The sequence below is a fragment of the Pseudoalteromonas shioyasakiensis genome, from assembly GCF_022398475.1.
GTDB lineage: Bacteria > Pseudomonadota > Gammaproteobacteria > Enterobacterales > Alteromonadaceae > Pseudoalteromonas.
Map to the genome: position 1 here is coordinate 1 of NZ_JAKEVM010000021.1, position 44972 is coordinate 44972.

A 44972-nucleotide genomic window follows, 5' to 3' on the forward strand; every position below is an offset into this window, starting at 1 on the left:
GCCAATAAGATGCAGGCTTATAAATTAATTTACTGTATAAAATCTATCGTCTCGATGAGGCGTTAATCGTCTGGAGCAACAGCACCTTGATACGCGCGAAACAAGTATCACGCCTACGGGAGCATTTTTTATATTTTGAGTTGAGGGTTTAATTTGTGGTGAAGAAAGTGTGTGGTTCGCGAATTTTAGGCACAAAAAAACCGACTTTCGTCGGTTTATGCCACTTTCAAGAAGAAAGTGGCGGACGCGGGAGGTATTTTGAAACAGTGAACCTCCGGCTGCGTGGTTCAAAGTCGCCCAAAGAATAATGAGGTGCAATAAAACGGTATGTTTATTCACGACTGAAGTCGCTCCTACAACCACACCTACGCGAATTTCAGGCACAAAAAAACCGACTTTCGTCGGTTTATGTCACTTTCAAGAAGAAAGTGGCGGACGCGGGAGGATTCGAACCTCCGACCGCCTGGTTCGTAGCCAGGTACTCTATCCAGCTGAGCTACGCGTCCGCATTATGTTCTGCATGTTTAAGTCTTGCATTGACTGAATCTTAAAGACACAAAAAAACCGACAGCTTGTCGGCTTATGTCACTTTCTAAGAGAAAGTGGCGGACGCGGGAGGATTCGAACCTCCGACCGCCTGGTTCGTAGCCAGGTACTCTATCCAGCTGAGCTACGCGTCCGCAGTTGCATTTTATAATCTTGCAATGATTTTATCTTTATACTCGATATGAGTTTCAAATATGGCGGACGCGGGAGGATTCGAACCTCCGACCGCCTGGTTCGTAGCCAGGTACTCTATCCAGCTGAGCTACGCGTCCACACGCACATTTGAACATTGCTAATTTATTCTCTTAGCAAGAGTTAAAGTAAAAAGTGGCGGACGCGGGAGGATTCGAACCTCCGACCGCCTGGTTCGTAGCCAGGTACTCTATCCAGCTGAGCTACGCGTCCACACATATTACTTTCAAGACATGCCATTTTAGGAAAAATGGTGGAGAAGGAGGGATTCGAACCCTCGATAGAGCTACAAACCCTATACTCCCTTAGCAGGGGAGCGCCTTCGGCCACTCGGCCACCTCTCCGTCTTGTGGGGCGTATAATAAAGATTTCAGGAAATATGTCAAACACTTTTCAAGGAAAATCGCATAGATGGTTATAGATTGTCCATAACGAGCCAAAACAGCTTGTTTTTGTTTATCCTTTCGCCGTTTTTTCTTTATCACTCAACGGCTCAAGACCCGTCAATGGGATCAGTTCATCAGTTAACTCTGCGAGGTATTGATCTTGATAACCCAATTGTTGAAATTCGGCTATGCAAGCACGATAAAAATCTTCACGTTGATGCTCGCTTTTGTTCGTATCTGTAGGCAACGGCGAAGGCTTTTTAGTCATTATTATTAAGTCCATTTATACATTGAACGAGAATTGCGCAATGATGTCATATCTTGGCTAAAAATAATACTATTGGCCTTTGTATTTGTAGAAAAATTTTACAACTTAGTAACTTTGTTGGAAGACTAATTCAGCATTTCTTTTTAGATCAGCTAATTACAATTGAGTATTAAAATTGAGAGCAATAAAAATCAGAAATTTCTGATAACAAAAACGCCGCTAAAAAGCGGCGCTTTCAAGACTTTTAGCTGATTAATCAGCTTGAGGACGCATGTGTGGGAATAGGATCACGTCTTTAATTGTTGGTGAGTCAGTAAATAACATCACTAGACGATCGATACCAATACCCTCACCCGCTGTTGGTGGTAAGCCGTATTCTAATGCACGGATATAGTCATCATCGTAGTGCATCGCTTCATCATCACCTGCGTCTTTCTCTTCAACTTGACGAGTAAAGCGCTCTGCTTGGTCTTGTGCATCGTTAAGCTCAGAGAAACCATTTGCTAGTTCACGGCCGCCAACGAAGAATTCGAAGCGGTCAGTTACAAATGGGTTTTCATCGTTACGACGTGCAAGTGGAGATACTTCCCACGGGTAAGCGGTAATGAAAGTCGGTTGAATTAGCTTGTGCTCAGCTGTCTCTTCGAAGATTTCACATAGGAATTTACCCGGGCCCCATACACAGTTTTCTGGGATCTTAACGTGTACTTGCTTCGCGTACGCTTTAAGTTCTTCAAAATGGTTTTCAGGGTCATTAAATACCGCAGCATCAAAGTCTGGATTGTACTTAAGGATAGCCTCGCTCATTGTTAAACGAGTAAACGGTTGTCCAAAGTCGTACTCTACTGAATCAACCACTTCACCATTTTCATCTTTCGTTGTGTTTACAACAACTGGTGAACCAAGTACGTCTGTCGCAACAGTACGTAACATGTCTTCAGTAATGTTCATCAGGTCAATGTAGTCAGCGTATGCTTGGTAGAATTCGATCATCGTGAATTCTGGGTTATGACGCGTTGATAAACCTTCGTTACGGAAGTTACGATTGATTTCGAATACACGCTCAAAGCCACCCACAACTAAACGTTTTAGGTAAAGCTCAGGTGCAATACGTAAGTACATGTCGATATCAAGTGCATTATGGTGTGTTACGAATGGACGTGCAGACGCACCACCCGGGATCACTTGTAGCATCGGCGTTTCAACTTCCATGAAGTCACGATCAGCTAAGAAACGACGGATACCTTCTACAACCTTTGAGCGAATACGGAAGGTTTCACGTGTCGCTTCATTAGTAATTAAATCAACATAACGTTGACGGTATTTAGTTTCTTGATCAGATAAGCCATGGAATTTTTCTGGTAACGGACGTAATGACTTTGTCAGTAACTCGTACTCTGTCATTTCTACGTATAGGTCGCCTTTACCTGACTTATTAAGTGCGCCTTTAACACCGATGATGTCACCGATATCTAGTTGACCGTATTTTGCTTTTAATTCTTTTTGTACGTCTTTTGATGCGTACGCTTGAATTTGACCTTTCATGTCTTGTAACGCAAGGAAAGGACCACGTTTTGCAAGAATACGACCTGCTACTGATACAACGTGTTGCTCTGCAACTAATTCATCTTTCGATTTATCACCAAACTCAGCTTGCAAATCAGCCGTGTAATGTTCACGACGGAATTGGTTTGGATGACCGTTGGCTGGGCAATTTTCGCGGATTGCGTCTAATTTGCCACGACGCTCAGCGATTAACTTATTTTCGTCTTGGATTTGATCAGTCATTTTTTAGCTCTTTTTTAGCTTGGTGGTTATAGGCCAGATTTAAGGCTGGCTTCAATAAATTTATCTAAGTCGCCGTCAAGAACCGCTTGTGTATTACGGTTTTCAACGCCAGTACGTAAGTCTTTAATGCGCGAGTCATCAAGTACGTATGAACGAATTTGACTACCCCAGCCAATATCAGATTTAGCATCTTCTTGGCTTTGTTTCTCAGCATTTTGCTTTTGAATTTCAAGTTCAAACAATTTCGCTTTTAACTGCTTCATTGCTTGGTCTTTATTCTTGTGCTGTGAACGCTCATTTTGGCACTGTACAACAGTGTTAGTTGGTATATGAGTAATACGAACCGCAGATTCTGTTGTATTTACGTGCTGACCACCGGCGCCTGATGCGCGGTAAACGTCAATACGTAAGTCTGCCGGATTAATATCTATTTCGATATTATCGTCGATTTCTGGGTAAACGAATGCCGATGCAAACGAGGTATGACGACGACCACTTGAGTCGAACGGGCTCTTACGCACTAAACGGTGAACACCTGTTTCTGTACGTAACCAACCGTATGCATATTCGCCAACAAAGCGCACTGTTGCGCCTTTGATACCAGCCACATCACCATCAGTTGCTTCAACCAGTTCAACTTTAAAGCCTTTTGCTTCACCCCAACGTAAATACATACGCAGTAGCATGTTGCACCAGTCTTGGGCTTCGGTACCGCCAGAACCTGATTGTAAATCAAGGTAAGCATCGTTTTGGTCATGATCGCCTGAGAACATACGACGGAACTCTAGCTTTTCAAGCTGTGCGTTTAAATCGCCTAATTCAGCTTCGGCTTCTGCGAAGGTTTCTTCATCTTCTGCTTCAACAGCAAGCTCGACTAAACCTTCAACATCTTCGGTACCTGACACTAGATTATCGATGGTCTCAACGATAGCTTCGAGTGCCGACTTTTCACGGCCAAGTGCTTGAGCTCGCTCTGGCTCATTCCACACTGCTGAATCTTCAAGTTCTGCGTTAACTTCTTCTAACCGCTCTTTCTTAAGAGGGTAGTCAAAGGTACCCCCGAAGCAGTTCAGTACGTTCGCGAATTTCCTTGATTTGATTAATCACAGGATTCACTTCAAACATGTACATTACTCCAAAATGGCTGATTTACCGCGCACCGATATCGACAATAAATACGGTAAATTATCTACAAATATTAAAAACGCCCGATTTTAACAAAAAACCGAGCGTTTTATTAGCCTTTTATGTCGATTATAACGATATTTTTATGTCGCTTTTTGTAGCTCTCGAATAATCAACTGTAACGAGAATTTACCACGGAATTCATTTATATCGAGTTGATAAGCAGCTTTCACATAACGCACTTCGGTATCTGGCCATGCACGCACATCAACACCAAATGCAATACCGTCAACTAATCGTCCTGATTGATGTTTTAAAACCAGTTTTAAGTGTTTTTCACCGACAATGCGCTGCTGTATTACCTCAAACACATGCTCAAACACTGGCTCTGGAAATTGCTGTCCCCAGGGGCCGGCATTTTTTAGTAAGTTGGCAAACTCCATCGAAAAGCACTCATTAGGTAATTCACCGTCGGTAAGTAAAATACTTTGCTTATGCTCTTCAGTGAGTGTGTCTGTCACCATTTGCTCAAACACGGATTTAAACTCAGTAAAACTTTGCTCATTGATACTCAGCCCGGCCGCCATAGCATGGCCACCAAATTTACTGATCAAATGCGGATAAAGTGTATTTACTCGCTCGAGTAAATCACGCATATGCAGCCCTTCAATAGAGCGACAAGAGCCTTTTATTTCGCCGTTATCGCCCGCTGCGAAAATAATCGTCGGGCGGTGATACTTTTCTTTTAAGCGACCAGCCAAAATACCAATCACACCTTGGTGCCAATCAGCTTGATATAAACAAATCGCATCAGGCACTGACTCAGTTTTAAATGCTAAACGGTCAAGCACCGCCTGTGCTTCAGTTTGCATGCCCTGCTCTATTTCACGGCGCTCGTGATTGAGGCTGTCGAGCTCACCGGCAATTCGACGTGCTTGATTTATATCGCTTGATAACAAACAGGCTATACCTAAACTCATATCATCAAGACGCCCTGCTGCATTTAAGCGTGGTGCCAATGAAAAGCCAAAGTCACTGGCACTTAAACGGGCTGCATTACGATTTGCCACTTCGATTAGGGCACTGATACCTGGGCGTGTTTTACCACTGCGAATACGTGCTAAACCTTGATGGACTAAGGTTCGGTTATTGGCATCAAGAGCGACCACATCGGCAACGGTACCAAGGGCTACAATATCAAGTAACTCAGCCAAATTTGGCATTGGATTATGCTGAAAATACCCTTGTTCACGTAAGTGGCTACGTAAAGCAATGAGCAGATAGAATGCAACCCCAACGCCTGCTATCGATTTCGATGGAAACTGACAATCATGGCGATTCGGATTCACGATGGCATCGGCATCTGGCAGGGCTTCACCTTGTAAATGGTGATCAGTTACCAGCACCTTAATTCCTGCTTGCTTTACAATGGCAATGCCATCAATACATGAAATACCGTTATCAACAGTGATCACAAGCTCGGGTTGCATAGTCACTATTTGCTCAGCAAGCGCAGGACTTAAGCCATAACCTAGGCTGAATCTGTCAGGTACCAAGTAATCAAGATTCTTTAAGCCAAACATCGCAAGACCTTGCATTAAGGTTGCTGTGCTGGTTGCACCATCGGCATCAAAGTCACCGACGATTAACACGCGACTTTGAGCCGCGAGCGCTTGTTGCAATAGCACCGCAGCTTTGTCGATATCTTTAAACAACTTAAAGTCATGTAATGTCGCAGCGCTATTATCGAGTTCGGTGGCACTTTGCACCTGTCGAGTCGCATATATTTGCTTAATTACAGGGTGTAAATGGTGTGGTAGATGCGAATCATCAACATGAGGACGAGCTTGAATTATTTTTTCCATGTCGGAAATGGTACTTCTTTGCTTAATACAAATAAAAAAGGCCTACGACAAATAGGCCTTTTCGTTTAAAAAATCAGTTATGAAGATGTTTTTGGTAAGGCATCAAGCGCTTGGCTAATTTGCGCAGCTGATTGATAACCTGGGATCATGGTGCCATCTTCTAAAATAATTGCTGGAGTACCCGACATACCAAAGCTTTGACCTAGTTGGTAATGCTCAGCAATTGGTGCGTTACAACCAGGCACGTCTGCAACTTCTGCACCCGCTTTTGCTTCTGTTAACGCTTCAGCAGGGTCTTTAGCACACCATACATTCATTAGATCTTGGTAACCTTTACCACGTAAACCACCACGTGGGAAAGCAAGGTATTTAACCGTGATACCCGCATCTAAGAAATCATCAAGTTCACGGTGTAACTTACGGCAGTAACCACAGGTAATATCGGTAAAGACTGTGATTGAATGCTTTTCGTTTTTCGCTTTGTAAACGATCATTGAGTCTTCGTATTCAGCAATGCCTTCTTTACGTACATCGCTCAGTGCATGCTCTGTTAGGTTAACTCGGTTATTAAGGTCAATCAGTGTTCCTTGCATTAGAAATTGACCGTCTGGGCTTGCGTAAAGTACACCCTTATCAGTAATTAGTTCTTTAAGGCCTGCCACTGGGCTTGGGTTAATTTGCTTAACGGTTACGCCTAATTCAGCAAACTTAGCAATAATAGGGGCATCAGCAGCGTCTGTTGTTGATACGCCATTGGCAAACACATTTAAGCTTGTGCCTAGTAGTGCTGTGGCTAAAACTAACTTTTTCATAAATATCCTATATCCTGATCATTTTTCATATAGACCGGTACATCTTTAAAAATCTTGCACTAAGCACGTGGATGATGTTGCTCGTGTACCGACTTCAATCTTTCATTCGCTACATGGGTATATATTTGTGTTGTTGATAAGTCACTGTGACCTAACATCATTTGCACGACTCTAAGGTCCGCCCCATGATTAAGCAAATGCGTTGCAAACGCGTGTCTAAGCGTATGCGGTGATAACGGCGATTCAACTGATGCCAAAATAGCATAGTGTTTGATGCGATGCCAAAAAGTTTGTCGTGTCATGCCAATCCCGCGCTTAGATGGGAACACAAAGTCAGTGGCATGTTTAATCATTTGCGAACGGCCCACTTTTAAAAACTGCTCAAGCCAATACATTGCTTCTTCGCCTAGGGGAACTAAACGCTCTTTATTACCCTTACCTTTTACAAAGACCACCGCTTGGCGCAAATTAATTTGCTCCATTCTGAGCCCCACCAGCTCTGTAACACGAAGCCCTGTGGCATATAACAGCTCAAGCATGGCTTTATCGCGAAGCCCCATAGGATCTTCTATGTCTGGGGCTGCAAGCAGAGCTTCGACTTCGGCTTCTGACAGCGTTTTTGGTAATGACTGCCCAGCTTTTGGTTGAGCAATATTGACCATCGGCGAATCGGCAATGGCTTTTTCGCGTACAAAATACTGATAAAAACGCTTAAGCGCACTGATGCTTCGCGCTGTGCTGCGCGACTTTAGCCCTAAATCAACACGGTATGCTAAATACGCTTCAATGTCATCAGAGCGAACAGCTAGTAGGTCTTTATCTTTTAAAAATTGGCAAAACTTTTCAAGGTCACTGCGATAAGCAGCGAGTGTATTTTCGCTGACCCCCTGCTCAAGATACAGCGTATCTAAAAATAACTCTAAATGTTCGGCGTTATTTGCTGTTATTACACCTTTATGGGCTTGTGAATTATTATCAGCCACGCGTACTCTCATCCTTATCAAGGTATCAATTGATTATACCTTACGGTAAACTTACGCCTATCATATCAGGCAAATACACAGTGATAAATACGATGCAGATTGGTTTATTTTATGGTTCTACAACCTGCTACACAGAAATAGCGGCAGAGAAAATTCGCGATATTATTGGTCACGACATAGTGAGCCTTCACAATATCAAAGATGAGCCATTAAAAAATGCAGAGCAATTTGATTTCGTGATCTTCGGCATTTCAACTTGGGATTTTGGTGAGTTGCAAGAAGATTGGGAATCAATCTGGGACGACATTAGAGATGTTAACCTAAACGGCAAAACCGTGGCTCTGTTTGGTATGGGCGATCAACAAGGTTATGGTCAGTGGTTCCAAGATGCGCTTGGCATGTTACACGATGAAATTTGTGATCAAAGCATTACCTTGTTAGGCAAATGGCCTAACGATGCAAGTTATGAATTTGAGGCTTCAAAAGCACTCACTGAAGATGGCAAACAATTTGTTGGCTTAGCCCTTGATGAAGACAGTCAATACGAGCTTAGTGATGAACGTATCGCAAGCTGGGTTGAACAAATCATGACTGAGTACAGCGAAAGCTTGTAAGTCATGAATAAAAAAGCCAAGCATCGCTTGGCTTTTTTATTGGCTATTCAACACGTTGCCAATATTGATTACGATAGAAAAATGCAATATATCCGCGTACTTCAAGCACCTTACCTTGTTCTTGTGGGGTCAGTTTAAGGGTATAGGTTTTACCATTGTTTGGGTCTAGAATTTCACCCTCTTGCCAGCTACCATCGCCAGCATCTGTAGCGCCTTCTATAATTTTTAACCCTAAAATAGGCTGATTTTTCTTATCACCTTTACACTCTTCGCAGATTGCGTCTTGCTTGGCTGGGTTAAGGATTTTTTCAACACTACCAACCAATACACCACCTTGCTCACTAATACGTACTAAAGATTTCGCTTCATTCGTTTCTTCGTCAATAGTTTTCCAAAGACCCACAGGCGTCAATGCAGCAAAACTCAACTGAGAAAATAATAAGGCAGATAAAACAATTGATAAACGGAACATAAAAAACTCGTATAAAACTTAAGACTTTGGCACTATATCAGGGCTTAACCAAACACACCATTTTGCTAAGCTCCGAAATCGACACAACATTGCGAGGGAACACAATGAGTCAATTCACATTAATTACCGGTGACATTGTCAGTTACGACAGTAATCAGGTAGCTACAATTAACGCCACGGGCGAAATAAAAATAAATCGCTTTGCTGAGCCATTATTTATTCCTGATAGCGCTAAAGCCGCCATTGAGCTGGGTCGGCTCGATGATAACTTGTTTAATTTAAAAAAGTTATTACGTTCAGGCTATGCCGATCCCTGCCCTACGACCCGCGTGCTAATTGAAACCACACATCCTTTACCTGAAATCAACGGCCTGCTGATAAAACGCCGCTTTAGCATTATTGACTTTTGCAGTGCCGAAATAGAAAAGTCGCACAGTAAAGCCGTGTTAGACGCCCTATTAGAGCTTGAATATGTGCAACAAATTCAGCTTGATGAAGTAATGCAATTACAGCCACCGGTACAATTTAAAAACCAATAAAGGTACAATAACTTATAAGTATGCTAATCAGCTCCTTCATTTGTAAAAGGAATAACAATGAAAAGTGCGCTACCTATAATGATTGCCGCAAGTATTTTGCTAACTGGTTGTGATGAATTAGAAGTTGAAGAAACTCATAACTTTGGCGATGAAATGTATGAGAACAATTACACACTCGTAAATACCACTGATTTAGAAGTGGACTATTACATGGCAAACACTGACCTGTTTGGTGATGCTCAAGAAGTTAAAGACTCTCAATACTATGTTGACACGCTTGCATCGCAATCACTTCCCGTTGATGTAACACATGCTCACAATGAACGTAGCCGTATTTCATTTTATGTAGTCGATCACAGCGACATAAGTAACTCAGCCACACAGATGTATCAGGTAGAGCAAAATCAACCTTATCATTTTGTGGCTTGGCAAAATGAAGAAAAGCTTCGTTTAACTCTAGTAAAAAAAGCTAATGATGATAAAGATGACTTTTTTGCTATACGTATTCTCGCAACTGAAAACCTTCGCTTAAAAATCGAAAATCAAATCGTCAATTTATATCAAAATCAATTAAGTTACTGGTACCACATTGATGACTGCGCTGATGATTTAAAAGTATCAAAGCTCAATGATGAAGATAAGCGAGTTTATGAACCTGTCTCAATCTGCAACGCATCATATGGGCAGTCATACACTTTACTTTTAAGTGAAGATGGCCTTGAAGCAAGCATTGCTGAATAACGATTACATCTTTAGGTAAAAAGCTTTACAGAGCTCTTTATAATCTTGGCTATAGCTGCCATCAGCTGCATGTATGGTTAACGATGATGTATCACATTCGCCGTTGTTTTGGCTGAGTAACAACAAGCTGCGACTTTGTTGTTTTTTCTCGGTTGTACGTACCAAGCAATGGCGATTTAAGTACCAGCCTGCCTGCTCAGCTACCGCAATGAATTGTTTTGCCTCTACGCAAGGCAAAATCACATTCAAAAGCGTTTTGCCGTGGCTAAGCCTAGTACACGCTTCTATCAATTCGCTGAAGCTAAGGCCGTCAGTATGGCGGGCAGTATTTCGAGCATCATTTTCACCTTTTAGGCTCGCATTAAAATACGGTGGGTTGGTGATGATCGCATCAAAAGGCTCTACTGCGCTAAACGACTGTACAGCTCCTTCGAAAAGGTTTATATCAGGCCATGGGCTAGCCGCAAAGTTTTCTCGAGCATCATTACAGGCACCCGCGTCAATTTCTATGGCACTTACTTTTGCTTCAGGCGCTCTTTGTTTTGCCATTAGCGCCAACAGCCCTGTGCCTGTGCCAATATCTAAAATGCCCTTAGCACCACTCACATCAGCCCACGCCCCTAACAAAATACCGTCGGTCGACACTTTCATCGCAGTGCGTGTTTGCGTTACCGTAAATTGTTTAAACACAAAGCCTGACATTTTTTCACCTTTTCATTCACCACAGCCGCGTTAACGCGTATAATTAGGCTCAATTGTCCTCTATTTATGTCACTCTATGCAATTTTCTGAATTTGATATCGATAACAAGCTGTTAAATGCCATTAATAAAATGGGTTTTGATACGCCAACCAGTATTCAACAACAAGCGATCCCTGAAGCTCTTCAAGGTCGTGATATTTTGGCATCAGCCCCTACTGGTACGGGTAAAACAGCCGCGTTTTTGATCCCTGCAATTCAATACTTGCTTGATTTCCCACGTCGCGATCCTGGCTTTGCGCGCGTATTGATCATGACACCAACCCGTGAGCTTGCTTATCAAATTCATGAGCAATGTGAATTACTCGCCGCACAAACTCATCTTAAAATTGGGGTTGTAACAGGTGGTATAAACTACGGGACACACAGAGAAATTTTCGAAAGTAATAACGATATTCTCATTGCCACACCTGGGCGTTTAATGGAGTATCTCGAAACAGAGAACTTCCATGCTGAAAACGTTGAAATGCTTATTCTTGATGAAGCTGACCGCATGCTAGACATGGGCTTTCGTAAAGAAATGCTACGTATTTGTGATGAAGCACGTAACCGTCGCCAATGTTTCTTATTCTCAGCGACCCTTGAAGGTGACAGCGTTGAGTTATTTGCAGAGCGTATCTTAAACGACCCTGCACTGCTTGAAGCCGAATCTTCACGTAAAGAGAAAGGCAAAATCCACCAATGGGTTCACCTTGCGGACGACTACGATCACAAGCTAAAAATGTTGGTTGAAACGTTAAATGGTGACGACATTCATAAAGCAATTGTGTTTGTAAAAACCCGTGAGCGCCTAGAAACATTAGTTGGTGAGTTAAACAACGAAGGTCTTCGTGTAGCTTGGTTACGCGGCGAAATGCCACAAGACAAACGAATGAAAGCGATGGAAAACTTTCACTCTGGTCGCAACAATATCTTAGTTGCAACGGATGTTGCTGCTCGTGGTATTGATGTTGCTGATATCAGCCATGTTATCAACTTTGATATGCCACGCACCGCAGACGTATACGTACACCGTATTGGACGTACTGGTCGTGCAGGTAAAAAAGGCATTGCGATTTCATTTATTGAGGCTCATGACGTAGCCATTGTTGGTAAGGTTGAGCGCTACATTGAGCAAAAGCTTAAACGCCGAGTAATTAAAGGGCTTGAGCCACAGCACAAAGAAGCGAAGATCCCCTCTAAAAAGAAAAAAGATCCAGTAAAAATAAAGGCCAAGAAAAAAGCCAAAGCTAAAGTTAAGAAGAAAAAGTAGCTTTATTACCATTACTGAAAAAATGCCGAGCTTGTCTCGGCATTTTTGTACCCTACCATTTTTACCTAATAAGCGTGTAATTAGTTCACACTTTATTACCTACTCATTCCATCAATACAAATCAAACTCATTAAAATCAATAGGTTAAATGTTGGAATAATAATTGTATCTGGTTCAGCAATAGTTCACAGCAGACTAGATTAACGAGGGAATTGTATGAGCCGCTTCAAATTAACCGTAGTACTTACATCATTAAGCTGTATTTTTTTACTTGCATGCGCAACAAACGTAAGCGCCAATACCAGCGTGCTAACAACAAGCACATCGGCGCAACCGCGCTTACAGCAAATGGCACTGCAGAAATTAACAAGCAATCCTAATTTTCACATTGAAAACCTACAAGTGATTGTTGATGGTGATACTGTTGAACTAAAAGGCATTGCAGAAACTGGCTTTCAACGTGCTTTAGCACAGAAGTTTTTAGAGCACAGCCAAGGTGTGATGCAGATAAAAAACAACCTTAAAGTGAGTAAGTTAAATCACTCATCACTTTAAGGTTAGGTTTACAAAAGGCTTGAGCTTATTCGCCGCTTGCTTGTAGGTTGATAAATTTTGCAAGCTCTTCTGGTTGACCCATCAGCATTTGAATTTGCTGATTAATCTCCATCATAGTCTTACCTTCTGGTAATTTAGCTGACACTGAGAAAGACGATAAACCATTCACAAAGTTACTAATCGCTGTTGCAAGTTCTTCGCTTACTGGCACTTGTTGTAACTGCATAGCAACGACTTGCTTAAATTGCTCATGAGTCATGCCTTGCGCAGTTAAGAAGCTATCAACGACCGCTTTAAGCTCACCTTCATCAGCAATCGACATATTGATGCTACGTGGCTCTAACTGCGTGAGTGCTGCCATCATCTTTGATTGCTGTTGTAGCTGCTGCTCTAAAGTAAGCTGACCATCAGCTGCTTCATTTTGCATCTGGCTCACAGCGAGTGATGCTTCCATCAGCGCTGTGGTTTTAGCTAAACCAAGATTAAAGTTAACGTCAGCCACCTCATTTGCAGTCACTTTAAGAGCAAAGTCGCTGTCGCCTGAAGCTTTATTATAATCAAGCGATGAGTCAACGTTATAGCTTGTTGATGCTAGCTTGTTATTAGAGTTTTCTGGCAGCTGCGCTAAAAATTCATCGCTAAAACGAAAGTTTTTCATAACAAAACCAGTGTGTGGCGGCACTGCATCCACTTCGTAACCCGACACATCAATGCTATCAATTGTTGCAACAGGCTCATTGCTTAAACTATTTGAAACCGTGATCTCTGATAACTGCATGCTGCTATCAAAAATACTGGCTGAGATATCGCTGTATTTAATTTCTACACCGCTTTGGATTGATAACGCACTAATTTGCTTATCAACCACCTTTTTCACTTCCTGTGTAGTTGCGTAATTTGCGTAAGCTACGCCACCGACAGCCGCAGCAACAACCGCTGCAATAATTAACTTCTTCATTTTATTTCCTTTAATTGGTGTAAATTTTTTATCAGTGTATCAAATTGTATTTAGTTTATTAACGACAATAGCTCATGCACGGTTTTTACTGGGGTGATCTTAGCACCAAGGCCTTCCATTGATTTATGGTAATTACGATATGGAATAAAGAGCTCAGTAAAACCGTGTTGCGCAGCTTCTTTAACTCGAGGTACGCCGCTGTCGATTGGTCTTACATCACCATTTAAACTTAGCTCACCCATAATACAAGTGGTACGCGGTACAACAAATTCGTTCAAGCTGCTTAAAAGTGCTGCTACCAATGCTAAATCGATACAAGTCTCTGACTCATCGATTTTTAAACCACCAACAATGTTGAAAAAAGTATCGTGGAAGATTTTTGTTTTTGTGTGCTTACGTAAAATACCTGTTAGCATTTTGATACGATTCATATTCAAACCAACACATACTCTCTGCGGGAATTCAGCTTCGGTTTCTGTGGTTAAACATTGTATTTCGAGTAGTAAGTTACGGTTACCTTTACGGATACAAGTGATAGCAGAGCCCGGAGACTCGGTACTAGAACCTGATAAAAAGATTTCGCTTGGGTTATCAACGCTGAGCATTCCGCGCTCGCACATTCTGAAAATACCCACGGTATCGATATCGCCAAAACGGTTTTTATTAGCACGCAGTGTTCTGACTTGGCCATCGTTAGTATCGATATGTAACAAGGCATCAACTATGTGCACGAGTGTTTGCGGCCCAGCAATTTCGTTATTTTTGTTTACATGAGCAATGATGAATATAGTGACATCATTTTGCTTACAGTATTGTGTTAGTGCCTGAGCTGCACTTTTTACCTGTGAGGGTGAACCAGGGCTACCATTTGCCGTTTCTGTTACCACGGCCTGAATTGAGTCAATCACCGCGAACTTAATTTTGTTTTTATCAAGCTCTTCAATAATGGCTTCAACACTGGTTTCAGACAGCAAGTAAAGCTCGTCTTCGTTGTAATCTAAACGTAAGCGATTCACACGGTTTTTAAACTGCGATAAAGATTCTTCGGCTGTGCAGTATAAAGAAGGCATTAGCTTTGACATACGTGCGACTAAATCTGACAGCAAGGTGGTTTTACCGGCACCTGGGTCGCCAGAAATAATGTTAACAGAGCCAGTGGTTACGCCACCACTTAGTACTCTGTCTAGCTCACCTATTTCCGTGAGGCGTTTTTCGGCCTCAGTGGTCGCAACTTCATTGATTTTCTTTGAGCCACCGCTAGCGATACCGGCATAGCCTGCCACTGCCGCACGGCTTGCCGCTTGCTTCGATTGCCCCGCTGAAGGCTTAAATTCTGCCAGCGTATTCCACGCTCCACACTTACACTGACCTTGCCAGCGTTGATAGTTCATGCCGCACTCAGTGCAGACAAATTCGATTTTTGCTGATTTTGCCATTCGGCCTTACCTATTTTGGTCGCTGTTTTGTGACTATTTCTGTATTTTCAAGCATATAATAGCTAAAGTAAAACATATGACTCAGGTAATTAAACTAGAGTCACTTTTGTAGTCCCAAAAGATAATATGCTGTAACTTGCCCCATGAAAAACGCTTAATCATGCTAAGTGCTTAATTAAGAAATGGTTAAGGGCACAGTTTTTGCTTACAAATAAAACTTTACAGTGCTTGCCATTTAATTGGCGAATACATATAACAATAACTAATAAAATAAAAAACTAGTTACACTGCTTTGGCTTTCAATAGCCCGCTAGTATACCTACTTTTTTAGATAGACGGTGATGGTTTTATAAATGGCTGAAGACATACTGCTTAAATATGAAAGCCTAGTTGAAGAACTAAAGGCACATTTAGGCACTCCCCAGTTCGACAAACTGTTTAAATCAAAGACAGCTAGCTTAACTAAGCCAGAGCAGTTTCTGATCAAAATGGAAATGTCGCGCTTATCTCAGCCTGTAGCACGCTTTATTGATTTACGTGGCCAGGTAACCGGCCAAGTGAAACCCTACGAATATGATGGTAAGCAACACTTTATGGACGATACCGCCATTGAAGTGTTTGAAGATGCTATAAAGCGCCACGGTGGTTACACCCTTGCCGTTTACGAAGCGGTAATGAATACCGAAAACAATCACCGCGTAATGCAAAAAAAAGCCGCTGAACAAGCTTTAACTGACGATAGTACCACGACAGAGCAGTCTGCTAAGGTCATTAAGTTTGCATCCTATGAAAGTCGCCGCGAAGAGCGGATGAACTACTCAATTAAAATTACCGTTGAACTAGATAAAGACAATAAGGTTGCAGCAACTACCTCGGACATCTCTTTAAGTGGCGCAAAAATCAAGTTAGCACCACGGTATAAAGTTAAAAAAGGCCAATTAATTGGTCTGCGCTTAGTTGGCCTAGAGCAAGATTTTGAACTGGGCTTAAAAAACGGAATTCAATACGAAGTGGTTGCGGTAGAAAAAGTATCCCGTGAATACAACCATGTACGCTTAAAGCGCACCTTTATTGAAAATAATGATAAGTTTGATGAGTTCTTAGAAAGCTTTATTCACGGTAATAAACGTCGCTATAAAGTGAACTTAGACAATACCTTAGATGCGGTTGTATCGAAAGGCTACGAGCAATACTACATTCCACGTGTTACCTCGCTTTATACGTTTTTGAGCTTACAAGGCGACAAGCTTTATCCTAGCCTTGCGTTAACCACAGAAAATAACATTTTTATTCAGCGCTATTTTTGTGATGAGCGTAAGTTGTCATGCTTATATAGCATTATAAATCAGCAACGTTTAGGTCACTTGCTCAGTTCACCAGATGCGGTAAAAGAAGAATACCTGTACACCTTCACTCATACCGTTGCTAGCAAAATTTATTACTACTCAGCTACACGAACTGAGCTTGATAGCCAACCACAACTGAGAGATTTATTTTTCGGCTTTGGTAGCCAAAAAGACAGTTGGCAATGCTTTAAGCTTCAGTTGATGCCAAGCCATCCGGAAGATTCGTATATTCCGCTGTCGCTACCAAGCAGTGCTGGTAAAAACATCGAAAAACTAAATAAGCCACCGACACCACGGGTGCAGGGGTTGATTAAAGATGTTAAATATCTACTGATTTTGACCTCGGTGGGTACTAAGTTTGAACAACAAACATACCAACAGCTTGATTATAATAAAGATGCGGTAAACCAACTTAAACAGTTTGGTCACAGTAAGCATAAAACGCCTCCTCATTTAGAGCCTGTGGCGCTTGAGTATGTGAACCTTCGTGCTCATAAACGCTATTTATACAAAACAGCTATCAGCATTGAACATCATGAGCAAACAATTACAGGCCATACTCGTGATTTGTCTGTGATGGGCTTGCAAATTGAATGCGACCAACCGGTTGAGTTCAGAAAAGGCGATATCATCAAACTAAACTTGCCTGATTTGCAAAAAATTACCAAAAAGCACGATTTAACAAATCTGGCTTATGAAGTAATGGCTATAAGTAAATCACTGACAACAGTAAATTTAAAAGTGCATAAAGTTGGTGACTTACCGCATATGGCGATTAAGTTTTTCACCGTATTAATCGATAACAACAAAGACAAATTACGTGTTTGTGAAGAAACCCCTAAAATTCCGGGGCTATCAACTGCACTCAGAAATATGGTGACCAAAAGCGTATGCCAATTCCCGTTTTATTTACATAAAGAAGCTGCCCACTTTAAAGCTGGCGCTATTGGCCAAGGCTTATATCCAAGCCATCTTCATGTACTACTACAAAATTTTGCGTTATTGAACGAAACAACCAGCATCGACGGATTCTTATCAACGGATCAAATTACAGAAGTGATCACCCCGTTGATCAAAGACCGTAGTCGCCAAGATCCACCTCTGCCATTTACCCTATTTGTTCGCTTTGATCCGCGCCAAGCCGAAATAAGCGATGCAATTACCAGCCGCTGTATTAGTGAAGATGATTACAAACCACAAACTTTGTTTGTGAAAAAAGCGCTGAAAAACGATTTAGTCTTTGTATTTCGTTTATATGTATCACGAACTGGTCGCCCTGATATTGATTACTTAGCGAATGAACTCAAATATATTAGTCAGTACGCATTACATAAAGCAAAAGACTTAGAAGAAGCACTATGGGCAGTAGCTGGTGTGGGTGATTTAATTGATATAACCGAAGAAGCGCTTACCCATTTTGATATTGACCAAAGGCTGATCAATGAAATGAGCAAACGCAAAGCGACTTGGTTAAAGCGAGTAATCTAACGGTAGAGAGAGTAAGTAAGCAACTTGCAGTAATGAGCCTTCATTAATTGCAGTTTGTGCTTGCTCAACTACTTTAGGTTTACCATGCACAGCAACACCAAGCCCTGCCACAGCCATCATTTTCAAATCGTTCGCACCATCACCCATAGCAACAGTTTGGCGGTTGTTTAATGTAAGCTTTTGTTCGATTCGTTTAAGTACACGGGCTTTTTCCTCAGCATCAACAATTGTGCCTATGACCTTGCCTGTTAAGCGATTATCTTTGAATTCAAGGGTATTGGCGTGCACTTCATCTAAATCTAGCAGTGACTGTACTTGCTCAGCAAATGGCACAAAACCACCTGATGCAATAGCTAAATGCCAGTTATGCGTTTTTAGGTATTGGCATAACTCACTCACGCCCGGCATTAGCGGTAAACTCGCTTTTAAGCCATCAATTAAGTCTACATCGATACCTTCAAGCTTAGCGACACGTTGCTTTAAGCTTTGTGCAAAGTCTAGCTGACCAGCCATTGCTTGTGCGGTTACAGCGGCAACTTCGTCATAAACATCGGCAAGGCGCGCTATTTCGTCGATGCACTCGATAGTAATGGCTGTTGAGTCCATATCCATCAGCAATAAACCTGGTTCATTCACTGTTGGTGGATTTGTTAATTGCACCAGTTGAATACCCAATTGCTTAGCAAACTCAACTAATACCAAAGGGCTTAGTGCTGTTGTTGTATCGCTATGAAAGCTCCACGCTACTGGCATGTCTGAGATTGGCTGATAACAACAAAGCGATAAATTGCTAAACCCTTGCGCTGCTAAAAAATCGCTAATAGCAAGTAATTGCTCAGCATTAAGCTCATTACCAAAGGCAACACTGAACACGCCTTGATTTGCTTTTGGCGTAAAGTCTGTTGTAATAAGGTGTTTGTTTTCAATTTTATACCAGCAATTTAGGCTGATTTGTTCTGCTAAATTTGCTGAAGGTGTAGCAGCTAAGCTAAGCTGTGACATAGTGGCTCCACATTAGACTTATGTCTGTCCTTGGTCGTGCATTTGGCACTCGCACTCAAGGGGCTGTTAAAGTTATCATGTTGTACCATCAAATTTAAAAGCTGTCAGTAACGTATACGGTGACTATGAAAAATAACCAACTTAAAATTCCCTTTTCAGCCACTTATCGCCAACGTGTTGTGCGCTTGAGCTTGGCTGCAGCCTGTTTTGTGCTGTTAAGTTGGGTTGCCATGAATAGTAGCTTTCAAAGCCACCAATTACTTTATGATAGTGCTGACAGCACCGCGATAAGCTTAACCAAGTTTATGGCACTAAATGCAAAAACCCCACTGCAAGAAAAAAACAAACCAGAGTTAAATGCTTTGTGTAATCATATTGCTGAAGATGAGTATGTTTTAGCGGCAACGATTTACGATCAACAAGGTATTCAAATTGCGGCCAGCGATAATTGGCAAAGTCACCACACTTTTGGTTTATTACCTGATTCAACGCCGGGTATCAGCAAACTTAAAACCCCATTTGTAGAGCCGGTGATAAGTGATGATGAAAGGCCAATTGGCTTTGTGTCGATTACCTATTTAACGCAGGCTTCTATTGCAACCAGCCACAGTAGTTTTCATGATTTAGGTCGCCAAGTGTTATTAATGTTAGTGATCACCTGTATTTTTACTTGGCAGCTAGGCCGCGGCTTAAAACACTGGCAAATCAACCGTTACATCAAAAAAAGTGCAGAGCAAGAATCATAAAGTTTAGCAGCCAATTTCTGCTTTGTATCGCCTGTAACGCCTTTAAGCTCACATAAATGAGCAAATACATCACGCATCTTAAGTGGTGTATTAATCTGCCCTTGAAAACCAGCTAGCGGCATTGATGGCGAGTCGGTTTCAAGCACTAAATACTGCGGTTCAATTGTGCTTATAACTTTACGAGTTTTAGCAGCGCGCGGGTAACTAATCACGCCACCAACACCAAGCTTAAACCCTTGTTTAATATAACTATGAGCTTGTTGCTCTGAACCTGAAAAGGCATGAATAACACCTCCATACTTTGGCTTGCAGCGCTTAAATGAGCGAGCAATTAAGTCATGGCTTTGTCTGTGATGTACAATCAGTGGTAAAGCGAGTTGGTTGGCAAGCTCTATCTGCCCTTCAAAAAGCTGCGTTTGTTTATCGAGGTTGTCGATACTGCGATCAAGTCCGCACTCACCGATGGCAATAAACTGCCCAGTATGGGTTTTCGCTAATTGCTCTAGTTCAGCGAGGTGATGAGCTTGGTGGTCAGATAAAAAATAAGGATGTAAGCCTAAAGCAACTGAAATACTTGGCTCTGATTTAGCAAAAGAGAATAGTTTTGTAGATTGTGCCAAGCTCACACCCGGCACAATAAAATGCTCGATCCCTACTTGCTTGCATGCCTTGATGAGCTCTGTGCGAGTCTCATCAAATTCGCCAAAATCAAGGTGGCAGTGGGAATCGATAAAACGCATTTACGGATTTAAACGACCAAACTGCCAACTACCGTCGGCTTGGCGTTGATACATAAAGCGGTCGTGTAAGCGGTGTGCTCCGCCTTGCCAAAATTCGATTTTAGTAGGCTCAACACAGTAGCCTCCCCAAAAATCAGGCAGTGGAATTTCACCCTCAGAAAACTTTTGCTTCATTTTCGCAAATGTTTCCATTAGTACCTTACGCGATGACACAGGACGACTTTGCTGAGATGCCCATGCAGCTAACTGGCTTTCTTTAGGACGCGATAAAAAGTACTTTGCCACAGCAGTTGTTGGTAAAGGTTTAGCTTCACCATAAACAATGACTTGTCGCTCCATGTGGTGCCACGGAAAGTGGAGAGAAATTTTGTTATTACCTTTAAGCTCCTGCGCTTTGCGCGAGCCGGTATTGGTAAAAAATACAAAGCCATTTTCATCAAGATGCTTTAACAGCACAATACGCTGCGACGGCTGACCATGCTCATCAACCGTTGCAACGACCATCGCCGTAGGATCAGGCAGATTAGTGGCAACAGCTTGCTCAAGCCATTTTTCAAACTGCTTGATTGGAGACGCATCAAGCATGTCTTCAGATAAACCATCCTGTAAATATTCACGGCGAATATCTTCAAGTTTCATAAAATTCCCTCTATCGCTACTATCAGCTATCAGCTATCAGCTATCAGCTATCAGCTATCAGCTATCAGCTATCAGCTATCAGCTATCAGCTATCAGCTATCAGCTAAAGATTAATCAAGGTTATTGAGCTGTCAATTTTGTTGGGTTTCGCTACGCTCTACCCAACCTACGAAGCTAGGTTCTAGGTTCTAGGTTCTAGGTTCTAGGTTCTAGGTTCTACAAGCTACTCCCCTAGCGCCTAGAGTCTAGGGCCTTCGATTTATGTTGGGTTTCGCTGCGCTCTACCCAACCTACGAAGCACATCATCAGCAAGTCTAGGAGTGCTTTCAAAGCGAACTACACGAAGCAGATTACATTTGCTCCATGACTTCGATACCTAAAAGATCCAATCCTGACTTCAACGTCTTAGCAACCAAATTACACAGTACTAAACGGCTGTCACGAACACTTGGCTCTACGCCTTCTTTTAGAACTGGGCATGCTTCATAGAACGTCATGTATAGGCTTGCTAGTTCGTATAGGTATCCACATAATACGTGCGGTGTCGCTTCGCTGATCATTAGATCGAGTACTTCTTCTAACTGAAGAAGTTTAAGTGCCAGCGCTTTTTCTTGTGGCTCGTTGATTGCAATATCTGCTGTTAATGACGCTGCATCGATACCTGATTTACGGAAAATACTGCGAACACGTGTGTATGCATATTGTAAGTAAGGCGCTGTAGCACCTTCAAAGCTCAGCATAGTGTCCCAGTTGAAGATATAGTCGCTAGTACGGTGCTTAGAAAGATCCGCATATTTCACTGCGCCAATACCAACTTTACGGGCAATTTCGCTACGTTCTTCGTCGCTTAAATCTGACTCACGCTCAGCAAGCTTAGCTGCGGCACGAGTGATTGACTCTTCTAGCAAATCAGCAAGCTTAACGGTACCGCCAGTACGTGTTTTGAATGGCTTACCGTCTTCACCCATCATGGTGCCGAATGGGCAGAATTCATAACTTGTTTCATCACGTAATAAACCGGCTTTACGTGCTGTTAGCTCAACTTGATTGAAGTGTAAGCTTTGACGTGCATCTACAAAGATTAGGATACGATCAGCACCCAGTTTATTAGAACGGTAATCACAAGCAGCTAAGTCGGTTGTCGCATATAAGAAACCACCACCTGATTTCTGTACGATAAACACTGAAGGCTCACCGTCTTTGTTAGCTAGTTCATCTAAGAACACCACTTGCGCACCATCAGACTCAACAGCAATATCTTTGTCTTTTAAAAGTGCGATGATGTTTGCAAGTTCGCTGTTGTATGCACTTTCAGCCATGATATCATCTTGCGTAAGTGTGACGTTTAGACGCTTATAAACTTCTTCAGAATGCTTTACAGAAGTGGCAATGAATAACTTCCAAAGTTTTTCACAGTGTGCGTCGCCGCCTTGTAATTTAACAACGTAATTACGGGCTTTGTCGGCAAACCCTTCTTCATCATCAAAGCGTTTTTTCGCATCACGGTAGAAGGTTTCAAGATCGGCCAGCGCTACAGACTCTAAGTCTACACCTTGGTTGATTTGATCTTCTAAGTGCGCGATTAACATACCAAACTGAGTACCCCAGTCACCCATATGGTTTTGACGAACAACTTCATCACCACGGAACTCAAGGGCACGAACAACTGCATCACCAATGATGGTTGAACGTAAGTGGCCTACGTGCATTTCTTTAGCAAGGTTAGGTGATGAGTAATCAACAACTACTTTTTGTGCTGTTGCATGTGGCGCAACTGCTAGCTTTTCGTCTTCGTTTGCTGCTTTTAAGCTAGCTGATAAAAACTCAGGCTTTAGGTGAATATTGATAAAACCTGGGCCCGCGATTTCAGTTTTTTCTGCGATATCAGCAAGGTCTAGGTTATCGATAATTTTTTGTGCAAGTTCACGCGGGTTTGATTTTAATTTTTTAGCCGCGCCCATTGCGCCATTGATTTGGTAATCACCAAACTGTGGACGTGTACTTTGTGTTACCGCTGGGTTAGTGTCTTCAGGTAACCCTGCTGCAACCATAGCAGCAATTGCTTTGTCGATTAAAAGAGTACGAATATTCATTGTAATTTTTACCTTTATGGCCCGCTGTACGGGCACTTAAATTTGAAGCAGACTTAGCGTATTAGTTTTCGCGCGTGTGGTTAAACTTGATATCTGGATAGCGTTCCATCGACAAGTTTAGGTTTACACGGCTTGGGGCGATATAAGTAAGGTTATCGCCACCATCAAGCGCTAAGTTGCTTTCGCACTTACGCTTAAACTCTTCAAGCTTTTTGGTATCGTCTGAGCTTACCCAACGTGCAGTGTTAACACTCACACCTTCGTAAATCGCATCAACGTTGTATTCTGCTTTTAAGCGCGCAACAACCACATCAAACTGTAGTACACCGACCGCACCAACGATTAGGTCGTTATTGATAAGCGGTCTAAATACTTGCACAGCACCTTCTTCAGATAACTGAACTAAGCCTTTTAACAATTGCTTTTGTTTTAATGGATCTTTTAAGCGAATACGACGGAATAATTCTGGCGCGAAGTTAGGAATACCACCAAACTTCATTTTTTCACCTTGCGTGAAGGTATCACCAATTTGAATTGTACCGTGGTTGTGTAAACCAATGATGTCACCTGCGTAAGCATCTTGCGCTCGTTCACGGTCACCGGCCATGAAGGTTACCGCATCAGAAATACTGACTTGCTTACCAATACGCACATGATTCATCTTCATACCTTGGCTATATTCGCCAGAAACAATACGCATAAAGGCGATTCGGTCACGGTGTTTAGGGTCCATGTTCGCTTGGATTTTAAATACGAAACCAGAGAAGTTATCTTCAGTTGCCGCTACTTGGCGGTCTTCTGTTTCACGTGGTAATGGCGCAGGAGCCCACTCAGTTAAGCCATCAAGAACATGGTCAACACCAAAGTTACCAAGTGCTGTACCAAAGTAGACTGGTGATAATTCGCCAGCTAAGAACAGATCTAAATCAAATTCGTGTGATGCACCAATTACAAGCTCTAGCTCTTCACGAAGCTGTTCAGCAAGTTCGCTACCAATCGCAGTATCAAGCTCAGGGTTATCTAAACCTTTAATAACGCGCACTTCTTGAATTGTGTGGCCTTGACCTGTGCTGTACAAAATCGTTTCTTCACGGTGAATGTGGTAAACACCTTTAAACTCTTTACCACAACCAATTGGCCAAGTTACCGGCGCACAGGCAATGTTTAGCTCAGTTTCAACTTCGTCTAATAACTCCATTGGATCACGAATATCACGGTCACACTTATTCATAAAAGTTACGATAGGTGTGGTACGTAAACGTGTTACTTCCATTAATTTACGAGTACGATCCTCAACACCTTTCGCTGCGTCGATGACCATTAGGCATGAGTCAACCGCAGTCAGTGTACGATAAGTATCTTCAGAGAAGTCTTCGTGTCCTGGAGTATCAAGTAAGTTAACTAGACGCTCATTGTAAGGAAATTGCATAACAGACGTAGTTACCGAGATACCACGTTCTTTTTCCATTTCCATCCAGTCTGATTTTGCGTGCTGGTTTGAGCCACGACCCTTTACGGTACCCGCTTTTTGAATCGCTTGTCCGAATAACAGAACTTTTTCTGTAATAGTGGTTTTACCCGCATCCGGGTGCGAGATGATCGCAAAGGTGCGTCGTTTATTAATTTCGGTAGTTAAATTAGACATGTAAGCTGCTTTTAGTCATAACAAAGCGCACTTAACTGCCTTATAAATTATAAAGCTCGGTGCGCACTGTAAAAATAAAATAGAATTGCCGAGCATTATACCTTGTTTGTCTTAGCCAAAAAAGCAGCGATTGTAAGTAATTATTCACCTTTCGTTGCGGATTTTCGTTGTTCACTTTTTTGCTAAGCTTGTGTAATCAAGTTGTAACGCATACTATTGATAAATTGCACGGAGGGATATCAATTTAGGTCATGAAAACCAGTAAGCTCAGTATTCGATTATTATGGTATATCACACCATTAGTGATCTTACCTTTGTTGTTTTTAGGTGGCTTTACGTTAACCAATGTGACCAATTCAACAAAAAAACAAGCTGAGCTGATTGTCAGTCGCTTTGTTGAGCAACAACAGCAAAAAATCTTCAATTACATTGACTCATTTCACTCGATTACCCGGTTGCTTTCGACTTCCCCTGTATTGGCAGACTTTTTAGCCCGCGAACCTGAATCAAAAAACCAATACATTGAACGCCTTGGCGAATTAATGAATGTATTTGCAAGCTATTCAGAAGCTTACCCAGATATAGTGAGCATTAACTATGTTGCCCCAGACGGTAAAAGCGATGCATTTTATTCAAGCCAATTAACCCCTGCGCCAAAAAGTTACCCGTTTTTTGATCAAGTACTGCAATCAAATTTGCGCCAACAGCAATTTATGATCTCCAAAGAAGATGGCTCGACTAGCCTGTACTTTGTGCACCCAATTTATAATATCGATTACTACTTAAAACAGCCGCAGCAACTAGGGTTTATTGTTGTCCATGTTGAACCATCGATATTAAATGCCAGTATTTTAGAAGCGCCATTTAATAACACCCTAAATTTGTTTTTGACCACTAAAGGGCAAATTTTATTTAGCTCAGACTATGACTTACGTGGCAGCTACTTAAGTGAATACGAGCTTGAACAAATAAAGAGTTTGGCCGATTACGGCAAACTAGCCAGTATTGAGCTGTCGAGTATCGATAAAGAAGAGCGCATCATCTACGCGGTACAAATGACCGACGGAGATTATTTTATCTCTACCACTCCCAAAGATTTGCTATATCAGTCTGGTAAAGCCATCAGTTTAATTACTGCATTAATTGTTATTATTTCGGTGATTTCACTGCCTATTTTGATCTACATTGTGGTGCGCAACTTACTACTCACCCCAGTCGAATTATTAGGGGCTGCAAGTCACCGAGTTGGTGATGGTGATTTATCGGTGTATTTGCCCGCCCATACAAATGATGAAGTAGGTGTGCTTTTCAACGACTTTAACCACATGGTGAACCAAATTCGTCATTACCAAGACGAGCTTGAAGAATATAAGCACCACCTAGAAGAAAAAGTTGAAAGCCGTACTAAAGCCCTCGAAGCGATGAATAGCAAGCTAGAAGTGGCCATTGCGCAAGCTGAGCAAGCAAACCAACTGAAAAGCCGCTTTTTAGCGAATATGAGTCATGAAATTCGTACCCCACTTACCGCAATTATGGGCTTCACAGAGCAACTTCTGCACAACAAGGATGCGGTGAATGATGAGCAGCATTTAAGCACCATTTTACGTAACTCTAAGCACTTGCTTGAGCTCATCAATAACATTCTTGATTTATCAAAAATTGAAGCTGAAAAACTCGCCGTTGAGCGCGGGCCATGTAATGTAGTGCAGCTTATTCATGATATTGATTCGATTATTCGTCCGTTAGCTAATGAGAAGCAACTGGCGTTTAATATCAACTACAAGCTACCAATACCTAAAACTATTAATAGCGATACCACACGTTTAAAACAAATTTTGATCAATATTGCCAGCAATGCGGTTAAGTTCACTGAGAAAGGCAGTATCTCGATTGATATTAGCTACAACAGCGAAAAACAGCATTTACAATTTGCGATTCAAGATACCGGTATCGGTATGTCTGAGCGCGAAGTCGAACGGGTATTTAAACCGTTTGAACAAGCCGATGCGACGACAACTCGCCGCTTTGGTGGCACGGGTCTTGGCTTGTGTATATCGAAGAACTTAGCCCAGTTATTGGGTGGTGATGTGCAACTGATTAGTGAACCTGGAAACGGCAGTTGTTTTACCGTACAAGTTGCTGCTCACTTAAATGCCGAACAGCTTAAGTACGAGGCCTTTATTCATAGCTATGAGCAACTATCGCCAAGTAAAGACGTTCAGCTTTCATTCGCAGCAAACAGTTTTGATGCCAATATACTGGTGGCCGAAGATAACCCAGATAACCAGTTGCTGATCAAACTACTGTTACAAACTTGGGGGCTTGAGCCTGACATCGCGAAAAACGGTGCAGAAGCAGTAGAAATGGCATTAGTTAATGATTATCAGCTGATCATCATGGATATGCAGATGCCAGTCATGGGTGGCTTAGAAGCAACGCAAATGCTACGTCACGCAGCCTATGATGGCCCTATCATTGCGCTTACAGCCAATGTAATGAAAACCGATGTTGACACCTACATTGAAGCGGGCTGTGATGAAGCACTCGCCAAACCAATCGACAAAGATGCTCTAGAGCAAGTGCTTGTAAGCTACTTACACATTGAAAAAGACAGTCAAAACAAGTGGGAAAACTTACTAAAAAGTGAAAAGTTCCAACAAATTAACGACAACTATCGCTCAAAATTACCTGATTACTTAAGCCAGGTCGTGCAGTTGTATCGCGCTAAAGAATGGGAAGCCCTACGCTCATTAGCACACAGCTTAAAAGGCAGTGCGGGGTGTTTTAGTTTTGAGGCCATTCATAAGACAGCTGGTCAGCTTGAAAATGCGCTACGCAGTAATCAAACTGAACAGGTAGAGCAATGCTACGATGCACTTATCAATGCCCTTGAAGAAGCATCTTAAAGGCTAAAGCTCATCCCCATTAAAATAGCGTCTTCGTTGCCTGTCGCGGTTGGGTAGTAGTTCTTGCGCACCGACATATGGGAAAAGCCAGCGCTTTCATACAGGCCAATAGCAGGAGCGTTCGACTCACGCACTTCTAAGAATAGGTTTTCAGCTTGGTGCTGCTCGCTGTGCTCAATAAATGCATTTAACAACTGCTTAGCAATGCCCTGCCCTTGGTACTTCGGCGCAACACAAATATCCATTAAAGTGTAATCTGGGCCTGCTTGTTCACCAATATAAAAACCTAGCATCTCATCACCTTGAAAAGCAGCTAAGTTAAAATAACGCCCAGCTAAACACGACAGCATGGTTTTCTCTGTCCACGGGTGACTATGGCAGGCGTTTTCGATAGCCATTAACTGGCTAATATAGGTTGCATCTACAGGTTTAAAGCTTATCAAGTTGTTCACCGATTAAAGACCAAAGTTGTTTTTTCTGTTCGCCATTGAGCTTATCGCTTGGTAAGCCTAAGCACCCCTCTTGCCAGCTAATACTCGTTGCTTTAACGATTTGGGTAATAACTAACGGCGCAAATGCTTTTTCGAGGTCTTGGTGAAACTGTAACGGAAGCGTCAATGTTTCTTGTTGAGTGTTTGGTATCTGTTCGCCAGAAGCATCAGGCGCAGTTCGATAGTGTTGATTCAACTCTAAAGATTGTACAGAGAATATCGCAGCGTAACTTGGATTCATAACAACTCAATCATGATTAAGAGCAAGTAATATAGGGAGATTTGCGATTAAAGTAAAGAAGGAAGAAATGGCAGGGGCGGAGAGATTCGAACTCCCAACCGTCGGTTTTGGAGACCGCTGTTCTACCAATTGGAACTACGCCCCTGCAATGACGACGAATTATATAGAGCTTTTTTCAAAGGTAAAGTAAAAAAACACAGTTTTTAGTTTAACTGCTTCTTAAATAAACAAAACGGCGAATTAGCAAGCTAATTCGCCGTTTTTGTACCAATTCAGGTCAGAATAATAAAATTATTCCCACTCGATTGTTGCCGGTGGCTTACCTGAAATATCGTAAACAACACGTGAGATACCGTCGATTTCGTTGATGATACGGTTAGAAACCACACCTAAGAACTCATAAGGTAAGTGTGACCAACGTGCCGTCATAAAGTCGATTGTTTCTACACAACGTAGTGATACAACCCAATCGTATTTACGCGCGTCACCCATTACACCGACCGATTTAACTGGTAAGAATACAGTGAAGGCTTGACTTACTTTGTGATAAAGCTCTGCTTTGTGTAGCTCTTCAATGAAGATAGCATCTGCGCGACGTAGTAAGTCACAGTACTCTTTCTTGATTTCACCAAGTACACGAACACCTAAACCAGGACCCGGGAATGGGTGACGGTAAAGCATGTCGTATGGTAGACCAAGCTCAAGACCAATTTTACGTACTTCATCTTTGAATAGCTCACGTAACGGCTCAACAAGACCCATTTCCATGTCGTCTGGTAAACCACCTACGTTGTGGTGAGACTTGATTACGTGTGCTTTACCTGTTGCAGATGCAGCAGATTCGATTACGTCTGGGTAGATAGTACCTTGACCTAACCATTTAGCACTTTTCAGCTTTTTAGCTTGCTCGTCAAATACTTTAATGAAGGTATGACCAATCGCTTTACGCTTATCTTCTGGGTCTGACTTACCTGCTAAGTCTGCTAAGAATTGATCTTCAGCATCTACTTTAACAATGTTTAGGCCAAACTTGTTACCGAACATGTCCATAACTTGCTGACCTTCGTTTAAACGAAGAAGACCGTTATCAACGAATACACACGTTAGCTTGTCGCCGATTGCACGGTGAATAAGCATGGCAACAACAGATGAATCAACACCACCTGATAAACCTAAGATAACTTCGTCATCACCTACAGTTTCCTTAATACGCTCAATAGCATCGTCGATGATTTTAGCTGGTGTCCATAGTTTTTCACAGCCACAGATATCAATCGCGAAGCGCTCAAGTAAACGTAAACCTTGGTGAGTATGAGTTACTTCTGGGTGGAACTGTACGCCGTAAAAACGTTTTTCTTCCCAAGACATTGCAGCATGTGGACATGTTGAAGTTTTAGCAGTTGTTTTGAAAGTCTCAGGTACTTCCATCACTTTATCGCCGTGGCTCATCCAAACGTCTAGTACGCCTGCACCGCCATCAGTAATGTGGTCTTCGATAGCATCGAATAACGCACAGTTACCTACTTTTTCAACTTGCGCATAACCAAACTCTTTCTTATCAGAGCTGTGTACGCTACCACCTAGTTGCGTTGCCATTGTTTGCATGCCGTAACAGATACCAAGTACTGGAACGCCTGCGTTAAATACATACTCAGGAGCACGTGGGCTGTTTTCAAGTGTTGTAGACTCAGGGCCACCCGACAAAATAATACCTTGTGGATTAAATTCGCGGATTTGCTCTTCAGTTACATCCCATGCCCATAGCTCACAGTAAACACCAATCTCACGTATACGACGTGCGATTAACTGTGTGTATTGCGAACCAAAATCTAAAATGAGAATTCGTGAATCGTGAATGTCTTTGCTCATGGAGTATCTCGTTAGTCAGGAACTGCTCTCCCAAAGGGAGATGATCAATAAATTAGGGCTAGCAAATGCTAGCCCATGTAATTTCAATACCTTAAGGTAATTAACCTAGGCGGTAGTTTGGCGCTTCTTTAGTGATTTGCACGTCGTGAACGTGTGACTCACCCATACCAGCTGAAGTTACGCGAACAAATTGAGGTTTAGTATTTAACTCTTCAATTGTTGCACAGCCAGTTAAGCCCATTGCACTGCGTAGACCACCCACTTGTTGATGAATGATTGTCGCGATAGGACCTTTATAAGCAACACGGCCTTCGATACCTTCAGGAACAAGCTTGTCTGCTTCGTTCGATTTTTGGAAGTAACGGTCTGATGAACCTTCTTTTTGGTCCATAGCACCAAGGCTACCCATACCACGGTATGATTTGTAGTAACGACCTTGATATAGCTCAACTTCACCCGGTGCTTCTTCAGTACCGGCTAACATTGAACCCACCATTACACATGATGCACCAGCAACAAGTGCTTTTACGATGTCACCAGAGAAACGGATACCACCGTCAGCAATAACAGGAATATCACGGCCTTTTAAGCCTTCAACTGCGTCAGAAATAGCAGTAATTTGTGGAACACCACAACCTGTTACGATACGAGTAGTACAGATAGAACCAGGGCCGATACCAACTTTAACAGCATCAACACCCGCATCAGCAAGGGCAATCGCGCCTTCAGCTGTTGCAACGTTACCTGCTACGATTTGTAGATCTGGGTATGCTTGACGTGTTTGTGCAACACGGTCGATAACACCTTGTGAGTGGCCATGTGATGTATCGATAAGTAATACGTCAACACCTGCTTCAACAAGTGCTGCGATACGCTCATCAGTACCCGCGCCAACACCAACAGCTGCACCTACACGTAGACGACCTTGATCGTCTTTACATGCATGCGGCTTGTCTTGTGCTTTTTGATAATCTTTTACAGTGATCATGCCTTTAAGTTTAAATGCATCATCAACTACGAGAATTTTTTCGATACGGTGCTCGTGCATTAGACCTAAGATTTCATCACGGTCTGCACCTTCTTTAACAGTCACTAACGATTCTTTTTTCGTCATTACTGTAGAAACAGGTTGCTCAAGTTTCGTTTCAAAACGCATATCACGGCTTGTCACAATACCAACAAGGTTATTGTCAGCGTCGGTTACAGGGAAACCTGAAAAACCTTTGTCTTCTGAAAGCGCGATAGCATCAGCAATTGTAAGATCCGCAGTCACAGTAACAGGGAAAGAAACAATGCCCGCTTCGTAAGTTTTAACTTTACGAACGTTTTTAGCTTGCTCTTCAATTGTCATGTTTTTGTGGATGAAACCTAAACCGCCCTCTTGCGCTAAAGCAATCGCTAAGCGTGCTTCTGTTACAGTATCCATAGATGCTGAAACTAGCGGCAAGTTAAGATTGATACCACGCGTTAAGCGAGTTGAAATATTTGCCGTGTGTGGCAAAACAGTAGAATGACCTGGTACTAAAAGTACGTCGTCAAAGGTAAGAGCTTCTTTAGCGATTCTTAGCATAGTGCAACTTCTCACATGTGGATCTGAGTATAAGGAATTGCGGCCAAATTTTATCAGCGTTGTGAGCACGAGTAAATAAAATTATTCATTTATTTGTGTTAAAGTACACAGAGAATTTTTTACTGGGGTTTTTAATGGCTTTTACGCAATCAACACAGCCTGTTTACACGGTCTCGCGCCTAAATAAGGAAATTCGCCATGTTCTTGAACAAGGCTTTTCATCGCTTATCTTAAATGGTGAAATTTCTAACTTTATAGCCCCAGCATCTGGACACTGGTACTTTACGTTAAAAGACGACCGAGCACAGGTAAAAGCGGCAATGTGGCGCGGCAATAATCGCGGCCAAACTTTTCGCCCGAGCAATGGTGCACAAGTAACTGTGCGTGCCCGCGTATCTTTATATGAACCTCGTGGTGATTATCAGCTGATTGTTGAGCATATGGCCCCTGCAGGTGAAGGCTTATTAAAGCAAGAATTCGATGCGCTAAAAATGCGCTTAGCTGCCGAAGGTCTATTTAGCTCAGCCCATAAAAAACCATTACCAACCAATATTAATCGCGTTGGGGTGATCACCTCAGCCACAGGTGCGGCTATACGCGATATTCTAACGGTACTTAAACGCCGTGCTCCGCAGCTTGAAGTCGTGATTTACCCAGCTATGGTGCAAGGTGCAGATGCCCACAGCCAATTAATAGAAAAAATAAACATCGCCAATCAGCGCAACGAAGTAGATGTGCTTATATTAGGTCGTGGTGGTGGTTCACTCGAAGATTTGTGGTGTTTTAACCATGAGCAACTAGCTCGCGCTATTTTTGAAAGTCGCTTACCTATTGTTAGCGCCGTTGGTCACGAGGTCGATACCACAATTAGTGATTATGTTGCCGATATTCGCGCCGCAACACCTTCTGCAGCCGCCGAGCTAGTTAGTCCAAATACCGAAGAGCTACATAACAAAGTTACGCAGTTAGTTAGGCACTTAAATCATGCCTTTAAACACTCTTTAGCTGTAAAACGCAGTACTGCCACTCAATTTGAGCATCGCTTGCAGCTATGCCATCCCCGTAATCAACTCAATCAACAAGCGCAAAAACTAGATGAACTTAGTTTGGCCTTACACAGCGCAATGAGTGGCAAAATCCAGCGATATGAGCGAGTACTTGCTAACCTAACACCACGCTTAATGCAAAGCTCTCCTGAAAAGCAGCTAGCGAAAAGCGAGCATCAACTGGCGCAATTGCATGCCCGCCTCACACAAGCGATGCAGCAACAACTTTCAAGTTCTCGAAACCAGCTTTCTTTACAAGCGAGCCGTTTAGATTCTGTGAGCCCACTCAGTGTGTTAGCACGTGGTTATAGTATTACTAAAAACCAGCACGGTAGTGTAGTGAAATCGGTTAACGATGTAAGTTCTGGTGAGCTTATAACCACCGAGCTTGCAGATGGGCAGCTACAATCAAAAGTTGTATAAAATTACTGCGTGCTTGCGATGATTGTTAGACTATCGTCACTTGAGGTGGTGGAGGTAAATTTAAATTGCTTCCACCAGCTTTGTTCCATCATCTTATCGGTCATGTTACGCCAATAATGACTTGGCAAATCATCAACATCCTCTGGTTGCAATAGCTTAAACTGACACACAGAGCTTTTGCATGTAGAGACACTGAGCTGTGGTTGCACTGGTAAATCGGCCATGATTAAAAAATCACTCATGGCTGTTTCAACTTGGTAGGCCCAAGCCTCATCCCGAGATTGCTCTTCTAACAAGGTATAAAGTTCATCCAGGTGTGAGTCGATTTGCTGAGGAGGTATCGCACTTGAACGGTAACTAGCAATCACAGCTTGTTGATTTTCGACTTGTAACTTTAACTCTGCTATTTGTTGCTCAAGCTCGCTTTTGCTATCAGCTACTGAACTATCTGAATTAACTTCAGCGACTTGTTTATTAATAACAGGCGCTATAGCAGTGGCTTGCTGCTCTGGTGCTTGAACTATTTGTTCTTCAACAAATTCTTGCTGATAAGTGTGTGGCTGTTGTTGTGGGTCTGATTGAAAAAGTGACATAGCGACAGCGCCACAAATAAATGACGCTGTAACTGCTAATCCGAAGGATAACTTAGACAATTCCATTGCTCTTTTAAAGTGTAAAACTACAACATAGCACTGGTGTGGGAGGCATTACTAGCGGTAGTCGTACCATCATCTAAAAAGTTTTGGTTCATGCTCTCTGCTGGACAGGGACAGCTCGGTTTGCCGACCACTTTAGCTGGCACGCCAACCACAGTTGTGTGTGCTGGAACTGCACTTAACACGACTGAGTTTGCACCAATACGCGCCCCCTCTCCTACTTCGATATTACCTAGTACTTTTGCACCTGCGCCAATCAAAACACCGGCGCGAATTTTTGGATGGCGGTCACCTTGCTCATTACCCGTACCACCTAAGGTTACAGATTGTAGAATCGATACGTTATCTTCAATAACTGCTGTTTCACCAATTACAATCCCAGTTGCATGGTCAAACATAATACCATGACCAACTTTACAAGCAGGATGGATGTCAACGCCAAATACTTCTGAGGTTCTGCTTTGAATGAAGCGAGCAAGCTCTTTTCGGTTTTGTTGCCATAAACAATTTGCGAGTCGGTGTGCTTGTATTGCATGGAAGCCTTTAAGGTTCAAAATAACAGTTAAGTAACTATCGGCCGCAGGGTCGCGATCTTTAACTGCTTTTATGTCATGAGCCACATGCGTCAGCATTAGATCACATTTAACAAAGGCATGGTCGAATAATTCACGGATAGTAAATGCTGATACCACCGCATCTGCAAGTTTATTTGCCACAATAAAGCTCAGCGCCGAACCTAAGCATTCATGATTTAACACGCACGAATAAACGTGACTTGCTAAAAGCGGTTCACGGGAAACGACTTCGTTTGCTTCATCTCGAAGCTTTTGCCAAATTTCATGACGCATAATATTGCCTTTCTGGTTGTACCTAACTGCTAAGCCTTAAGTTTAACGGATTTGTAGCAAGATGTACTAACCCGTTGTTTATTTGTTCTGGTTATATCTAATAACCAGAGTAACAATACCTATTTTTACTCTTTTTGCTGTGCTTTTTTGCCAATCGCATATGACAGTAGCAAATTCTAACTCTAGCCGAGAAACTTAATTAAAGTGCTTATTTTTCAATGACAAAACAGATATGACATCTTGCCTGTCATATGCCAAAATAGGAACTGGCATATCGCTGACGGCGTAAAAAACAAAAATAATCATTAAATTTACATCATCAACTTAACAAGGAAACGATGATGAAAAACGACGTACTAAACTCACACAAGCTAGGTTATAAATTTTACTTTCAAGATGGTGACAACCAAATCGCATGCTTTGGTCATATCATGAGCGGTAAAGAAAAAGTATATGTAAACGACGAATTGGTAAGTGAAAAACGCAGCTTCGGCTTTAAAAGCCATCATGACTTTAACTACCAAGGTAATGCTTATGCAGTCAAATTTGAGATGCAAAATATACTGACAGGCAAGCTTGAATGTTCGTTTTATAAAGCTGACAAATTAGTTAAACAGAGCACACAAACCTCACTTACTGATAATCCAAAACAAGTAGCTTTGGTTACCTTAGGTTGTTTTATTGGTGGGGCAATATCGGGTTATGCTGTCGTTACTTTTATTGAACCATTTCTTGGGAAGTAAGTAATGCAACTGAATCCCAATACAATAAAAGCACTCAGGCTTAAATTCGATTGGACGCAGCAGCAACTAGCCGATGCCTGTGATGTAAGCCTACGTACTATTCAACGAGTTGAAAAAGAAGGTGCGGCATCAAAAGAAACCACTATGAGCCTATGCGCAGTTTTTGAAGTGCGTCAAGGTGAGCTTATTAAGCTCGATGACGAAACACCAGAACAAAGCACAACACATGCAGTGAGTAAGCAAAATCTCGCTGCAATCGTAGCGGCTTCTTCGTTTGTAAGTTTTGCGCTTGGTATGGCAACGGTATTTGTTATTTTTTAGGAGTGATAGATGACCAAAGAACAACGCGGCTACGCTACACTTATCGGCTTTGTAATAGCAACCATGCTATTTGCACTAGCAGTTAAAATTGGCGCAATGCTTTAGCATTTCTAAGCATATAAATAAAATATAACTGTCAGAACTGAGCGTTGAGCTAGGTGCTGGCAGTTTTTTCATATCAGCACCTACAGATATCTGTAGATATCTACTTTCAAATAGCCAAGCTATAAGTAAAAGACAATACCTTATTAATTGTTTTTTATGTAAACCACGGTGAAAACCCAGCATTTATTGCTAATCTTAAAAAAGTGACAATGGCTAGGAACTAATGTGGTTGAATCAAGAGAGTTTCTAAAATCAATACTCGATACGATCTCTGAGCATATTGTGGTGATTAATGACTCGGGTGATATCAAGTTTGTAAATCGAAGTTGGCAGACATTTGGCGATGAAAATAATTGCCAGTGTAACACTCAATGGGAAGATCAAAACTACCTTGCTATTTGCAAATCAGCTGCTGCCAATGGCGATGAATTTGGTGCAAAAGCCTACACCGGAATAAACCAAGTTATCACTCAACAGCTCGCAGAGTTTTACCTCGAATACCCTTGCCACAGTGATACCGAAAACCGCTGGTTTATGATGCGCGCAGTGCCTTTAAAACTTGGCACAGCAGGTTATGTTGTGATCAGCCACTTGAATATTACCGAACGTAAAATCGCCGAGCAGCAAGTACAAGAACTCGCCCGTATCGATGGCCTCACACAAATAGCTAACCGACGTCATTTTGATGATTTTTATAAACAGGAATGGAGTCGCTGTGCACGTTTAAAGCACCCCTTGTCGTTAGCCATGATCGACCTTGATAACTTTAAGTCTCTTAATGACAACTTTGGTCATCTGGTGGGTGATATTTGCTTGAAAGAAGTGGCAAAACTATTACCAGATTATACTCGCAGACCTGGTGACTTGTGCGCTAGATACGGCGGTGAAGAATTTGTACTGGTACTTGGTAACACGCAAAGCCATCAAGCACAAAAACTCGTGACGCGTTTTATGGCAGCGATAAATACGCTTCAATTACCAGAGCTTGCCGGTCATCCCTTGACGGTTAGTATTGGTTTAGCAACTATCTGCCCTAGTAGCATTGATGATGCCATGTTACTCATTGAAATGGCTGATAGTGCGCTTTATCAAGCAAAAGAAGCTGGCCGAAATCAGCTTATCGTTGCTGATAACATCGAGCCATTAAACATAGAAAAATGCCCCTGATTAGAGGCATTGATTAGAGCCTGTTTATTCAGTTATTACTGAAATACTTTTTCGACATCAAGTACTGAAATGTTTTTCGCTGGTATTGCAAGCTTATAGTCTGCAATCACTTTATCTTCAGCAACAAGTTCTGCTGGTTTTTCAGCGTTATACACCATTGGTGATGTTTGCTCTGAAGCAAGGCGCTTTTGCATGTCTTTGCCGTCACCAGTAATAAACACATAGTGAATATTCTCTGTTTGCAGGTTATCGCGAATAACACGGTTAACATCATCAAGGGTTAGCTTTTCAAGCTTGCCACGCACATAGTCAACAAAGCTCTCAGTGTTATAGAACTCACTGTCAAGCGCATAGCCTAACTGGCGATCTTGGCTGGCAACCATTTGTGGCACAAAGTTAATTAAGAAGTTACGAGTCGCTTTAAAATCTTCTTTGCTGATGCCATTTTTAATCAGCTTATCAAGCTCAAATAATGCCGTACGCGTTGCAAAGTGCGCATCGTTATTAGAACGAAGCGGACGTAACCACACTTGGAAAACTTGCTCTGAACGACCTAAGTTAGCATCAGGTTTCGTTTGGAACATACCGCGCGGGAAGTACTCAATGTATGCATAGTCACCATAGTTCATACCACGGGTTTGACGAATACGTTGATACAAGAAGCTGTTTGAGCTGCGGTGTTCGCCAAAGTAAGAACGCACTAACCAAAGCGCTGTCCAGTCATCGCTACTACGAATTGTATCGATTGGGAAACCAAATGACACAGCGGTAGATTGCGCTGATTTTTCAACAATCGTTGCATGATGACCTTTAAGTTCTGGCGCATCAGGGATCGTTAAGCGGCTTTCTTTACCTTGTGGAAGCGATGTTAAATCTTTCATCATAGTCGATTTAACATCACTCGGAATCGCACCAATTAGACCTACTGTTAACTTAGATTGAGTAAACTGGTTAGCATAAAACGCTTTTACATCGTCAAGTGTCAGTGCTTCAAGGTCTGATAAATCACCATAGTTATAGCTTTCATACGGGTGGCCTTTATAAAGCTGATGATAAAGCACTTCTTTACCTAGCTCTTCGTCATTTGACGCTTTCAGGCCTGCTTTAATGCTATCAATAAGCTCTTTTTTCAGACGCTTGAAATCATCTTCTCTAAAGCCAGGATTTAACAACTGGTCGCTAACAAGTGCATACCACTGCGCGGCATTGTCTTTATGTACACGACCACGAAGTGAAATCATCTCTTTATCGATTTGATAGCCAAAGCTTCCCGCTAGTGGATATAACGCTTTTTGAATATCTTTGTAGCTCATAGTTTCTGAGCCACCTTGCGCTAGCATCGCAGCAGTGAGTGCTGCTAAACCTTTTTTACCATGTGGATCAGCCGCTGCGCCGGTATTAAATAACCAGTTAACATCAACCAGTGGTGAGCTATTGGTTTTATCAAGTACTTTAAAGTGACGCTCTGTTGGGGCTTGCTCGATACTGGCAACGAAGGCATTTAAATCAACTTCTTGCTCAAAACCAGCCACTTTATCAAGCGCCGACATTGTCACCGTGGTACGGCTCGGATCAACAAAATATTTGTTTGCTACCGCTTTGATATCATCCGGAGTGATGCTGTCAGCTGTGACATAAAGTTGGTTAATCACTTCAGGATCACGCTCAAAGTGCATGTAGCTTGCAAGTGTTGAAGCTATTGACTGCGATGAATCAAGACCATTTATAAAGCTATACTTTAGGTTTGATTTTAAATCCGCTAACTTTTGCGCATCTACTAACTCAGTACGCGCTTGTGCATAGGTACGGTTAATCGCATCACGGGCTTTAGCCAGGTCCGCTTCGTTTTCGACTTTTACAAACACATGTAATAAACCCGGATCTTTAGTATCTGGGTTATAGGTAAACATTTGGCTGGCAATTTGTTTATCAACAACAAGCTCTTGATAAAGTGCCGAGTTGTTAGAGAAATACAGCTGTGAGATCAAATCAAGAGCAGCACGGTCTTTTTTAGTTGGATCCCATTCAGTGCCTTTATAAGACACAAGCAACCAGTGACCTGGTAAACCATCATTTTTCTCATGTACATATTTTGCTGCTTGTTGCTTTGGTTCAACAGGAATATCTGCTTGGTAATCACCTTTTTTCCAGTTACCCCAATGCTTTTTCACCATTGCCATGGTTTCTTGTGGATCAACATCACCAACAATGACTAAAGATACATACTCAGGCTTATAAAATTTAGCGAAAAACTCTTTACCATAGGCCATTTGATCAGGCATAGCTTCAATGTCTTCGAAAAAGCCCATGGTGGTGTGCTTATAGGTATGCTTTTCGAATGCTTCGTTACGAACCGCAGAAAGTAACTTACGAATTGGGCTAGCATTATTCTTTAAATACTCACCTTTTACAGTCAGCGCTTCGGTGCGGAACTGCTCTTCGCTGTAAGTCAGGTTTTGGAAAATATCAGCTTCAATTTCGAGCACTTTATCTAAGTGCTCTTTTGAGAAGTTTAAGTGATAGTTAGTGTAATCGTTGGTCGTATACGCGCGATTATCAACACCCGAGTTTTTTAAAATATCTGAATACACATCTTGTGGGAATTTTTCAGAGCCTTTAAACATCATATGCTCAAAGAAGTGTGCAAAACCGGTTTTACCTGCTTCAACCTCATTACGTGAACCAACCGATACTGGAATTTGCAGTGACACAACATCTGGGTAATCTGTTTTAACTACCATCACGCGAAGGCCATTCTCAAGCTCTTCTAATAGGTAATCTTGGCTAAATACACGGTTATCATCTTGGCTTACTTGCTGCTCAATTTCGACTTCTTTAACCATCGTTGACTGTGAGTTACTTGCGCAGCCACTTAAAGCAAGTGTTACAGCAACACTGGTTGCTAATAATCTAAATTTCATAATGTTCCCTTGTTAGTTATTTTTCTCATAATCATTGCTGCTTGATTATGCATCAAAGCGCCAGAAAATATGAGGGTCAGAGCAATAATTTATGTAAACAGGTGTGTCAATTTTGCGAAACGCTCAGCTTTAAACTTGAGTAAAATTCATAGTCATTGAAAAACTTTCAAGAAAAAAATCTATCTAGACGTCTAAATGGCTGCTATATTATTTGTCATAGACATTAGCACGAGCTGGAATGAGGATTATGGCTTTATCATTACAAGAGAAAATTGAAGACACCAATCAAGGTGTCTACCTAATTGGTACCACACCACCAAAGTCTGGTACTGATAAAGCACAGCTTGAGACCATTGCTCAGAAGCTACTCGGTCGTTTACACGAAATTGAATACGACGGTGTAATCATCTACGACATTCAAGATGAGAGTAGCCGTATTGCAAAGCCGCGTCCTTTTCCGTTTAAAGAAACGGTAGATCCTCGTGAATACAGTCAGTTACTACGTAGCTTGTCACAACTTGATGTGATCACTTATAAAAGTGTTGCCCAGCGTGGAGAAGCTGAATTTACCGAATGGTTAAACGAAACACGTAACGACTTTGAACTAAAAAACTTAGTGTTGGTGGGTAGCCCATCATCTCATGGCGACATCAAATTAAGCCTACCTGATGCATATAAAACGCTGGCAAAACAGAACAGTGATGTATTTTTAGGTGGTGTTACTATTGCCGAGCGCCATGCCAGCAAACGTAATGAACATGAGCGTTTAGTTGAAAAAACAGCGCAAGGTTGTAAGTTTTTCATCTCACAAGCCGTTTACAATGCCCAAGCAACGATTGATTTAATCACCAGCTATGCGCGTAGCTGTAAAGCACAAGGCACAGCACCAAAACGCATTATTCTGACGTTTACCCCTTGTGGTGGTGAAAAAACCTTAGAATTTATGGAATGGTTAGGTATTTCTGTACCAGAAGCGACTAAATACCGCATGTTAGATTCGGCAAATACATTGAGTGAATCAGTGCGTATTTGCCGTGAGAATCTCGACTTAATTTTACAAAGCTGCGCACATTTAGATGTACCGCTAGGTTTAAATATTGAGAGCTTAACCAATCGTAAAGAAGAAATTGATGCGTCAATTAACCTTTACCGTTTACTTAAAGCAACTATGGAGTTAAACCTAGCTGAGAAGCAAATAGCTTAGCGTGCTGCCTTAGAAGCTTGCTTTTTCTCATACATATCTTCATCTGCTCGTTTTAATAGCTCAGCAAAGTTTTCTTTTGGCTGAGCTATTACCCCTGAACCAATACTTAAGCTCGTAACAGGAATGCCCCGCTTCTCTAAATTAGATTGATAGGTGGTGTTGAGCTTATCAGCGATGCTGTCTATGCAATCACCGGGCTGAACTTGCAATAACGCAATAAACTCATCGCCCCCTAGGCGGCCAATAATATCGGTTTCACGTAGGCATTCTTTCATGGTGTCAGCTAAACAAATCAGCGCGAGATCGCCCACTTCATGGCCATACGTATCATTGAGTGGCTTAAAGCTGTTTATATCGATAAATAGACAACTAATATCAAAACCAAGTCGTTTCGATATATTTAATTTATGTTGGCAAAGCAGATCTATTGCACGGCGATTATAAATATTGGTCAGTGAATCAAGCATGGCAATTTCACGCATTTGCGTAAAGTTATCTAACAGTGCAAGGTCATCTTCGACCATATCGCGAAGCTGCTCGATTAGTTCTAAAAAGCTCTGTTGATAATGGGTTTGTTTAAAATCCATAACACAAAAGGTGCCAAAGGGCTCGCCACTTGGCCAACTAATTGGCACCCCAAGATAAGACTCAAAACCATCTTTTACCAGTGGGCTGTCATCCCATTGACTATCTTGACTGGCGTGATCAACATAAAGCGGTGCCATGTCACGCAGTACTTTTTTGCAGAAGATATTATCGTCGGCGCTTAATTCAGCCCCGGCATCATAGGGGTTTTCTTGTTGCTCACTGGAGACGATAATACGATAAACATCATCTGTTTTATGAACGATAAAACCTGCGGGAGCAGAAAACAACTCGGTCATGAGATCAATTGTTTTCTGCCACTTTTCTAAGGAGAACTGTTTATCAGCGCGGCGGAACGTCCATTTATTCTCTTCTAACATACTAAACTCTCAACTTTAGCCGGAGGATAGTATAAATATATGCCAGATTTAGGAACGTCTCCTACTTTTTTGCCCTAAAATACGTTTTTTATCACGAGAGCGGCGTGCCTTATTAGTATTTTTACGAACTTGCTTTGGCTCTTTGGTTAAATCAGGCTCATACCCTGGTAACCACTGCGGCGTGAGTCTTGTGTCGAGTAAGATATCTATTTCGTCCAATAGCCACTGCTCATCGATGCTAACCAGCGACATCGCCATCCCTTTCTCGCCAGCACGTCCTGTTCGACCAATACGGTGTACGTAGTCCTCAGCCACATAAGGCAACTCATAGTTAATCACATACTTAAGTGAGGCAATATCAAGACCACGCGCAGCAACATCTGTCGCAACCAGTACTCTTGTCGCACCTGATTTAAAATTTTGCAGTGCTTTATCACGCGCACCTTGGCTTTTATCGCCATGAATAGATTCGGTTTTTAAGCCGTCTTTACACATTTCTTTAGCAAGCACATCAGCGGTTTGTTTAGTACGAGTGAATATCAGTACTTGCTGCCAATTTTTCATGCCAATCATGTGTGATACCAGCTCGCGCTTACGGTCTTCATCAACCGCATAAACTAGCTGCTCAACTTCAACCGCTGCTGAGTTGCGTTTATTCACTTCAACTAATTTAGGATCATTTAATAACTGCTTACTGAGTTTAAAGATGCTGTCGTCAAATGTGGCTGAAAAAAGTAAGGTTTGGCGCTCTTTCGGCACATGGCGCAAGATACGTTTAATTTCGTCAATAAAGCCCATATCAAGCATGCGATCAGCTTCATCAAATACCAGCGCATTGATACTTGAAAGCTTAATACTGCCTTTGATCACATGATCAAGTAAACGCCCAGGTGTTGCCACTACAACCTGCGCCCCTTTTATGGCTTTAATTTGTGGGCCAATACTAGCACCGCCATAAGCCAGTGCTGCTTTTATTTCAGTATGCGCAGCATAACGCTCTACACTTGCAAATACTTGCTGAGCGAGCTCTCGGGTAGGTGTTAAAATTAGGACTTTAACGGCATCAGGGAGTACTTCAGCAGATAGCAAATTGTGCAGTAGTGGCAAAACAAACGCGGCGGTTTTGCCCGTTCCCGTCTGTGCACTGCCCATTACATCAGCACCCGCTAAAATGAGTGGGATTGTTTGCGCTTGAATTGCTGTAGGTGTGTGATAATTCTCTGCTTGCAGGGCTGTTAGCAATGCAGGGGCAAGATTTAACTCTGAAAAGTTCGCTACTGACATAGTCTGAAGTACATTTGGCTATAAAAGCGCTATTGTACGCGGAACATCAGCAACAAAAAAGGCGCAATCAGCGCCCTTTGTAGCAATTGTAAAGATTACGCTGGTTTAAGTGATTCTTTACGTTGATTATAAAAACTAATTAGGTCATCAACCGTTGCTTGGCAATAGTCACGAATGCCAGACACAAGCATGTGTTTTTCACCCGCCCCTACTTTTTCGCCATTTTCTAATAGGTTGAAGCGAAGCGTGATTTTGCCGCGTTTGCCAGTAAACTCAAAATCAGGCTCAGCAAATTGTAATTCAGGTGCGCTGATATCAAGACGGTCAAGGTTAATCAGCATTGATTCGTAAATCACCATTGGACGCGCTGGATTGATCATCACATCCTGCTTCCCCATCAATGGAATAATCACGTGCGGGAAGGTCGTGCCAGAGAACTCAACATAGTTTTTGATTAAGCTATTTGTTAACTCAGGACATTGGCTAACAGCCCCTTCTCGTTTCACTTTTAGCATGACTTTTTCGCCATCGGTGATCGCAAACTCATCAGCCCCTTCAGGGAAAGTCAGCTTTGAATTTTCATCAACCATGCCTGCAAACGTGAATTCCATTTTTTCACTGATGCCATAGCGGTTTAAAACCAGCGAAAAAAGTAAATCGCCCGGCACACAAAACTTTTTGGCATCTTTATCGTGTAACGGATTGAAATCATCAGCCACTAACTTGGCAAAACGACAGCCTTGCTCACGTGAGATAGAAACGTAATCAGCATGTTGCTGATAATAAGGACTTAACATAATTGTTCACTGCTTAAACTACTTATAACCTGACTATACTACCAGATAAAATGAAAATAGAGGTCGAATCTGTTAATTATTAATCACGCGCTCAGCATATGTTTAAATGCATGAGCTAAAATAGTGGTTTTGATAGGCTAAATTTAAATTGTATCAATTTGTACGAAACAATTAACAAATAACGCAGAATAGTAAAGACTAAGGCCCAACTAAATTTAGTGAAAAACTATTAGCTAAAACTAAATATAAATTCAGTTTCCCTTTTAAAACAACAAGCTAACTTTAGAATATAAAGAAAATACGCCAATAGGTTGAAATTACTGGCTTTGCATAGCACCTATTTGTAGCTATAACGATAAATGAGGTATGATAGACACGCTTTTTTATCGTGTAATCGCCACTCATAGGCTGCATAAATAATAATT

At 42.0% G+C, this 44972-nt stretch carries 38 protein-coding genes and 6 tRNA genes; 13 read left to right on the forward strand and 31 right to left on the reverse strand.

Annotated features, from left to right (window positions below):
* Positions 1-429 precede the first annotated feature (429 nt).
* From L1D51_RS06085 to xerD, 11 genes are all read right to left on the reverse strand, one after another.
* A tRNA-Arg gene (locus L1D51_RS06085) sits at positions 430-506 on the reverse strand.
* A 97-nt stretch (positions 507-603) separates the two neighbouring features.
* A tRNA-Arg gene (locus tag L1D51_RS06090) sits at positions 604-680 on the reverse strand.
* Between the two features lie 61 nt (positions 681-741).
* Positions 742-818: transfer RNA gene (locus L1D51_RS06095), tRNA-Arg, on the reverse strand.
* 56 nt (positions 819-874) lie between these two features.
* Positions 875-951, reverse strand: a tRNA-Arg gene (locus L1D51_RS06100).
* Positions 952-989: 38 nt separating this feature from the next.
* Positions 990-1082 (reverse strand) — tRNA-Ser (locus L1D51_RS06105).
* A 112-nt stretch (positions 1083-1194) separates the two neighbouring features.
* Positions 1195-1392, reverse strand: coding sequence for a hypothetical protein (locus tag L1D51_RS06110; protein ID WP_055020963.1), 198 nt, complete (start codon positions 1390-1392; stop codon positions 1195-1197).
* 252 nt (positions 1393-1644) lie between these two features.
* Positions 1645-3180, reverse strand: a complete 1536-nt coding sequence (gene lysS / locus L1D51_RS06115; protein ID WP_239963202.1) for a lysine--tRNA ligase — start codon at positions 3178-3180, stop codon at positions 1645-1647.
* Between the two features lie 26 nt (positions 3181-3206).
* Positions 3207-4305, reverse strand: a protein-coding gene (gene prfB / locus L1D51_RS06120) for a peptide chain release factor 2 (RefSeq protein WP_105181232.1) whose coding sequence is annotated in 2 segments (ribosomal slippage) — positions 3207-4229 and positions 4231-4305 — 1098 coding nt in all. Because the reading frame shifts where the segments join, the coding sequence is not laid out codon by codon here.
* 143 nt (positions 4306-4448) lie between these two features.
* On the reverse strand, positions 4449-6170 hold the full coding sequence (recJ, locus tag L1D51_RS06125; protein WP_239963203.1) for a single-stranded-DNA-specific exonuclease RecJ: 1722 nt from the start codon (positions 6168-6170) through the stop codon (positions 4449-4451).
* Between the two features lie 77 nt (positions 6171-6247).
* Entirely contained in the window at positions 6248-6982 is a 735-nt protein-coding gene (gene dsbC, locus L1D51_RS06130; protein WP_054560813.1) for a bifunctional protein-disulfide isomerase/oxidoreductase DsbC, read from the reverse strand.
* A gap of 59 nt (positions 6983-7041) precedes the next feature.
* Positions 7042-7929, reverse strand: coding sequence for a site-specific tyrosine recombinase XerD (xerD, locus tag L1D51_RS06135; protein WP_408002930.1), 888 nt, complete (start codon positions 7927-7929; stop codon positions 7042-7044).
* Positions 7930-8057: 128 nt separating this feature from the next.
* Here xerD and fldB point away from each other — a divergent pair, with 128 nt between their 5' ends.
* Positions 8058-8579 (forward strand): flavodoxin FldB, encoded by a 522-nt coding sequence (gene fldB / locus L1D51_RS06140; protein WP_054560815.1) that lies wholly within the window; start codon positions 8058-8060, stop codon positions 8577-8579.
* A 43-nt stretch (positions 8580-8622) separates the two neighbouring features.
* On the opposite strand, the gene L1D51_RS06145 is transcribed toward fldB, so the two are convergent.
* Positions 8623-9051 carry a DUF2147 domain-containing protein gene (locus L1D51_RS06145; RefSeq protein ID WP_239963205.1) on the reverse strand — a complete coding sequence of 143 codons (429 nt, stop codon included), beginning with the start codon at positions 9049-9051 and terminating at the stop codon, positions 8623-8625.
* A 104-nt stretch (positions 9052-9155) separates the two neighbouring features.
* On the opposite strand from L1D51_RS06145, the gene L1D51_RS06150 reads away from it, so the two are divergent.
* Positions 9156-9590 (forward strand): hypothetical protein, encoded by a 435-nt coding sequence (locus tag L1D51_RS06150; RefSeq protein ID WP_054560817.1) that lies wholly within the window; start codon positions 9156-9158, stop codon positions 9588-9590.
* 57 nt (positions 9591-9647) lie between these two features.
* Positions 9648-10331, forward strand: coding sequence for a hypothetical protein (locus L1D51_RS06155; RefSeq protein ID WP_054560818.1), 684 nt, complete (start codon positions 9648-9650; stop codon positions 10329-10331).
* Positions 10332-10334: 3 nt separating this feature from the next.
* Here the strand turns inward: L1D51_RS06155 and L1D51_RS06160 are convergent, their stop codons facing one another.
* Positions 10335-11033, reverse strand: a complete 699-nt coding sequence (locus L1D51_RS06160; RefSeq protein ID WP_054560819.1) for a tRNA1(Val) (adenine(37)-N6)-methyltransferase — start codon at positions 11031-11033, stop codon at positions 10335-10337.
* 76 nt (positions 11034-11109) lie between these two features.
* Here L1D51_RS06160 and srmB point away from each other — a divergent pair, with 76 nt between their 5' ends.
* Both srmB and L1D51_RS06170 read left to right on the forward strand, forming a co-directional pair.
* A complete protein-coding gene (gene srmB, locus L1D51_RS06165; RefSeq protein WP_054560820.1) occupies positions 11110-12342 on the forward strand; it encodes an ATP-dependent RNA helicase SrmB in 1233 nt (410 codons plus the stop codon).
* 216 nt (positions 12343-12558) lie between these two features.
* Positions 12559-12897, forward strand: coding sequence for a BON domain-containing protein (locus L1D51_RS06170; protein WP_239963206.1), 339 nt, complete (start codon positions 12559-12561; stop codon positions 12895-12897).
* Positions 12898-12922: 25 nt separating this feature from the next.
* Here the strand turns inward: L1D51_RS06170 and L1D51_RS06175 are convergent, their stop codons facing one another.
* Together L1D51_RS06175 and radA are read right to left on the reverse strand one after the other, a co-directional pair.
* Positions 12923-13855 (reverse strand): hypothetical protein, encoded by a 933-nt coding sequence (locus L1D51_RS06175; RefSeq protein WP_239963207.1) that lies wholly within the window; start codon positions 13853-13855, stop codon positions 12923-12925.
* Positions 13856-13905: 50 nt separating this feature from the next.
* Positions 13906-15291 carry a DNA repair protein RadA gene (radA, locus tag L1D51_RS06180; protein WP_239963208.1) on the reverse strand — a complete coding sequence of 462 codons (1386 nt, stop codon included), beginning with the start codon at positions 15289-15291 and terminating at the stop codon, positions 13906-13908.
* Positions 15292-15644: 353 nt separating this feature from the next.
* On the opposite strand from radA, the gene L1D51_RS06185 reads away from it, so the two are divergent.
* Entirely contained in the window at positions 15645-18125 is a 2481-nt protein-coding gene (locus L1D51_RS06185) for a PilZ domain-containing protein (protein ID WP_239963209.1), read from the forward strand.
* On the opposite strand, the gene serB is transcribed toward L1D51_RS06185, so the two are convergent.
* Positions 18108-19127 (reverse strand): phosphoserine phosphatase SerB, encoded by a 1020-nt coding sequence (gene serB, locus L1D51_RS06190; protein ID WP_239963210.1) that lies wholly within the window; start codon positions 19125-19127, stop codon positions 18108-18110. The two genes, L1D51_RS06185 and serB, sit on opposite strands and share 18 nt — an antisense overlap.
* Positions 19128-19252: 125 nt before the next feature.
* Here serB and L1D51_RS06195 point away from each other — a divergent pair, with 125 nt between their 5' ends.
* Positions 19253-19873: an AhpA/YtjB family protein gene (locus L1D51_RS06195; protein ID WP_054560826.1), complete on the forward strand. Its 621-nt coding sequence runs from the start codon at positions 19253-19255 to the stop codon at positions 19871-19873.
* Here L1D51_RS06195 and L1D51_RS06200 read toward each other — a convergent pair.
* The 4 genes from L1D51_RS06200 to prfC all read right to left on the reverse strand — a co-directional run bounded on the left by L1D51_RS06200 (position 19840) and on the right by prfC (position 24990).
* On the reverse strand, positions 19840-20613 hold the full coding sequence (locus L1D51_RS06200) for a TatD family hydrolase (RefSeq protein ID WP_239963211.1): 774 nt from the start codon (positions 20611-20613) through the stop codon (positions 19840-19842). The two genes, L1D51_RS06195 and L1D51_RS06200, sit on opposite strands and share 34 nt — an antisense overlap.
* Positions 20614-21252, reverse strand: coding sequence for a pyridoxamine 5'-phosphate oxidase (pdxH, locus tag L1D51_RS06205; protein ID WP_055020972.1), 639 nt, complete (start codon positions 21250-21252; stop codon positions 20614-20616).
* 350 nt (positions 21253-21602) lie between these two features.
* Entirely contained in the window at positions 21603-23345 is a 1743-nt protein-coding gene (gene argS, locus L1D51_RS06210) for an arginine--tRNA ligase (protein ID WP_054560829.1), read from the reverse strand.
* A 61-nt stretch (positions 23346-23406) separates the two neighbouring features.
* Positions 23407-24990: a peptide chain release factor 3 gene (gene prfC, locus L1D51_RS06215; protein ID WP_239963212.1), complete on the reverse strand. Its 1584-nt coding sequence runs from the start codon at positions 24988-24990 to the stop codon at positions 23407-23409.
* A gap of 251 nt (positions 24991-25241) precedes the next feature.
* Here prfC and L1D51_RS06220 point away from each other — a divergent pair, with 251 nt between their 5' ends.
* A complete protein-coding gene (locus tag L1D51_RS06220; protein WP_055020975.1) occupies positions 25242-27896 on the forward strand; it encodes a hybrid sensor histidine kinase/response regulator in 2655 nt (884 codons plus the stop codon).
* On the opposite strand, the gene rimI is transcribed toward L1D51_RS06220, so the two are convergent.
* From rimI to guaB, 5 genes are all read right to left on the reverse strand, one after another.
* Positions 27893-28339: a ribosomal protein S18-alanine N-acetyltransferase gene (rimI, locus tag L1D51_RS06225; protein WP_239963213.1), complete on the reverse strand. Its 447-nt coding sequence runs from the start codon at positions 28337-28339 to the stop codon at positions 27893-27895. The genes L1D51_RS06220 and rimI overlap by 4 nt on opposite strands.
* Entirely contained in the window at positions 28326-28628 is a 303-nt protein-coding gene (locus tag L1D51_RS06230) for a hypothetical protein (RefSeq protein ID WP_239963214.1), read from the reverse strand. Before L1D51_RS06230 ends, rimI begins: the two co-directional genes overlap by 14 nt.
* A 68-nt stretch (positions 28629-28696) precedes the next feature.
* Positions 28697-28773: transfer RNA gene (locus L1D51_RS06235), tRNA-Trp, on the reverse strand.
* A gap of 146 nt (positions 28774-28919) precedes the next feature.
* Positions 28920-30497 carry a glutamine-hydrolyzing GMP synthase gene (guaA, locus tag L1D51_RS06240; protein WP_054551226.1) on the reverse strand — a complete coding sequence of 526 codons (1578 nt, stop codon included), beginning with the start codon at positions 30495-30497 and terminating at the stop codon, positions 28920-28922.
* A 100-nt stretch (positions 30498-30597) separates the two neighbouring features.
* Positions 30598-32067 (reverse strand): IMP dehydrogenase, encoded by a 1470-nt coding sequence (gene guaB / locus L1D51_RS06245; RefSeq protein ID WP_054560832.1) that lies wholly within the window; start codon positions 32065-32067, stop codon positions 30598-30600.
* A gap of 134 nt (positions 32068-32201) precedes the next feature.
* Here guaB and xseA point away from each other — a divergent pair, with 134 nt between their 5' ends.
* Complete coding sequence (xseA, locus tag L1D51_RS06250) at positions 32202-33536, forward strand: exodeoxyribonuclease VII large subunit (RefSeq protein WP_054560833.1); 1335 nt, start codon at positions 32202-32204, stop codon at positions 33534-33536.
* Positions 33537-33538: 2 nt separating this feature from the next.
* Here xseA and L1D51_RS06255 read toward each other — a convergent pair whose 3' ends face one another.
* Entirely contained in the window at positions 33539-34129 is a 591-nt protein-coding gene (locus L1D51_RS06255) for a hypothetical protein (RefSeq protein ID WP_054560834.1), read from the reverse strand.
* Between the two features lie 86 nt (positions 34130-34215).
* Entirely contained in the window at positions 34216-35040 is an 825-nt protein-coding gene (gene cysE, locus L1D51_RS06260; RefSeq protein ID WP_239963215.1) for a serine O-acetyltransferase, read from the reverse strand.
* A gap of 341 nt (positions 35041-35381) precedes the next feature.
* Between cysE and L1D51_RS06265 the strand changes: the two genes are divergently transcribed.
* From L1D51_RS06265 to L1D51_RS06275, 3 genes are all read left to right on the forward strand, one after another.
* Entirely contained in the window at positions 35382-35783 is a 402-nt protein-coding gene (locus tag L1D51_RS06265; protein ID WP_173637075.1) for a hypothetical protein, read from the forward strand.
* 3 nt (positions 35784-35786) lie between these two features.
* Positions 35787-36104, forward strand: coding sequence for a helix-turn-helix transcriptional regulator (locus L1D51_RS06270; protein ID WP_055020980.1), 318 nt, complete (start codon positions 35787-35789; stop codon positions 36102-36104).
* Positions 36105-36434: 330 nt separating this feature from the next.
* Entirely contained in the window at positions 36435-37376 is a 942-nt protein-coding gene (locus L1D51_RS06275) for a GGDEF domain-containing protein (RefSeq protein ID WP_239963216.1), read from the forward strand.
* A gap of 35 nt (positions 37377-37411) precedes the next feature.
* Here the strand turns inward: L1D51_RS06275 and L1D51_RS06280 are convergent, their stop codons facing one another.
* The gene (locus tag L1D51_RS06280) at positions 37412-40297 is read right to left on the reverse strand and encodes a M16 family metallopeptidase (RefSeq protein WP_239963217.1); all 2886 of its coding nucleotides are present in this window, start codon (positions 40295-40297) and stop codon (positions 37412-37414) included.
* Between the two features lie 247 nt (positions 40298-40544).
* Here L1D51_RS06280 and L1D51_RS06285 point away from each other — a divergent pair, with 247 nt between their 5' ends.
* Positions 40545-41501, forward strand: a complete 957-nt coding sequence (locus tag L1D51_RS06285) for a methylenetetrahydrofolate reductase (protein WP_055020983.1) — start codon at positions 40545-40547, stop codon at positions 41499-41501.
* Here L1D51_RS06285 and L1D51_RS06290 read toward each other — a convergent pair.
* The 3 genes from L1D51_RS06290 to L1D51_RS06300 form a co-directional block, all read right to left on the reverse strand.
* Positions 41498-42466: a sensor domain-containing diguanylate cyclase gene (locus L1D51_RS06290; RefSeq protein WP_055020984.1), complete on the reverse strand. Its 969-nt coding sequence runs from the start codon at positions 42464-42466 to the stop codon at positions 41498-41500. The two genes, L1D51_RS06285 and L1D51_RS06290, sit on opposite strands and share 4 nt — an antisense overlap.
* A 48-nt stretch (positions 42467-42514) precedes the next feature.
* Positions 42515-43750: a DEAD/DEAH box helicase gene (locus tag L1D51_RS06295; RefSeq protein ID WP_054560842.1), complete on the reverse strand. Its 1236-nt coding sequence runs from the start codon at positions 43748-43750 to the stop codon at positions 42515-42517.
* 95 nt (positions 43751-43845) lie between these two features.
* Entirely contained in the window at positions 43846-44547 is a 702-nt protein-coding gene (locus L1D51_RS06300; RefSeq protein WP_175082939.1) for a DUF3581 domain-containing protein, read from the reverse strand.
* Positions 44548-44972 lie beyond the last annotated feature (425 nt).

What these genes read in the sequence shown, in the direction of transcription:
- L1D51_RS06265 (WP_173637075.1), top strand. Translation starts at nt 35,382, where the DNA reads ATGAAAAACGACGTACTAAACTCACACAAGCTAGGTTATAAATTTTAC.
- L1D51_RS06285 (WP_055020983.1), top strand. Translation starts at nt 40,545, where the DNA reads ATGGCTTTATCATTACAAGAGAAAATTGAAGACACCAATCAAGGTGTC.
- serB (WP_239963210.1), bottom strand. Translation starts at nt 19,127, where the DNA reads ATGTCACAGCTTAGCTTAGCTGCTACACCTTCAGCAAATTTAGCAGAA.
- radA (WP_239963208.1), bottom strand. Translation starts at nt 15,291, where the DNA reads ATGGCAAAATCAGCAAAAATCGAATTTGTCTGCACTGAGTGCGGCATG.
- dsbC (WP_054560813.1), bottom strand. Translation starts at nt 6,982, where the DNA reads ATGAAAAAGTTAGTTTTAGCCACAGCACTACTAGGCACAAGCTTAAAT.
- prfC (WP_239963212.1), bottom strand. Translation starts at nt 24,990, where the DNA reads ATGTCTAATTTAACTACCGAAATTAATAAACGACGCACCTTTGCGATC.
- L1D51_RS06175 (WP_239963207.1), bottom strand. Translation starts at nt 13,855, where the DNA reads ATGAAGAAGTTAATTATTGCAGCGGTTGTTGCTGCGGCTGTCGGTGGC.
- L1D51_RS06195 (WP_054560826.1), top strand. Translation starts at nt 19,253, where the DNA reads ATGAAAAATAACCAACTTAAAATTCCCTTTTCAGCCACTTATCGCCAA.
- L1D51_RS06160 (WP_054560819.1), bottom strand. Translation starts at nt 11,033, where the DNA reads ATGTCAGGCTTTGTGTTTAAACAATTTACGGTAACGCAAACACGCACT.
- L1D51_RS06280 (WP_239963217.1), bottom strand. Translation starts at nt 40,297, where the DNA reads ATGAAATTTAGATTATTAGCAACCAGTGTTGCTGTAACACTTGCTTTA.
- lysS (WP_239963202.1), bottom strand. Translation starts at nt 3,180, where the DNA reads ATGACTGATCAAATCCAAGACGAAAATAAGTTAATCGCTGAGCGTCGT.
- L1D51_RS06255 (WP_054560834.1), bottom strand. Translation starts at nt 34,129, where the DNA reads ATGTCACTTTTTCAATCAGACCCACAACAACAGCCACACACTTATCAG.
- guaA (WP_054551226.1), bottom strand. Translation starts at nt 30,497, where the DNA reads ATGAGCAAAGACATTCACGATTCACGAATTCTCATTTTAGATTTTGGT.
- pdxH (WP_055020972.1), bottom strand. Translation starts at nt 21,252, where the DNA reads ATGAAACTTGAAGATATTCGCCGTGAATATTTACAGGATGGTTTATCT.
- L1D51_RS06110 (WP_055020963.1), bottom strand. Translation starts at nt 1,392, where the DNA reads ATGACTAAAAAGCCTTCGCCGTTGCCTACAGATACGAACAAAAGCGAG.
- cysE (WP_239963215.1), bottom strand. Translation starts at nt 35,040, where the DNA reads ATGCGTCATGAAATTTGGCAAAAGCTTCGAGATGAAGCAAACGAAGTC.
- L1D51_RS06145 (WP_239963205.1), bottom strand. Translation starts at nt 9,051, where the DNA reads ATGTTCCGTTTATCAATTGTTTTATCTGCCTTATTATTTTCTCAGTTG.
- L1D51_RS06155 (WP_054560818.1), top strand. Translation starts at nt 9,648, where the DNA reads ATGAAAAGTGCGCTACCTATAATGATTGCCGCAAGTATTTTGCTAACT.
- L1D51_RS06220 (WP_055020975.1), top strand. Translation starts at nt 25,242, where the DNA reads ATGAAAACCAGTAAGCTCAGTATTCGATTATTATGGTATATCACACCA.
- L1D51_RS06230 (WP_239963214.1), bottom strand. Translation starts at nt 28,628, where the DNA reads ATGAATCCAAGTTACGCTGCGATATTCTCTGTACAATCTTTAGAGTTG.
- L1D51_RS06300 (WP_175082939.1), bottom strand. Translation starts at nt 44,547, where the DNA reads ATGTTAAGTCCTTATTATCAGCAACATGCTGATTACGTTTCTATCTCA.
- L1D51_RS06150 (WP_054560817.1), top strand. Translation starts at nt 9,156, where the DNA reads ATGAGTCAATTCACATTAATTACCGGTGACATTGTCAGTTACGACAGT.
- L1D51_RS06290 (WP_055020984.1), bottom strand. Translation starts at nt 42,466, where the DNA reads ATGTTAGAAGAGAATAAATGGACGTTCCGCCGCGCTGATAAACAGTTC.
- xseA (WP_054560833.1), top strand. Translation starts at nt 32,202, where the DNA reads ATGGCTTTTACGCAATCAACACAGCCTGTTTACACGGTCTCGCGCCTA.
- srmB (WP_054560820.1), top strand. Translation starts at nt 11,110, where the DNA reads ATGCAATTTTCTGAATTTGATATCGATAACAAGCTGTTAAATGCCATT.
- fldB (WP_054560815.1), top strand. Translation starts at nt 8,058, where the DNA reads ATGCAGATTGGTTTATTTTATGGTTCTACAACCTGCTACACAGAAATA.
- guaB (WP_054560832.1), bottom strand. Translation starts at nt 32,067, where the DNA reads ATGCTAAGAATCGCTAAAGAAGCTCTTACCTTTGACGACGTACTTTTA.
- L1D51_RS06270 (WP_055020980.1), top strand. Translation starts at nt 35,787, where the DNA reads ATGCAACTGAATCCCAATACAATAAAAGCACTCAGGCTTAAATTCGAT.
- L1D51_RS06185 (WP_239963209.1), top strand. Translation starts at nt 15,645, where the DNA reads ATGGCTGAAGACATACTGCTTAAATATGAAAGCCTAGTTGAAGAACTA.
- L1D51_RS06295 (WP_054560842.1), bottom strand. Translation starts at nt 43,750, where the DNA reads ATGTCAGTAGCGAACTTTTCAGAGTTAAATCTTGCCCCTGCATTGCTA.
- L1D51_RS06200 (WP_239963211.1), bottom strand. Translation starts at nt 20,613, where the DNA reads ATGCGTTTTATCGATTCCCACTGCCACCTTGATTTTGGCGAATTTGAT.
- L1D51_RS06170 (WP_239963206.1), top strand. Translation starts at nt 12,559, where the DNA reads ATGAGCCGCTTCAAATTAACCGTAGTACTTACATCATTAAGCTGTATT.
- recJ (WP_239963203.1), bottom strand. Translation starts at nt 6,170, where the DNA reads ATGGAAAAAATAATTCAAGCTCGTCCTCATGTTGATGATTCGCATCTA.
- argS (WP_054560829.1), bottom strand. Translation starts at nt 23,345, where the DNA reads ATGAATATTCGTACTCTTTTAATCGACAAAGCAATTGCTGCTATGGTT.